50 protein-coding genes and 1 riboswitch (2 of these 51 running past the window's edge) are annotated in these 56,274 nt (G+C 73.4%); of the genes, 27 read left to right on the top strand and 23 right to left on the bottom strand.

Annotated features, from left to right (window positions below):
* Window positions 1-174, bottom strand: partial view of a TetR/AcrR family transcriptional regulator gene (locus tag C6376_RS24005; RefSeq protein ID WP_107445325.1) — the start only. It extends 516 nt beyond the left edge of the window; the window shows 174 of its 690 coding nt (coding positions 1-174); it begins with the start codon at window positions 172-174; its stop codon lies beyond the left edge, outside the window.
* Window positions 175-273: 99 nt separating this feature from the next.
* On the opposite strand from C6376_RS24005, the gene C6376_RS24000 reads away from it, so the two are divergent.
* Window positions 274-837: an NAD(P)H-dependent oxidoreductase gene (locus tag C6376_RS24000; RefSeq protein ID WP_107445324.1), complete on the top strand. Its 564-nt coding sequence runs from the start codon at window positions 274-276 to the stop codon at window positions 835-837.
* Between the two features lie 222 nt (window positions 838-1,059).
* A complete protein-coding gene (locus tag C6376_RS23995; protein WP_107445323.1) occupies window positions 1,060-2,007 on the top strand; it encodes an FkbM family methyltransferase in 948 nt (315 codons plus the stop codon).
* Between the two features lie 95 nt (window positions 2,008-2,102).
* Here the strand turns inward: C6376_RS23995 and C6376_RS23990 are convergent, their stop codons facing one another.
* The gene (locus C6376_RS23990; RefSeq protein WP_107445322.1) at window positions 2,103-3,074 is read right to left on the bottom strand and encodes a TerC family protein; all 972 of its coding nucleotides are present in this window, start codon (window positions 3,072-3,074) and stop codon (window positions 2,103-2,105) included.
* 224 nt (window positions 3,075-3,298) lie between these two features.
* Here C6376_RS23990 and C6376_RS23985 point away from each other — a divergent pair, with 224 nt between their 5' ends.
* Window positions 3,299-4,273: an alpha/beta hydrolase gene (locus C6376_RS23985; protein ID WP_107445321.1), complete on the top strand. Its 975-nt coding sequence runs from the start codon at window positions 3,299-3,301 to the stop codon at window positions 4,271-4,273.
* Between the two features lie 55 nt (window positions 4,274-4,328).
* Entirely contained in the window at window positions 4,329-5,327 is a 999-nt protein-coding gene (locus C6376_RS23980) for a helix-turn-helix domain-containing protein (protein WP_107445320.1), read from the top strand.
* A gap of 200 nt (window positions 5,328-5,527) precedes the next feature.
* Here C6376_RS23980 and C6376_RS23975 read toward each other — a convergent pair whose 3' ends face one another.
* Complete coding sequence (locus C6376_RS23975) at window positions 5,528-6,991, bottom strand: MFS transporter (protein ID WP_107445319.1); 1,464 nt, start codon at window positions 6,989-6,991, stop codon at window positions 5,528-5,530.
* Window positions 6,992-7,093: 102 nt separating this feature from the next.
* Here C6376_RS23975 and C6376_RS23970 point away from each other — a divergent pair, with 102 nt between their 5' ends.
* Window positions 7,094-7,549: a MarR family winged helix-turn-helix transcriptional regulator gene (locus tag C6376_RS23970; protein ID WP_107445318.1), complete on the top strand. Its 456-nt coding sequence runs from the start codon at window positions 7,094-7,096 to the stop codon at window positions 7,547-7,549.
* A 580-nt stretch (window positions 7,550-8,129) separates the two neighbouring features.
* On the top strand, window positions 8,130-9,260 hold the full coding sequence (locus C6376_RS23965) for a PP2C family protein-serine/threonine phosphatase (RefSeq protein WP_107445317.1): 1,131 nt from the start codon (window positions 8,130-8,132) through the stop codon (window positions 9,258-9,260).
* A gap of 95 nt (window positions 9,261-9,355) precedes the next feature.
* Here C6376_RS23965 and cobN read toward each other — a convergent pair whose 3' ends face one another.
* A complete protein-coding gene (gene cobN, locus C6376_RS23960; RefSeq protein WP_107445316.1) occupies window positions 9,356-12,952 on the bottom strand; it encodes a cobaltochelatase subunit CobN in 3,597 nt (1,198 codons plus the stop codon).
* A 53-nt stretch (window positions 12,953-13,005) separates the two neighbouring features.
* Window positions 13,006-13,082: riboswitch (cobalamin riboswitch) on the bottom strand.
* Window positions 13,083-13,196: 114 nt separating this feature from the next.
* On the opposite strand from cobN, the gene cobG reads away from it, so the two are divergent.
* From cobG to C6376_RS23945, 3 genes are read left to right on the top strand one after another with little or no spacing between them, the layout of a single operon-like run.
* Window positions 13,197-14,474 carry a precorrin-3B synthase gene (cobG, locus tag C6376_RS23955; protein WP_254076024.1) on the top strand — a complete coding sequence of 426 codons (1,278 nt, stop codon included), beginning with the start codon at window positions 13,197-13,199 and terminating at the stop codon, window positions 14,472-14,474.
* Window positions 14,471-15,142 (top strand): precorrin-8X methylmutase, encoded by a 672-nt coding sequence (locus C6376_RS23950; RefSeq protein WP_173985715.1) that lies wholly within the window; start codon window positions 14,471-14,473, stop codon window positions 15,140-15,142. The genes cobG and C6376_RS23950 overlap by 4 nt, the downstream gene beginning before the upstream one ends.
* Window positions 15,139-16,626, top strand: a complete 1,488-nt coding sequence (locus C6376_RS23945) for a precorrin-2 C(20)-methyltransferase (RefSeq protein WP_107445314.1) — start codon at window positions 15,139-15,141, stop codon at window positions 16,624-16,626. Before C6376_RS23950 ends, C6376_RS23945 begins: the two co-directional genes overlap by 4 nt.
* Before the next feature lie 180 nt (window positions 16,627-16,806).
* On the opposite strand, the gene C6376_RS23940 is transcribed toward C6376_RS23945, so the two are convergent.
* Window positions 16,807-17,562, bottom strand: a complete 756-nt coding sequence (locus C6376_RS23940) for a cobalt-precorrin-6A reductase (protein ID WP_107445313.1) — start codon at window positions 17,560-17,562, stop codon at window positions 16,807-16,809.
* Window positions 17,563-17,580: 18 nt separating this feature from the next.
* Here C6376_RS23940 and C6376_RS23935 point away from each other — a divergent pair, with 18 nt between their 5' ends.
* The gene (locus C6376_RS23935) at window positions 17,581-18,723 is read left to right on the top strand and encodes a cobalt-precorrin-5B (C(1))-methyltransferase (protein ID WP_107449144.1); all 1,143 of its coding nucleotides are present in this window, start codon (window positions 17,581-17,583) and stop codon (window positions 18,721-18,723) included.
* 109 nt (window positions 18,724-18,832) lie between these two features.
* Here C6376_RS23935 and cobM read toward each other — a convergent pair whose 3' ends face one another.
* The 3 genes from cobM to C6376_RS23920 all read right to left on the bottom strand — a co-directional run bounded on the left by cobM (window position 18,833) and on the right by C6376_RS23920 (window position 22,374).
* Window positions 18,833-19,582 carry a precorrin-4 C(11)-methyltransferase gene (gene cobM / locus C6376_RS23930; protein WP_107445312.1) on the bottom strand — a complete coding sequence of 250 codons (750 nt, stop codon included), beginning with the start codon at window positions 19,580-19,582 and terminating at the stop codon, window positions 18,833-18,835.
* Window positions 19,579-20,859 carry a precorrin-6y C5,15-methyltransferase (decarboxylating) subunit CbiE gene (gene cbiE / locus C6376_RS23925; protein ID WP_107445311.1) on the bottom strand — a complete coding sequence of 427 codons (1,281 nt, stop codon included), beginning with the start codon at window positions 20,857-20,859 and terminating at the stop codon, window positions 19,579-19,581. Before cbiE ends, cobM begins: the two co-directional genes overlap by 4 nt.
* A 126-nt stretch (window positions 20,860-20,985) precedes the next feature.
* Window positions 20,986-22,374, bottom strand: coding sequence for a glycoside hydrolase family 43 protein (locus C6376_RS23920; protein ID WP_107445310.1), 1,389 nt, complete (start codon window positions 22,372-22,374; stop codon window positions 20,986-20,988).
* A gap of 258 nt (window positions 22,375-22,632) precedes the next feature.
* On the opposite strand from C6376_RS23920, the gene C6376_RS23915 reads away from it, so the two are divergent.
* The 4 genes from C6376_RS23915 to C6376_RS23900 all read left to right on the top strand — a co-directional run bounded on the left by C6376_RS23915 (window position 22,633) and on the right by C6376_RS23900 (window position 26,429).
* Window positions 22,633-24,051 carry an amidase gene (locus C6376_RS23915; protein ID WP_107445309.1) on the top strand — a complete coding sequence of 473 codons (1,419 nt, stop codon included), beginning with the start codon at window positions 22,633-22,635 and terminating at the stop codon, window positions 24,049-24,051.
* Window positions 24,052-24,080: 29 nt separating this feature from the next.
* Window positions 24,081-24,299 (top strand): hypothetical protein, encoded by a 219-nt coding sequence (locus C6376_RS23910; RefSeq protein ID WP_173985714.1) that lies wholly within the window; start codon window positions 24,081-24,083, stop codon window positions 24,297-24,299.
* 155 nt (window positions 24,300-24,454) lie between these two features.
* A complete protein-coding gene (locus C6376_RS23905) occupies window positions 24,455-25,936 on the top strand; it encodes a flotillin family protein (RefSeq protein ID WP_107445308.1) in 1,482 nt (493 codons plus the stop codon).
* Between the two features lie 46 nt (window positions 25,937-25,982).
* Window positions 25,983-26,429, top strand: coding sequence for a type II toxin-antitoxin system PemK/MazF family toxin (locus tag C6376_RS23900; RefSeq protein ID WP_107445307.1), 447 nt, complete (start codon window positions 25,983-25,985; stop codon window positions 26,427-26,429).
* Here C6376_RS23900 and C6376_RS23895 read toward each other — a convergent pair.
* A complete protein-coding gene (locus C6376_RS23895; RefSeq protein WP_107445306.1) occupies window positions 26,414-27,352 on the bottom strand; it encodes a TIGR02452 family protein in 939 nt (312 codons plus the stop codon). The two genes, C6376_RS23900 and C6376_RS23895, sit on opposite strands and share 16 nt — an antisense overlap.
* A gap of 384 nt (window positions 27,353-27,736) precedes the next feature.
* Here C6376_RS23895 and egtA point away from each other — a divergent pair, with 384 nt between their 5' ends.
* From egtA to egtD, 4 genes are read left to right on the top strand one after another with little or no spacing between them, the layout of a single operon-like run.
* Complete coding sequence (egtA, locus tag C6376_RS23890) at window positions 27,737-29,038, top strand: ergothioneine biosynthesis glutamate--cysteine ligase EgtA (protein WP_107445305.1); 1,302 nt, start codon at window positions 27,737-27,739, stop codon at window positions 29,036-29,038.
* Window positions 29,039-29,097: 59 nt separating this feature from the next.
* Window positions 29,098-30,408: an ergothioneine biosynthesis protein EgtB gene (egtB, locus tag C6376_RS23885; protein ID WP_107449142.1), complete on the top strand. Its 1,311-nt coding sequence runs from the start codon at window positions 29,098-29,100 to the stop codon at window positions 30,406-30,408.
* Window positions 30,408-31,202 carry an ergothioneine biosynthesis protein EgtC gene (egtC, locus tag C6376_RS23880; RefSeq protein WP_107445304.1) on the top strand — a complete coding sequence of 265 codons (795 nt, stop codon included), beginning with the start codon at window positions 30,408-30,410 and terminating at the stop codon, window positions 31,200-31,202. Before egtB ends, egtC begins: the two co-directional genes overlap by 1 nt.
* On the top strand, window positions 31,199-32,179 hold the full coding sequence (gene egtD / locus C6376_RS23875; protein WP_107445303.1) for an L-histidine N(alpha)-methyltransferase: 981 nt from the start codon (window positions 31,199-31,201) through the stop codon (window positions 32,177-32,179). The genes egtC and egtD overlap by 4 nt, the downstream gene beginning before the upstream one ends.
* Before the next feature lie 151 nt (window positions 32,180-32,330).
* On the opposite strand, the gene C6376_RS23870 is transcribed toward egtD, so the two are convergent.
* Window positions 32,331-33,011: a hypothetical protein gene (locus C6376_RS23870; protein WP_107445302.1), complete on the bottom strand. Its 681-nt coding sequence runs from the start codon at window positions 33,009-33,011 to the stop codon at window positions 32,331-32,333.
* A gap of 339 nt (window positions 33,012-33,350) precedes the next feature.
* Between C6376_RS23870 and C6376_RS23865 the strand changes: the two genes are divergently transcribed.
* The gene (locus C6376_RS23865; protein WP_107445301.1) at window positions 33,351-34,397 is read left to right on the top strand and encodes a histidinol-phosphate transaminase; all 1,047 of its coding nucleotides are present in this window, start codon (window positions 33,351-33,353) and stop codon (window positions 34,395-34,397) included.
* A gap of 5 nt (window positions 34,398-34,402) precedes the next feature.
* Window positions 34,403-36,106: an aldehyde dehydrogenase family protein gene (locus tag C6376_RS23860; protein ID WP_254076023.1), complete on the top strand. Its 1,704-nt coding sequence runs from the start codon at window positions 34,403-34,405 to the stop codon at window positions 36,104-36,106.
* Window positions 36,107-36,118: 12 nt separating this feature from the next.
* Here C6376_RS23860 and C6376_RS23855 read toward each other — a convergent pair whose 3' ends face one another.
* Both C6376_RS23855 and C6376_RS23850 read right to left on the bottom strand, forming a co-directional pair.
* A complete protein-coding gene (locus tag C6376_RS23855; RefSeq protein WP_107445299.1) occupies window positions 36,119-36,637 on the bottom strand; it encodes an Lrp/AsnC family transcriptional regulator in 519 nt (172 codons plus the stop codon).
* A gap of 216 nt (window positions 36,638-36,853) precedes the next feature.
* Window positions 36,854-37,324: an Lrp/AsnC family transcriptional regulator gene (locus tag C6376_RS23850; protein ID WP_173985713.1), complete on the bottom strand. Its 471-nt coding sequence runs from the start codon at window positions 37,322-37,324 to the stop codon at window positions 36,854-36,856.
* 125 nt (window positions 37,325-37,449) lie between these two features.
* Here C6376_RS23850 and C6376_RS23845 point away from each other — a divergent pair, with 125 nt between their 5' ends.
* A complete protein-coding gene (locus tag C6376_RS23845; protein ID WP_173985712.1) occupies window positions 37,450-38,829 on the top strand; it encodes an aminotransferase class V-fold PLP-dependent enzyme in 1,380 nt (459 codons plus the stop codon).
* Window positions 38,830-39,390: 561 nt separating this feature from the next.
* The gene (locus C6376_RS23840; RefSeq protein ID WP_107445296.1) at window positions 39,391-39,606 is read left to right on the top strand and encodes a dodecin; all 216 of its coding nucleotides are present in this window, start codon (window positions 39,391-39,393) and stop codon (window positions 39,604-39,606) included.
* A gap of 7 nt (window positions 39,607-39,613) precedes the next feature.
* On the opposite strand, the gene C6376_RS23835 is transcribed toward C6376_RS23840, so the two are convergent.
* From C6376_RS23835 to C6376_RS23805, 7 genes are all read right to left on the bottom strand, one after another.
* On the bottom strand, window positions 39,614-40,105 hold the full coding sequence (locus C6376_RS23835) for a hypothetical protein (protein ID WP_107449141.1): 492 nt from the start codon (window positions 40,103-40,105) through the stop codon (window positions 39,614-39,616).
* Between the two features lie 239 nt (window positions 40,106-40,344).
* Window positions 40,345-41,433 (bottom strand): NAD-dependent epimerase/dehydratase family protein, encoded by a 1,089-nt coding sequence (locus C6376_RS23830; protein WP_254076022.1) that lies wholly within the window; start codon window positions 41,431-41,433, stop codon window positions 40,345-40,347.
* Window positions 41,434-41,471: 38 nt separating this feature from the next.
* Window positions 41,472-42,431 carry a 1-acyl-sn-glycerol-3-phosphate acyltransferase gene (locus C6376_RS23825; RefSeq protein ID WP_107445295.1) on the bottom strand — a complete coding sequence of 320 codons (960 nt, stop codon included), beginning with the start codon at window positions 42,429-42,431 and terminating at the stop codon, window positions 41,472-41,474.
* Window positions 42,428-43,210 carry a GNAT family N-acetyltransferase gene (locus C6376_RS23820; RefSeq protein ID WP_107445294.1) on the bottom strand — a complete coding sequence of 261 codons (783 nt, stop codon included), beginning with the start codon at window positions 43,208-43,210 and terminating at the stop codon, window positions 42,428-42,430. Before C6376_RS23820 ends, C6376_RS23825 begins: the two co-directional genes overlap by 4 nt.
* A 430-nt stretch (window positions 43,211-43,640) precedes the next feature.
* Window positions 43,641-44,390 carry a succinate dehydrogenase/fumarate reductase iron-sulfur subunit gene (locus tag C6376_RS23815; protein WP_107445293.1) on the bottom strand — a complete coding sequence of 250 codons (750 nt, stop codon included), beginning with the start codon at window positions 44,388-44,390 and terminating at the stop codon, window positions 43,641-43,643.
* A complete protein-coding gene (locus C6376_RS23810) occupies window positions 44,387-46,345 on the bottom strand; it encodes a fumarate reductase/succinate dehydrogenase flavoprotein subunit (RefSeq protein WP_107445292.1) in 1,959 nt (652 codons plus the stop codon). The genes C6376_RS23815 and C6376_RS23810 overlap by 4 nt, the downstream gene beginning before the upstream one ends.
* A 2-nt stretch (window positions 46,346-46,347) precedes the next feature.
* Window positions 46,348-47,019 carry a succinate dehydrogenase gene (locus C6376_RS23805; RefSeq protein ID WP_107445291.1) on the bottom strand — a complete coding sequence of 224 codons (672 nt, stop codon included), beginning with the start codon at window positions 47,017-47,019 and terminating at the stop codon, window positions 46,348-46,350.
* Between the two features lie 131 nt (window positions 47,020-47,150).
* Between C6376_RS23805 and C6376_RS23800 the strand changes: the two genes are divergently transcribed.
* The gene (locus C6376_RS23800; RefSeq protein WP_107445290.1) at window positions 47,151-48,032 is read left to right on the top strand and encodes a LysR family transcriptional regulator; all 882 of its coding nucleotides are present in this window, start codon (window positions 47,151-47,153) and stop codon (window positions 48,030-48,032) included.
* 123 nt (window positions 48,033-48,155) lie between these two features.
* Here C6376_RS23800 and C6376_RS23795 read toward each other — a convergent pair whose 3' ends face one another.
* The 3 genes from C6376_RS23795 to C6376_RS23785 all read right to left on the bottom strand — a co-directional run bounded on the left by C6376_RS23795 (window position 48,156) and on the right by C6376_RS23785 (window position 52,420).
* Entirely contained in the window at window positions 48,156-50,291 is a 2,136-nt protein-coding gene (locus C6376_RS23795) for a bifunctional diguanylate cyclase/phosphodiesterase (RefSeq protein ID WP_107449139.1), read from the bottom strand.
* Window positions 50,288-51,100 carry an SAM-dependent methyltransferase gene (locus C6376_RS23790; RefSeq protein WP_107445289.1) on the bottom strand — a complete coding sequence of 271 codons (813 nt, stop codon included), beginning with the start codon at window positions 51,098-51,100 and terminating at the stop codon, window positions 50,288-50,290. The genes C6376_RS23795 and C6376_RS23790 overlap by 4 nt, the downstream gene beginning before the upstream one ends.
* A 327-nt stretch (window positions 51,101-51,427) precedes the next feature.
* Window positions 51,428-52,420, bottom strand: coding sequence for an SCO0930 family lipoprotein (locus tag C6376_RS23785; protein WP_107445288.1), 993 nt, complete (start codon window positions 52,418-52,420; stop codon window positions 51,428-51,430).
* A gap of 328 nt (window positions 52,421-52,748) precedes the next feature.
* Between C6376_RS23785 and C6376_RS46175 the strand changes: the two genes are divergently transcribed.
* From C6376_RS46175 to C6376_RS23770, 3 genes are all read left to right on the top strand, one after another.
* Entirely contained in the window at window positions 52,749-53,324 is a 576-nt protein-coding gene (locus tag C6376_RS46175; RefSeq protein ID WP_107449138.1) for a hypothetical protein, read from the top strand.
* A 22-nt stretch (window positions 53,325-53,346) separates the two neighbouring features.
* Complete coding sequence (locus tag C6376_RS23775) at window positions 53,347-54,111, top strand: DUF4239 domain-containing protein (RefSeq protein WP_107445287.1); 765 nt, start codon at window positions 53,347-53,349, stop codon at window positions 54,109-54,111.
* A gap of 239 nt (window positions 54,112-54,350) precedes the next feature.
* Complete coding sequence (locus C6376_RS23770; RefSeq protein ID WP_107445286.1) at window positions 54,351-54,881, top strand: hypothetical protein; 531 nt, start codon at window positions 54,351-54,353, stop codon at window positions 54,879-54,881.
* Between the two features lie 98 nt (window positions 54,882-54,979).
* Here the strand turns inward: C6376_RS23770 and C6376_RS23765 are convergent, their stop codons facing one another.
* The gene (locus tag C6376_RS23765; protein WP_173985711.1) at window positions 54,980-55,486 is read right to left on the bottom strand and encodes a hypothetical protein; all 507 of its coding nucleotides are present in this window, start codon (window positions 55,484-55,486) and stop codon (window positions 54,980-54,982) included.
* A gap of 333 nt (window positions 55,487-55,819) precedes the next feature.
* Here C6376_RS23765 and C6376_RS23760 point away from each other — a divergent pair, with 333 nt between their 5' ends.
* A protein-coding gene (locus C6376_RS23760) for a class F sortase (protein ID WP_107445284.1) crosses the window boundary here: on the top strand, window positions 55,820-56,274 show its 5' portion. The gene runs 217 nt beyond the window's last position; 455 of the gene's 672 nt are visible here — the first part of the coding sequence; its start codon is at window positions 55,820-55,822; its stop codon lies beyond the right edge, outside the window.

Here is a 56,274-nt window from a genome sequence, read left to right as displayed (position 1 = left end):
GGCGATCAGGCGGGCGGCGGCGTCCAGCAGCCTGGCCCGGTTGCGGGCCGCGTCGGCGCGCAGACACGGCTCGTCACCCGCCGGACCGAGTTGCAGCAGTTCCGGCTCGGCAGCGCTCTCCTCGGGCTCGGGACACGGGGGCAGCACGGCGGACATGACGTCAGCGTAAAGCATCGGGAATGAAACTGGACCGCGGTCCGGTTAGGGTGCTAGAACATTAAACGGACCCCGGTCCGGATTATTGCCGCAGTGTCTCAGCCTCTGGGAGTACCCATGTCTGTCCGCATCCTCGCGCTCGTCGGCAGCCTTCGCGCCGGCTCGACCAACCGCCAGCTCGCCGAGGCGGCCGTCAAGGTCGCTCCCGAGGGCGCCGAGGTCGACCTCTTCGAGGGCCTGGCCGAGATCCCGTTCTACAACGAGGACCTCGACGTCGAGGGCAGCGTCCCGGCCGCCGCCGCCCGGCTGCGCGAGGCCGCCCTGGCCGCCGACGCCTTCCTGCTCTTCTCCCCCGAGTACAACGGCACGATCCCGGCCGTCCTGAAGAACGCCATCGACTGGCTGTCGCGCCCCTACGGCGCCGGCGCGTTCGGCGGCAAGCCGGCCGCCGTGGTCGGCACCGCGTTCGGCCAGTTCGGCGGCGTCTGGGCGCAGGACGAGGCCCGCAAGGCCGTGGGCATCGCCGGCGGCAAGGTCATCGAGGACCTCAAGCTCTCCATCCCGGGCTCGCTGACCCGCTTCGCCGAGACCCACCCGGTCGACGACGCCGAGGTCGCCGCCCAGCTGACCGAGGTCGTCGCCCGTCTGCACAGCCACGCCGGCGAGGCCGCCGCGGCCTGACACCCGATCGGCGCCGCGCCGGCCGACGGCCGCCCGACACCGCCCGTCGTCCGGTGGCACGCCGGGGCGGGAACGGCCGGCGAGGCAGCAGCACACCCGAGGGGCCCGGAAAGCGATTCCGGGCCCCTCCGGCGTGCGCGCGCTCGCGGGTGAGGTGAGAGGAGCGGCGAATGTCGGTCAAGCCGCAGACCGCGGGCCGTCCCGTCTGATAGGGCTGGGGAGATGAGCACCCTTTATCGACGACTGCTCGATCTGATGCCGCGCATCGGCGTCCAGGTGACCGACCTCGGGCCGGGGAAGGCGGTGGTCTCCCGACGCGGCGGCCCCTACCGGGTGACCGGCGCCGGCAAGGACACCTGGGTCCTGCGGCCGACGGGCGACGCGGCCCGCTCCGAGGCCGCCGAGGACGAGGCCGTACGGCTGGGCGACACCGGCGCCGTGCTACTCATGGACCCCTCGGCCCGCCGGGACGAGCGCGGAACGCAGCTGGCGGCCGCCGCGTACCTCTGCACGCAGCATGTCGCCGCGATGCTCGAGCTCTACGGCGTGAACTGCGTGTTCGACGTCGGCGCCAACACCGGCCAGTACGCCAAGGGCCTGCGCAGGGCCGGGTACACGGGGCGGATCGTGTCGTTCGAGCCCACGTCGGCGACGTTCGCCCGGCTGGCGAAGGCGGCCGAGGACGACCCGCAGTGGCAGGTGCACCGGTGCGGGCTGGGCCGCGAGGAGACGACCGCGCGGATCCACACCGGCTGGAAGACGATGAACTCCCTGCTGGCGGCCAGCGAGTACGGCAAGGGCCGTTACAGCCGTTTCGCGAAGGACGACACGGAGGAGATCCGCGTCCGCCGGCTGGACGAGGTCATGGACGAGGCACTGGCCGGCCTGACCGACCCGCGCCCCTACCTGAAGATGGACACCCAGGGCTATGACCTCGAGGTGTTCGGCGGGGCCGGGGAGCGGATCGCGGAGTTCGTCGGCATGCAGTCCGAGGTGGCCGTGCTGAAGCTCTACGAGGGCAGTCCCGGGATGGGCGAGGCCGTCGCACGCTACGAGGCGGCCGGGTTCGGCATCACCGGCATGTACCCGGTGACGCGCGAGGCGACGACCGGGCGGGTGATCGAGTTCGACTGCGTGCTGATGCGGGCCGCCGCGGCGCCCGCGCCCTAGGCGCGGGCGCCCCTGCCGTGACCGGGCGCCCGGTCACGTGATCGCGGCGCCCCTGCCGGAGGAGACCGTCCCGAGGGGGCCGCGCCGCGGAGCCGTCACACGGCTGACGTGTCCGGCGCGGCCTCCTCCTGCCGCCCGGCCGCCCGCAGGCTGGTGAAGGTCGTCACGGCGAGGACGAGCACGATGAAGCCGAGCGAGAACGGAATGCCGATCTCGGGCACGTGCACCCCGGACTCGTGCAGCGCGTGCAGCAGCAGCTTGACGCCGATGAAGCCGAGGATGATCGACAGGCCGTAGCTGAGGTGGACCAGCTTCCTCAGCAGGCCGCCGATGAGGAAGTACAGCTGGCGGAGACCCATCAGCGCGAAGGCGTTGGCGGTGAAGACGATGTACGGGTCCTCGGTCAGCCCGTAGATCGCCGGGATCGAGTCGAGGGCGAAGAGCACGTCCGTGGAGCCGATCGCCAGCATCACGACCAGCATCGGGGTCATGACCCGCCGGCCGTTCTGCTCGATCCACAGCTTGGTGCCGTGGTAGCGGTCCGCCACGCCGAAACGCTTCTCCACGGCCTTGAGCAGCTTGCTCTCCTCGAACTCCTCCTCGTGCGCGCCCTTCCTGGCGTCCTGGACCAGCTTCCACGCCGTCCAGATCAGGAAGGCGCCGAACAGGTAGAAGACCCAGGAGAACGTCGAGATGATCGCCGCGCCGGCCGCGATGAACAGGGCGCGCAGCACGAGGGCCACCAGCACGCCCACCATGAGGACCCGCTGCTGGTACTGCGAGGGCACCGCGAACTTGCCCATGATCAGGACGAACACGAAGAGGTTGTCCACACTCAGCGACTTCTCGGTGATGTACCCGGCGAAGAACTCGCCCGTGGGCCTGCCGCCGCCGAAGACGAAGACGCCGAGACCGAACAGGCAGGCCAGCACGACCCAGACGATCGTCCAGGTCCCGGCCTCCTTGAGCGAGACGTCGTGCGGCTTGCGGCCTATGAAGAAGTCGACGGCGACGAGCGCGCACAGCGCCGCGACGGTCATCAGCCAGACGGAGAGGGAGACGTTCACGGGTCATACTCCTGGTGCCGGTGTGGGGGGTGAAAATCGTTGTCGCGTGATCCACCGCTTGTCCACCCTTCGCAGATGAACAAAAGGTCACGTCCAGGCGAGGCGCGGACGCGTCCGGGGATGCCACCCGCCGAACGGCGGGCAGGTTCCGCCGAACGGCGGCGCTCCGCCGGGTGCGCGGGCGCGGACCATGGCCGCAGGAGCCACCCCGTCGAGGAGACGCCATGACATCCGTCCCACCGCCGTTCGACCCGGAACTCGCCGCCGCACTGGAACTGATCAAGGACATGATCCAGCCGGGCATGGCCATGGAGGACATCGAGGCCGTCCGCCAGGGCCCGGCCCTGGCACTGCTGTCCCAGCTGGACCTGACGGCGGGCGGCGCCTTCGAGGTCGAGGACCGCACCGTGCCGGGGCCGAAGGGCGTCCCGGAGATCTCCCTGCTGATCTGCCGCCCCGTCGCACCGGCCCCCGACCGCCCGCGCCCCGTCGTCTACCACGTGCACGGCGGCGGCATGGTCCTCGGCAACAACCGGGCCGGCGTGGACGTGGCACTGGACTGGGCGCGGGCGCTGGACCTGGTCGTGGTGTCGGTGGAGTACCGCCTCGCGCCCGAGCACCCGCACCCGGCGCCCGTCGAGGACGTGTACGCCGGGCTGCTGTGGACGGCGGAGCACGCCAAGGAGCTGGGCGCGGACCCGGACCGCATCGTGATCGCCGGCACCAGCGCGGGCGGTGGGCTGACCGCCGCGCTCGCCCTGCTGCTGCGCGACCGCGGCGGCCCGCGGCCGATCGGCCAGCTGCTGATGTGCCCGATGCTGGACGATCGCAACGACACCGTCTCCTCCCACCAGATGGCGGGCCTCGGTGTGTGGGACCGGACCGCCAACGACACCGGCTGGACGGCGCTGCTCGGGGCGGCGCGCGGCGGCCCGGACGTGTCGCCGTACGCGGCGCCCGCCCGCGCCGAGGACCTGTCCGGGCTGCCGCCCGCCTTCCTCGACGTGGGCTCCGCCGAGACCTTCCGGGACGAGGTCGTCGGCTACGCCTCCCGGATCTGGCAGGCCGGCGGGATCGCCGAACTGCACGTGTGGCCGGGCGGCTTCCACGGCTTCGACGGTTTCGCGCCGCAGGCCACACTGTCGAAGTCGGCCCGGGCCGCCCATCTGGACTGGCTGCGCAGGCTGCTCGCCGAGTAGTCGGGGCGGGGCCCCAGCTCTCCTCACCGAGGGGGACGTACCGCATGATGAGCGTATGAAAGAGCTGGCGGGGCGTCTGACGGCACTGGATCCGGACGCCGGCGCCGCCCTGCGCGTCATCGCCTACTTCGACCGGCTGACGGAGGGCCGCGCCGGGGTCGAGGCTCTGGTGCGCGGGGCGGCGGTGCTCGCCGGGGTGCCCGCGCGGCTCGTCGACGCCGACCGGCGGGTGCGGATCCGGGTCGAGCCCGACGGCGTCCGGCGGGACTGCGGCCTGCCGCCGGACCCCGCGTGGCCGTCCGCCGCGCTGACCCCGGACGGGGCGCCCGCCCTCTGGCTGGAACGCGCCGACGCGACGCCGAGCGTGGTCGACGCGGTGATCCTGGAGCGCGCCGCCGGAGCGGCCCGGCTCGTCCTGGACCGCACCCGCGGCCGGGCCCCGCTGGACGATCCCGCCCTCGTCGAGACGCTCCTGGACGCCACCGCCGCCGAACCGGCCAGGCTGCACGCCGCCCGCCGCCTCGGCCTCGACCTCCGCGCACCGGCCCGCGCCCTCGCCACCCCGGCGGGCCGGCCCGGCGTCGTCCCCGCGCCCGCCGCACCCGTCGCCGCCGAGCCGCCCGCCGTCCGCACCGGGGTCGGCCCGGCCGTGCCCGTGCTGGAGCTGCCCGGGTCGTGGGACGCCGCCCGGACCGCGCTGCGGTTCACCGCGGAAGGAGGAGCGCTCGATCCCGGGCCCCGGGTGGTGTCTGCCGATGAGCTCGGCGGGATCGCGCTGCTGGCCGAGATCATCGCTCCGGGCTCCGAACCGCCGCCGGACGTCCGGGCGTTGGACACCGCCGCCGCGGACGCGCCCTGGCTGCTGACCACGCTGTACGCGGTCACCTCGACGGCGAGCCTGCGGGCGGCGGCCGCCGAGGCCAACGTGCACCACTCCACTCTCCAGGACCGGCTGGCCCACGCCGAACACCTCCTGGGCTGGCCGGTGCGCACCCCGCAGGGCCGGCTGCGGCTGCACCTCGCCATGACGATGCGATGGCTGACCCGGCCGTAAGGCGCGTCGGCGAGGGCGCGCGCCCGAGGCGGAACACGCACGGCAACGCCCAGGGCAACCGGCGTGGGCACTCGCACGGGGATGCCCAGGAGAACCGGCGTGGGCAATCGCACCCTGATGCCCAGCGGAACCGGCGTGGGCACTCGCCCGGAACGGGGGGCGACCGACGCGTTCGCCCCCGGCCTGTGTTCCCGGTCCGCTCAGACCCTGGCCTGCTCGGCCTCGGCCACCGGGCCGGTGACGTCTGCGCCCGCGGCCGCGGCACGCGCGGCGGGGATGGCGGCCGCGATGGCCGCGGAGACCAGCGCGAGGCCGCCGCCGACGAGGAGCGCGGTGCGGAATCCGTCCTCGGAGGCGAAGGTGTGACCACCCATGGTCGTGGTCATCTGGGAGAGGATCACCCCGATGACGGCGGAACCGATCGAGGTGCCGAGCGAGCGCATCAGGGTGTTGAAGCCGTTGGCGGCAGCGGTCTCGGTCAGCGGGACCGAGCTCATGATCAGGGCGGGCATCGCCCCGTACGCGAGGCCCACGCCACCGCTGGTGACGAGGGTGACCAGCATGACTCCCCAGGCGGACCCCGTCAGCGCCAGCGAGACGAAGTAGCCGGCCGCCAGCACCAGGGCTCCGCAGACCAGCGTGAACTTGGGGCCGCGGGCGTTGGTCAGCTTCCCGCCGAGCGGCGAGACCAGCATCATCGTCAGGCCGCCGGGCGCCATCCACAGACCTGCCGCGAGCATCGACTGGCCGAGTCCGTAACCGGTGGCCTCCGGGAACTGGAGCAGTTGCGGCATCACCAGCATGCTCGCGTACATGCCGAAGCCGATGAAGACGGAGGCGAGGTTGGTCAGCAGCACCCGGGGGCGGGCCGTGGTGCGCAGGTCGATCAGCGGGTCGGTGGTGCGCACCTCCCACAGGCCCCAGCCGGCCAGTGCCACGAGGGCGGCGGCGAACATGCCGAGCGTGGTGCCCGAGGTCCAGCCCCAGTCGGCGCCCTTGGAGACGCCGAGCAACAGGCAGACCAGGCCGATACCGAGGCCGATCGCGCCGGGCAGGTCGAAGCGCTGGCCCTTGGCGCCTGCCGGGACGTCCGGGACGAGCGTGTAGATCAAGGCGGCGACGACGGCGGCCAGCGCGGCGGAGCCCCAGAACAGCACCCGCCAGTTCGCGTACTGGGCGACCGCCGCGGCCAGCGGCAGGCCGATCGCGCCGCCGATGCCCATGGAGGCGCTGACCAGCGCGATGGAGCCGCTGAGCTTCTCGGCGGGCACGACGTCCCGCAGCAGCGCGATGCCCAGAGGCACCATGCCCATACCCATGCCCTGGAGTCCGCGCCCCACGATCATCGTCACCACGTCGGAGGCGAACGCGCAGACCACCGAGCCGACGACGAGCGGCACCGAGCAGGCCAACAGCATCCGGCGCTTGCCCACGAGGTCGCCGAGGCGGCCGACGACGGGCACGCACACGGCCGCCACCAGCAGCGTGACCGTGATCACCCAGGCCGCGTTCGAGGACGAGGTGTCCAGGATCTGGGGCAGTTCGGCGATCAGCGGCGTGACCAGCGTCTGCATGATCGCCGCCGTGGTGCCGGCGAAGGCCAGCGTGGCGATCACGGCGCCGGGACCGGCCGCGGGCCGGGGGGCGGGGGCGGGGGCGCCCATAGGGACTCCTCGGGAAGTGGTGCGTGAGAATGTGCATCGTACACGCCTTGTGTATCACGCACATGATGTGGCCCATGCATACCGGCATGTCAGGATGGACCCATGGAGACGCCCGCCCACGAGGTCGAGTACGAGCAGATGCTGCTGAGCCGTCACACGTTCCTGAACCAGCGGGGCGGCCGCCGCAAGAACAGCGTCCTGGAGCGCAGCGCCTACATCCTGCTGAGCCGGATCCGGGTGCAGGGGCCCATGTCGATCGGGGAACTCAGCGACGCCTTCGGCCTGGACGTCTCCACCCTCAACCGACAGACGGCGGCGGCGATGCGCGCGGGGCTGATCGAGCGCATCCCCGACCCGGAGGGCGGGATGGCCCGCAAGTTCCGGCTCACCGAGGAGGGACTGCGCCTGCTGGACGCGGAGCGGGAGGGGATCGTCGAGATCCTGGACCAGGTGATGCACGACTGGTCCGACGACGACGTCGCCGCCTTCGCGGGATACCTGCGGCGCTTCAACAACGGCATCGAGGCCATCGGCGGGCGCCCCTGGCCGCGACCCTAGCGCGCGGGACGCCGGCCGACGCGGGCGATTCGGTCGGCGAGGGCGCGGCCCGCACGGGGCCGGCGCGTCACGGGGCGCTCGGCGCGGTCGACGGGCCCGCCGCGCCCAACTGCCGGATGTCACCACCCCGCGGCCTCGACGCGCCGGCCGTCTTCGGACGTCCGGTGTCCTTCGGCAACGCGAGCGGGGCGCCGCCGTGCCAGGTGGGGCAGCCCGAGTTGTACGAGGGGGCCGCTCCGCCGCCGGTTCCGCCCACTGAGCCCGGCCCGGTCGGCGCCCGAGGAGCTCCGCTCGCTCACCGAGCGCGCCCTGCACACCGGGGCCGAGGGTCCGGTGCGGGTTCCGGTCACCGCGGAGTTCCCCCCTGGCGGACGCGGCCGGCGCCCACGAGCCGATGGGCGGCTACGCGTGAACCTGCAGGCTGCTGCTGCGGATCTCCGGCTGAGCGCCGGGGGCGGCGCCGGCGTCCTCCCCCGGCCCCGTGCCACGTCCCGTCGGCTCGCCCCCGTGGGCTCGACCCGCCGCGCCGACCGAAGGCCTGTCTAAGGTGGAGAGGATCGCCACGCGCCCGGGAGCCCCCATGATCGGTATACGTCGGAAGAGACCTGCCGGCGCCCTCGACGCCGTCGACGCCATCGAGCCCCCGGGCAACGCCGAGACGGTCGTCGGCGTGCTCACGGTGACGGTGCTGGTCGAGGTGCTCGGCGTGCTGTCCGGGTCCGAGGTGTGGCTGCTCGGACTCCTGGTGTTCCTGCCGGGAACGGCGTCGGCGCTGTGCACCGTGCAGCAGACCAGGTTCGTCGCCGCGTGGACCACCCTGTTCGTCTCCCTCACCCTGTTCCTGCGGGCCGGCGACGGGGCCAGGTGGCTGGACCGCAGTCTTCTGGTGCTGCTCACCCTGGTCCTCGGCGTCGTCTCCGTGTACGCCTGCCACCGCCGCATCGCGCGTGAACAGGAGATGCTGCGGCTGCGCTCGACCGCAGCCGCGATGCAGCGGCACATCCTGCATCCTCTGCCCCTGGTCACCGACGACGTCCTCGTCAACGGTGTCTACGAGCCCGTGCAGGAGGACCGGCTCGTCGGCGGCGACATCTACGACGTGGTCGACTCGCCGTGGGGCACCCGCGTGCTCATCGGAGACGTGCAGGGCAAGGGCCTGACCGCGGTGGGCGCCGCGTTCGCGGTGATCGGCGCCTTCCGGGAGGCGGCCTACCGGGAGCCCACGCTCACCGCGCTCGTCGACGCCCTGGACGCCGCGGTCGTCCGGCACAACTCCTACGCCGAACAGACCGGCGACGACGAACGGTTCGTGACCGCCCTCGTCGTCGGTGTCGACGCGGACGACGAGGCGCAGATCGTCAACTGCGGCCACATTCCCCCGCGGCTGGTGCACGAGGGCGCCGTCACCACGGCCGCGGTGGACCCGGGCGTCCCGCTCGGGCTCGCCGAACTGGCGGTCGCGCCCACGACCGTGGACTGGTTCGCGTTCCCCGCCGGCGCCACGCTGGTGCTGACCACCGACGGACTCACCGAGACCCGTGCCGCCGACGGCACCTTCTATCCGCTCGACGAGCGGCTGATGAAGCACCTCGACCGCTCTCCCACCGAACTGCCCGGGGCCCTGCACGAGGACGCGCGGGACTTCGCCGGGGACGGCGGCCGTCACGACGACGTCGCCGTCCTGACCGTCCGCCGGGCGCCGAGGTACTGACCAGCCCGGCCCGGTCCGGCCGCGCGGCGGAACCGGGCCGGTCGCCCGCGCCACGCGTCGCGGCGGAGGACGCGGCCGGGCGGCCGGGCGGCCGGTCAGTCCTCGCCCTCGAGGTCGCCCTCCGTCTCCAGGTACACCTCGCGCAGCCGCTCCAGCACCGCCGGGTCGGGCTCGGCCCACATCCCGCGCGACTGCGCCTCCAGCAGTCGCTCGGCGATGCCGTGCAGCGCCCACGGGTTGGCCTGTTGGAGGAACTCGCGGTTCGTCGGATCCAGGACGTAGGTCTCGGTGAGCTTGTCGTACATCCAGTCGGCGACCACGCCGGTGGTGGCGTCGTAGCCGAACAGGTAGTCCACCGTCGCGGCGAGTTCGAAGGCGCCCTTGTAGCCGTGGCGACGCATCGCCTCGATCCACTTCGGGTTGACGACCCGGGCGCGGAAGACGCGGGAGGTCTCCTCGACCAGCGTGCGGGTGCGGACCGTCTCGGGGCGGGTGGAGTCGCCGATGTACGCCTCGGGGGCGGTGCCGCGCAGGGCGCGGACGGTGGCGACCATGCCGCCGTGGTACTGGAAGTAGTCGTCGGAGTCGGCGATGTCGTGTTCGCGGGTGTCGGTGTTCTTCGCGGCCACCGCGATCCGCCGGTAGGCCGTCTCCATCTCGTCGCGGGCCGGACGGCCGTCCAGTTCGCGGCCGTAGGCATAGCCGCCCCACACCGTGTAGACCTCGGCGAGGTCGGCGTCGGTGCGCCAGTCGCGGGAGTCGATGAGCTGGAGCAGGCCGGCGCCGTACGTCCCCGGGCGGGAGCCGAAGATGCGGGTGGTGGCCCGGCGTTCGTCGCCGTGCGCCGCCAGGTCGGCCCGGACGTGCGCGCGCACGTGGTTGACGTCGGCCGGCTCGTCGAGCGAGGCCGCGAGGCGGACGGCGTCGTCCAGCAGCCCGATCGTGTGCGGGAAGGCGTCCCGGAAGAAGCCCGAGATACGCAGGGTCACGTCGATGCGCGGGCGGCCCAGCTCCTCCTGCGGGACGGGCTCCACGCCGGTCACCCGGCGCGAGGCGTCGTCCCAGACGGGGCGGACGCCGAGCAGGGCGAGGGCCTCGGCCACGTCGTCGCCGGCGGTGCGCATGGCGCTCGTGCCCCACAGGGACAGCCCGACGGACGTCGGCCATTCGCCGTTGTCGGTGCGGTAGCGCTCCAGGAGCGAGTCGGCGAGGGCCTGACCGGTCTCCCAGGCGAGCCGGGAGGGGACGGCCTTGGGGTCGACGGAGTAGAAGTTGCGGCCGGTCGGCAGGACGTTGACCAGACCACGCAGCGGCGAGCCGGAGGGGCCCGCAGGCACGAATCCGCCGGCCAGCGCGTGCACGGCGTGGTCGAGTTCGGCGGTGGTGCCCGCCAGCCGCGGGACGACCTCGCGGGCGGCGAACTCCAGGACGGCGGCGACCTGTTCGCCGTGCTCGGCCGGGACGGCGGCCGGATCCCAGCCCGCGTCCTCCATCGCCCGGACGAGGGCCCGGGCCCGGGCCTCCGCCTCGTCGGCCGTCGTACGGGTCGCGGCGGACTCGTCGAGGCCGAGCGCCTCGCGCAGGCCGGGCAGCGCGGTGGCACCGCCCCAGATCTGGCGGGCACGCAGGATCGCGAGAACGAGGTTGACGCGGTCAGCGCCGGCCGGCGGGTTGCCGAGGACGTGCAGGCCGTCGCGGATCTGGGCGTCCTTGACCTCGCAGAGCCAGCCGTCGACGTGCAGCAGGAAGTCGTCGAAGCCGTCGTCGTCCGGGCGGTCGGCGAGACCGAGGTCGTGGTCGAGCTTGGCGGCCTGGATGAGGGTCCAGATCTGAGCGCGGATCGCCGGCAGCTTCGCCGGGTCCATGGACGCGATCTGGGCGTACTCGTCGAGGAGTTGCTCCAGCCGCGCGATGTCGCCGTAGGAGTCGGCGCGGGCCATCGGCGGGACGAGGTGGTCGACGAGGGTGGCGTGCGCGCGGCGCTTGGCCTGGGTGCCCTCGCCCGGGTCGTTGACCAGGAAGGGGTAGACCAGGGGGAGGTCGCCGAGGGCCGCGTCCGGGCCGCAGGCGGCGGACAGACCGGCGTTCTTGCCGGGCAGCCACTCCAGGTTGCCGTGCTTGCCGAGGTGGATCATCGCGTCGGCGCCGAAGCCGCCGTCCTCGGTCCGCGCGGCGATCCAGCGGTAGGCGGCCAGGTAGTGGTGCGAGGGCGGCAGGTCGGGGTCGTGGTAGATGGCGATCGGGTTCTCGCCGAAGCCGCGCGGCGGCTGGATGAGGACGAGCAGGTTGCCGAAGCGCAGGGCCGCGAGGACGATGTCGCCCTCCGGGTCGCGGCTGCGGTCGACGAACATCTCGCCGGGCGGCGGGCCCCAGTGCTCCTCGACGGCCGAGCGCAGCTCCTCGGGCAGGGCGGCGAACCACCGGCGGTAGTCGGCCGCCGGGATCCGTACCGGGTTGCGCGCCAGCTGCTCCTCGGTGAGCCAGTCCTGGTCGTGGCCGCCCGCCTCGATGAGCGCGCGGATCAGCTCGTCGCCGTCGCCGGAGGCCAGCCCCGGCACCTCGGCGTCCGTACCGAAGTCGTAACCCTCCTCGCGCAGCCGGCGCAGCAGGGCGACCGCGCTGGCGGGGGTGTCCAGGCCGACCGCGTTGCCGATGCGGGAGTGCTTGGTGGGGTAGGCGGAGAGCACCAGCGCGAGACGCTTGTCGGCGGGCGGGATGTGGCGCAGCCGGGCATGGCGGACGGCGATGCCGGCGACGCGGGCCGCCCGTTCGGGGTCGGCGACGTAGGCGGGCAGTCCGTCGGCGTCGATCTCCTTGAAGGAGAACGGGACGGTGATCAGCCGGCCGTCGAACTCCGGGACGGCGATCTGGCCGGCCGCGTCCAGCGGGGAGACGCCCTCGTCGCTCGTCTCCCAGTCGGTCCGCGAGGAGGTCAGGCACAGCGCCTGGAGGATCGGGACGTCCAGGGAGGTCAGCGCCCCCGCGTCCCAGGACTCGTCGTCGCCGCCCGCCGACGCCTCGGCGGGGCGGGTGCCGCCCGCGGCGAGCACCGTGGTGACGATCGCGTCCGCGGCCCGCAGTTCCTCGATCAGCTCCGGCTCGGGTGCGCGCAGGGAGGCGACGTACAGCGGGAGCGCCCGGGCGCCGGACGCCTCGACCGCGTCACACAGGGCGTGCACGAAGGCGGTGTTGCCGCTCATGTGATGGGCCCGGTAGTACAGCACGGCGATCGTCGGGACCCCGGGGGCGCCGGCCCGCGCGGGCCGCTCCAGCGGACCCCAGGTGGGGGCGGACGCCGGGGAGTCGAAGCCGTGGCCGGTGAGCAGGACCGTGTCGGAGAGGAACCGGGCGAGCTGCTCCAGGTTGGCGGGGCCGCCGTGGGCGAGATAGGCGTGGGCTTCGGCGGCGATGCCGACGGGAACCGTGGAGGCGGCCATCAGCTGGGCGTCGGGGGCCTGTTCACCGGTCAGGACGACGACCGGGCGGCCGTCGGCGAGCAGCAGGTCGAGGCCGTCCTGCCAGGCGCGCACCCCGCCGAGGAGGCGCACGACGACGAGGTCGGCGCCGTCGAGCAGCGCGGGGAGGTCGTCGAGGACGAGCCGGGACGGGTTGGCGAACCGGTACGGGACCGGGCCGGCGGCGGCGCGCGCGCTCAGCAGGTCGGTGTCGGACGTCGACAGCAGCAGGATCATGGGGCGTCGGCCTTCCTCGGGGTGTCCGCGCCCCGGGCGGTGTCGGACGGCGGGAGTTCCTGGCTCGCCCGGCCTGGGAGGGCCGGGTTCACAGTGGCGGGACCGCGCCGGATTCGCACCGGGCTTCCTCCCCTGTCGCCGTCGTGGCGATGGCGGACCGGATGATCCACCGCAGAGCATAGTAAGGGGCGGGGGAAGAGGGCACAGGCATACCTCCCAGGTGGACGTGGGTATGCTCGCCGCCATGTCCTCGGCTGACGTCCGTCCAACATCCCAGGCCACAGCGGTCTCACGGGACCGCGGTGACGCCTGTCCCGGGGCGTTGCGGCTGCATGCGGCGGACGACGGGGCGCTGGCCCGGATCCGGGTGCCCGGCGGGGTGCTGAGCGTCCGTCAGGCCGAGGCACTCGGCGAGGCGGCAGGCCGGCTGGGCGACGGGGAACTTCATCTGACCTCGCGCGGCAACGTGCAGTTGCGGGGTCTCGCGGACGGCTGCGGGACGGAGCTCGCCGCCCTGCTGGCAGCGGCCGGGCTGCTGCCCTCCGCCGGGCACGAGCGGGTGCGCAACGTCGTCGCCTCGCCGCTGTCCGGCCTCGACGGACGGGGCCTGCGCGACGTACGGCCCTGGCTGTCGGACCTCGACGCGGCGGTGTGCGCGAGCGGGCCGGCACGGGAGTTGTCGGGCCGGTTCCTGTTCGCCCTGGACGACGGGCGGGGGGACGTCGCCGGGCTCGGCGCCGACGTGACGCTGCGGGCGACCGGCGACGGCGGCGCGATGCTCGATCCGGGTGCGGTGCGGGTGTCCGCGCGGGACGCGCCGCGGGCCGCGCTGCTGGCGGCCGAGACGTTCCTGGAAGCCGTACGGGAGTCCGGCGGCGGAGTCTGGCGGGTGGCCGAACTCCCCCTGCCCGAGAGCGTATTGGCCGAGCGGGTTCGCCACCGCCTGACCGCCGAAGGCATCGCGGGTGCGCCCCGGACGGAGGTCGCCGCCGTCCCGGTCGCCCAGGGGCCCGCGCCCGGCGTCGTCGGCGACGCCCTGTCCGCGCACGTGCCGCTGGGACGGCTCTCCGCCCTCCAGTGGCGGGAGTTGACACGGGTGGCCCGGACCGAGCTGCGGCTGACCCCGTGGCGCGGAGTTGTCGTCCCCGTTCCGGACCTGGCCCCGGGGCAGCGCGACGAGTCGCTCGTACGGCTCGCCGCCGCCGGTCTCGTCACCGATCCGGCCTCGCCCTGGCCGCGCGTCGGCGCCTGTGTCGGACGGCCCGGGTGTGGCAAATCCCACGCCGACGTCCGGGCCGACGCGGCCGACACTGTCGACGCGGCCGACGCCTGCCCCCTCCCGCTTTACTGGTCCGGCTGCGAACGGCGCTGCGGGCACCCGCACGGCGACCGGATCGACGTGGTCGCCTCCGCGGACGGCGGCTACCGGCTGGCCGCCGTGCGGTCGGGCCGTCCGACGCGCACCGTACCGATGTCCGACCCCGACGACCTCGCCGCCGCCCTGGCGGCGATCACCTCATGAGCCGTACCACCATCGAGAGCAGCGAGACGAACACCGTGAGCAGCTACGACTACGAGAAGGACGGTGCGGCCATATACCGCCGGTCCTTCGCCACCATCCGCGCGGAGTCCGACCTCGAAGGGCTGCCCGCCGACGTCGGCCAGGTCGCGGTCCGGATGATCCACGCCTGCGGGATGGTCGACCTCGTACGGGACCTGGCGTACACGCCGTCCGTCGTGGCCCGCGCCCGCGAGGCCCTGCGGACCGGCGCGCCGATCCTCACCGACGTGCAGATGGTGGCCAGCGGGGTGACCCGGCGTCGGCTGCCCGCCGCCAACGACGTGCTGTGCACGTTGTCCGACCCGGGCGTGCCGGAACTGGCGGCGCGGCTGGGCACCACGCGCACCGCCGCCGCGCTGGAGCTGTGGCGGGACCGGCTCGAGGGCTCGGTGGTCGCCGTCGGCAACGCGCCCACCGCCCTCTTCCGGCTGCTGGAGATGATCGAGGAGGGCGCGGCCCGGCCCGCCGCCGTGATCGGCGCGCCGGTCGGGTTCATCGGCGCGGCCGAGTCCAAGGACGCGCTGGCGGCGAACACGCTCGGCCTGGAGTACCTGGTGGTGCGCGGACGCCGTGGCGGCAGCGCCATCGCGGCCGCCGCGCTCAACGCGATCGCGAGCGAGGAAGAATGAGCGGCAAGCTGTACGGCGTCGGGCTCGGCCCCGGCGACCCGTCCCTGATGACCGTACGAGCCGTCGAGGTGATCGGCGAGGCGGACGTGATCGCCTATCACAGCGCCCGGCACGGCCGGTCCATCGCCCGCTCGATCGCGGCGAAGCACCTGCGCGCCGACCATGTCGAGGAGCGGCTGGTCTACCCGGTCACCACGGAGACCACCGACCACCCGGGCGGCTATCAGGGCGCCATGGACGAGTTCTACGCCGAGGCGGCCGCCCGGCTCGCCGCGCATCTCGACGCGGGGCGCACGGTCGCGGTGCTCGCCGAGGGTGATCCGCTGTTCTACGGCTCCTACATGCACATGCACAAGCGGCTCGCCGACCGCTACGAGACCGAGGTCGTCCCCGGTGTCACGTCGGTGTCCGCCGCCGCCGCCCGGCTGGGCGCCCCGCTCGCCGAGGGCGAGGAGGTGCTGACGGTGCTGCCGGGCACACTGCCCGAGGAGGAGCTGACGGCGCGGCTCGGCGCCACCGACGTGGCGGTCGTGATGAAGCTGGGCCGCACCTTCCCCAAGGTGCGGCGCGCGCTGGAGGCCGCGGGGCGGCTGGACGAGGCGCGGTACGTGGAGCGGGCCACGATGAGCGGGGAGCGGACCGGCGAACTGGCGGACGTGGACCCGGAGTCGGTGCCGTACTTCTCGGTGGCCGTGCTGCCCAGCCGGGTCGACGCCGAGCGTCCCGTGCGGCCCCGTGGCGACGTCGTGGTGGTCGGCACCGGCCCGGCCGGCCCGTTGTGGCTGACGCCCGAGACCCGGGCCGCGCTGGCCGCCGCCGACGATCTGGTGGGCTACACCACGTACCTCGACCGGGTGCCCGTGCGGCCCGGACAGCTGCGGCACGGCAGCGACAACCGGGTGGAGTCCGAGCGCGCGGAGTTCGCGCTGCAGCTGGCGGAGCGCGGGCGGCGGGTGGCCGTCGTCTCCGGCGGCGACCCGGGGGTGTTCGCGATGGCGACCGCCGTCCTGGAGGCCGCCTCGCAGCCCGAGTACGCGGATGTTCCGGTACGGGTGCTGCCGGGGGTGACCGCCGCCAACGCGGCCGCCGCCCGAGCGGGCGCCCCGCTCGGCCACGACTACGCCACGATCTCCCTCTCCGACCGGCTCAAGCCGTGGGAGGTGATCGCCGAGCGGCTGCGCGCGGCGGCCTCGGCGGACCTGGTGCTGGCCCTGTACAACCCGGGCTCGCACAGCCGCACCTGGCAGGTGGGCAAGGCGCGCGAGCTGCTGCTGGAGCACCGGGCGCCGGACACCCCGGTCGTGGTCGCGCGGGACGTCGGCGGCCCCGGTGAGCGGGTGCGGATCGTCCGGCTGGCCGACCTGGACCCCGCCGTGGTCGACATGCGGACGATCCTGCTGGTGGGCTCCTCGCAGACCCGGGCCGTGCGGCGGGGTGACGGCGAGCAGATCGTCTGGACCCCTCGCCGGTACCCCGAGGTGTGAGTGTGCGCGGCGCCGGACCGCCGGCGGCGCCACGGACGCCGGCGACGGGGACGCCTCCTGCCCCTGTACCAGGTGCGCGGGCGTGAGAACGACGGACCTCACGGGGGGCGGCACCTCCCGCGCGGACGAAGGCACCTCCCGCGCGGACGGCGGGGGCCGGGGCGTGGGCGGGCCGGGGAGTCAGGTGCGGGTGGCGGTGGCCAGGCGCTCCGTAACCCAGCGGGCCGCCTGCTCGGGTTCCTCGACCTCGGGCACGCCCTTGGGGACGGCCGGCCGCCGGACCACGACCACGGGCAGCCGGGCCTCACGCGCCGCGGTCAGCTTCGGCGCGGTAGCCGCTCCTCCGCTGTCCTTCGTCACCACGACGTCGATGCGGTGGCGGCGCAGCAGCTCCCGCTCGCCGTCCAGGGTGAAGGGGCCGCGGTCGAGCAGGATCTCGCCGTGCGGCGGGTGCGGGGCCTCGGGCGCGTCGACGGACCGTACGAGGAACCACAGCTGGTCCAGGGCGGCGAAGGCGGGCAGGCCCATGCGTCCGGTGGTGAGGAACACGCGGCGGCCGAGCGCGGGCAGCAGCCGCGCCGCGTGCTCCAGCGAGTCCGCCTCGTGCCAGCGGTCGCCCTCGACGGGGACCCAGCCGGGGCGGCGCAGGGCCAGCAGGGGAACATGGACGGTGGCGGCGGCCCGCGCCGCGTGGAAGCTGATGGTTCCGGCGAAGGGGTGGGTGGCGTCGATGACAGCGTCGACGGCCCGCTCCCGCAACCAGGCCGTCAGCCCCTCGGTCCCGCCGAAGCCACCCACGCGGACCTCGCCCGGCGGCAGCCGGGGACTGGCCACCCGTCCGGCGAGGGAACTGGTCAGCTCCAGGCCGGGTGTGCCGTGCAGCAGCTCGGCGAGGCGGCGGGCCTCCGTGGTTCCGCCGAGAATCAGTACGTGCACGAGAGTCCGGATCCGATCATGAGCAGTGACGTGGCAGGCGCGGGCGACCCGAAGGGCGGCCGCGGCGCCCAACTCAAGCACACCGGTCTGCGGCCCGGCTGGACGACCGGCGCCTGTGCGACGGCGGCCGCCGCGGCCGCCTACACCGCCCTGCTGACCGGCGAGTTCCCCGACCCGGTGACGATCACGCTGCCGAGGGGGCAGACGCCTGCGTTCACGCTGGCGGCCGAGGAGCTGACGGACGACTACGCCATGGCCGGGGTGGTCAAGGACGCCGGCGACGACCCGGACGTCACGCACGGGGCGCTGGTCCGGGCCACGGTGCGGCCGCTGCCGGCCGGGACCGGGGTGGTGTTCCGGGCGGGGCCCGGGGTGGGCACGGTCACCCGTCCCGGACTGCCTCTGCCGGTCGGGGAGCCGGCCGTCAACCCGGTCCCCCGCCAGATGATGCGCGACCACGTGGCCGAGGTCGCGGCCCGGCACGGCGGCGCCGGCGACGTCGAGATCACCGTCTCCGTCGACCACGGCGAGGAGATCGCCCGCTCCACCTGGAACCCGCGGCTGGGCATCCTCGGCGGGCTGTCCATCCTCGGCACGACCGGGATCGTCGTGCCGTACTCCTGCTCGGCGTGGATCGACTCCATCCGACGGGGCGTGGACGTGGCCCGGGCCGCGGGCCGCACACATGTCGCCGGGTGCACGGGGTCGACGTCGGAGCGGACGGTCGTCGCCGAGTACCGGCTGCCCGAGGACGCCCTGCTCGACATGGGCGACTTCGCCGGCGCGGTGCTGAAGTACGTGCGTCGCCACCCCGTGGACCGTCTGACGATCTGCGGCGGCTTCGCCAAGCTCTCCAAGCTCGCCGCGGGCCACCTCGACCTGCACTCCGCCCGTTCCCAGGTCGACAGGGGTTTCCTCGCCGAGCTGTCCCGGCGGGGCGGCGCGGACCCGGCGCTCGCCGCGGAGGTGGCCGGGGCCAACACGGGGCTCGCCGCGCTCCAGCTGTGCGCCGCGGCCGGGGTCGCGCTCGGCGACCTCGTGGCGACGGCCGCCCGCGATCAGGCGCTGGGCGTGCTGCGCGGGGCCCCGGTCGCGGTCGACGTCATCTGCATCGACCGCGCGGGGACCGTGGTGGGCCGCAGCTCGGTGGCCGGCCCGTAGCCACGCGACCCGCGGACAGGCGACCTGCGATTGGCGACCTGCGCGCCGCCCGTGCCTCGGCCGGTGCGACCGACGTGCGCGCCGTCCGCGCGCCTTCGTGGCGGGGCGTTCAGCAGATGTGGCGGTCTCGGTCCGGGGAGTAGAGGTGGCTGTCGGGGAACTGCTCGGCTCCCAGCGTCCGGCCGACCATGATGACGGCCGTGCGCAGCACGCCCGCCTCCTGCACCTTGCCGGCGATCTCGTCGAGCGTGCCGCGGATGACCAGTTCCTCGGGACGCGAGGCGTAGGCGACGACGGCGGCGGGGCAGTCGGCGCCGTAGTGCGGAAGGAGCTCGCCGACCACCCGGTCCACGTACCGGGCCGCGAGGTGCAGCACGATGAGCGCGCCGCTGCGGCCGAGGGTGGCCAGGTCCTCGCCCTCGGGCATGGCGGTGGCGCGGTGGGCGATCCGGGTGAGGATGACGGTCTGGCCGACGGTCGGCACGGTGAGCTCGCGCTTGAGGGCCGCGGCCGCGGCCGCGAAGGCGGGCACGCCGGGGACGACCTCGTAGGGCACGCCGGCCGCGTCCAGCCTCCGCATCTGCTCGGCGACGGCGCTGAACACCGACGGGTCCCCGGAGTGCAGTCGCGCCACGTCGTGCCCCTCCTCGTGGGCGCGCACCAGCTCGGCGGTGATCCGGTCGAGGTCCAGCTGGGCGGTGTCCACCAGCCGCGCGCCCGGCGGGCATTCGGCGAGCAGCTCGCGCGGGACCAGACTGCCCGCGTACAGACAGACCCGGCAGGCGGCGAGTGTGCGCGCGCCACGCACCGTGATCAGGTCGGCGGCGCCGGGTCCGGCGCCGATGAAGTACACGGTCATCGGTCTTCTCCCGCAGAGGTGTCGAGGGTCTTGTGGACGGCCCACTGGGTCACCGGCATCGCCTGCCGCCAGCCGGTGAAGGCGCCGACGGGGACGGCGTGCGCCACGGCCAGCCGCACCAGCTCGCCTCCGTGACGGCGGTGGGCCTCGGCGAGCAGCGCCTCCGACTCCAGCGTCACGGTGTTGGCGACCAGTCGCCCGCCGGCCGGCAGCGCCTCCCAGCACGCGTCCAGCAGTCCGGGAGCGGTGAGCCCGCCGCCGACGAACACCGCGTCGGGCGGCGGGAGTTCGGCCAGGGCCGCGGGCGCCGCGCCGGTGACCACGCGCAGTGCGGGCACCCCGAGCCGGTCGGCGTTGCGGGCGATGCGCGCGGCCCGCGCCGGGTCCCGCTCGACGGTGACCGCGCGGCACGAGGGATGTGTGCGCATCCACTCGATCGCGATGGAGCCCGAGCCGCCGCCGACGTCCCACAGGAGCTCGCCGGGGGCGGGGGCGAGGGCGCCGAGCGTGGCAGCGCGGACGTGCCGCTTGGTGAGCTGGCCGTCGTGCTCGTACGCCTCGTCCGGGAGCCCGGGGCCCGCGCCGAGCCGCAGCGCGTCCGGGGCGCGGCGGCACTCGACGGCGACGATGTGCAGCGCGTCGCCGAGCGGTCCGCCGGCGGGCCAGTCGTCGGCGGTGCGCGGCGCGGTCGTGTGCTCCCTCGCACCGCCGAGTTGTTCGAGGACGCGCATCGGGCTCGGCCCGAACCCGCGGTCGCGCAGCAGGGCGGCGATCTCCCCGGGGGCGGCGGCGTCAGCGCCGAGGACGAGGAGCCGTCGGCCGGTGTGCAGGGCGGCGGCCAGGCGGGCCGTGGGACGGCCGACGAGGGTGACGACCTCGGCGTCCTCCAGCGGCCAGCCCAGGCGGGCTGCGGCGAGCGAGACCGACGAGGGGTGCGGCAGCACATGCAGCCGCGCGGGGCCGAGTTCCTCGGCGAGGGCGCGTCCGATGCCGTGGAACATGGGGTCCCCGCTGGCCAGGACGGCGATCCGGCGGCCGGCGTGCGCGGCGAGGAGGCCGGGGACCGCGGGTCGCAGCGGCGAGGGCCAGGGGACACGCAGGCCGGCGCAGTCGGGCGGCAGGAGGTCCAGCTGACGCGGACCTCCGATCAGGACCTCGGCCGCGCCCAGCGCGGCGCGGGAGGCCTCCGGGAGACCCGCCCAGCCGTCCGCTCCGATCCCGACGACGGTGACGGCGGCTGGGGCGGCGGGCGACGGTCCTGGTCGTGCGGGGGTCACTGCGCGCTACCTCGGTGTTCGTGGACGGCTCGGGACGACAGGGGCGCACTTTACTGGGCGGTGGCCTGGGCGTTCGCGCCCGGGTGCCACCGCCCGCCTCCTGCCGCGGGGCCGCGGCCGTACGGCTCAGGCCCAGGCCGTCACCGGCACGAAGGAGCTGTCCTGCCGGAAGAGGTCCGTGCCGTCGGACTGCTCGACGCGCAGTTCGTAGTTGTAGTGGCGCAGGTAGTAGCCGGGGTAGTTGTACGACTCGAAGCGGACCGAGCCCGCGACCGTGCCGGTGCGGGCGATGAAGGTGGCGTCCTTGGCGAAGACCGACGTGCCGTCGCTTGCGTCGAAGCGGCCGCGGAAGGAGTAGTGGCGCAGGTACTTGCCGGCCGCGTCGCGGAACGAGTAGGCGTTGGCGTCGGCGAGCCCGGCGACGACGGTGAAGGTGGCCGCCTGCTTCTCGGCGGCGGTGCTGGAGCCGGTCACCACGGGCAGGTTGAGCAGGGCGGACTGCTCCTGCCAGTAGCGGGTGGTGTAGTTGCCCGACCGCAGGGAGCGCGTGGCGTTCTTGGTCAGGGTGGGGCCACCGGTCACCGTCTCCTTGATGACGGTGAAGTGGCGGGCCGTGCCGGAGATGCCGGGCAGCGCCTTGGGGGCGCTCCAGGTCGCGAAGGAGTCGTAGCTGTCGCTGTAGTAGTACTTGTGGTCGCCGTAGCCGTCGAAGAAGATCCGCCAGGCGCCGTTGTCGAGCTGGATGACGGTCGGGCCCTCGCGGTAACTGCCCCAGCCGGCCCAGTCGCCGGTCTTCTTGATCGTGTAGGGGCCGGCCAGGTTGGTCGCCGTCGCGTACTCGATGTACTTCGCCGTCTCGTTCTTGGTGAACGCGTGGTAGGTCGACCCGGTCTTCACGATGTACGTGTCGATGTGGTTGGCGCCGATACCGGACAGGGCGACCGGGGAACTCCAGGCCGTGAGCGAGGAGTTGGTGGCCTTGAGAAGGTAGGGCGTGAAGATCCACTCGTCGTTCGTCGTCGAGCAGGACACGATGACGTTGACGCTGCCGTCGCTGTCGACGAAGAACTCCGGCGCCCAGGCGCGGGAGAGGTTGGCGATCGGGACCGTGTAGTCGTACAGGAAAGACCAGTTGACCCGGTCCGAGCTGCGGGCGAATCCGATGGTGGTGCTGGCGTCCTGCCAGGTGTGGGTGGTGTAGGTGATGTAGTAGTAGCCGTCGGTGTGCTTGAAGACGCTCGCGTCGCGGATGCGGTTGGTGGGCGGGGTGTATGCGGAGGCCTGCACCAGCCGGAAGTCGGTGGCGTCGTCGGACTGGTAGACGTTCACCGTGCCGTCGTTGCTGTCGAGGAACGGCACGATGGTGTAGCGGGTGGCCGATCCGGCGGCGGGCGCGGCGGCGAGGGCTGTGCCGAGCAGGCCGGGGGCCTCGCCGAGCACGAACGCGGCGGCGGGCAGGACGGCCATCGCGCGCAGCAGGGCACGGCGGGACGGGGCGGGGGGACGTGTCGTCATGGTGCGGCTCTCCTACGGCTTCAGGGTTCGACATTCCGAACAAGGTCCGGAAAGTCGATCAGAAGCTAGGCGTGAGGCAGGATCGCGTCAATCCCCTGCGCAGGAACACACGGTGCCTGTGGGGCGGCTGTGCGGTCGACGGGTCCGCCCCGCTCCGACCTGGGCGCTCCCGACTCGATGTCGTGCACGCGCCGTTCCGCTGTCCGGCGCCCGCAGGTTACCGTGCGGTAGACAATGTCGTCCCGGAGGTGCCCCCGCATGACGCCCGACCGTGCCGCAGGTCTGACGGACACCGCACGCGCCCTGGCCGGGGGCGAAGTGTCGTCCCGCACGCTCGTCGAGCGGACCCTCGCCCGGATCGAGGCGAGCCAGGGCGTCCTCAACGCCTTCCGGGTGGTGCGGGCCGAGGCCGCGCTCGCCGAGGCCGAGGCGGCCGACCGGGAGTTGGCGTCCGGCGTGCGCCGACCGCTGCTCGGGGTCCCCGTCGCCGTCAAGGACGACATGGACGTGGCGGGCGAGCCGACCGCGTTCGGCTGCGCCGGCGCGTACCCGTCCGTCGCCGAGGACGGCGAGGCGGTCCGGCGGCTGCGTGCGGCCGGAGCCGTGATCGTGGGCAAGACCAACACCTGCGAGCTCGGGCAGTGGCCGTTCACCGAGGGGCCGGCCTTCGGCGCCACCCGCAACCCGTGGAGCACCGGTCACACGCCCGGCGGCTCCTCCGGCGGTTCGGCCGCGGCGGTGGCGGCGGGGCTGGTGCCGGCCGCCCTCGGCTCGGACGGGGCCGGCTCCGTCCGCATCCCGGCCTCCTGGACGCATCTGATCGGCGTGAAACCGCAGCGGGGCCGCATCTCGACCTGGCCGCGCGGGGAGTCCTTCCAGGGCATCACCGTCAACGGCACCCTGGCCCGGACCGTCGCCGACGCGGCCCTGCTGCTCGACGCGGCCGCGGGCAACCACGCACACGACCCGCACCGGCCGCCGGCCGTCGACGCCTCGGCGGCGGTGCGCCGCGACCCCGGCAGGCTGCGGATCGCGCTGTCGCTGAAGCCGCCGTTCACCGCCGTGACCGCCCGGCTGCGGCCCGAGGTGCGCGCCCGGGTCCTGGAACTCGCCGAGAAACTGGCCGGGTTGGGTCACACGGTCGAGGAGGCCGATCCGCCGTACGGGCAGATCGGCCTCACCTTCGTGCCCCGGGCGACCGCGGGCATCGCCGAGTGGGTCGCCGACGCGCCCTTCCCCGCGCTCCTGGACCGGCGCACCCGGGACGCCGCCCGGCTGGGCCGGCTGCTCGGCGGGGCGCCGCTGCGGGCGGCCCGGCGCGCCGAGACGGTCCTGCACCGTCGTGTCGGCGCCTTCTTCGCCGGTTACGACGTGGTCCTCGCGCCGACGACGGCCGCTCCCCCGCCGCGCATCGGGGCGATGCTTGAGCTGAGCGGGATCGCCACCGACCGCGCCATGATCGCCGCCTGTCCTTACGCCTGGCCGTGGAACGTGCTGGGCTGGCCCGGTGTCAACGTCCCGGCGGGCTTCGCCCCCGGCGGGCTGCCGGTCGGGGCGCAGCTGCTCGGTCCGGCGCACAGCGAGCCGCTGCTGCTCTCGCTCGCCGCCCAACTGGAGGCGGAGCTGCGCTGGCACGAACGGTGGCCGAGCGAAGCTGTCGCCGACTCCCCGGCCTGACGGCCAGGTTGTGCCCGTACTCTGTGACCATGGACGACGCGGCGATGGTCGGGCTCATGGGGCGGGTCACCGGGACGATCGGGCCGGGTCTCGTCGGCGAGGTCATGGTCCGGGTGCGCGGTGGGGCCGAGCACTTCCTCGCCTACGCGGCGGACGGCACGGCCCGCATCGAGTGCGGCACCGTCGTGATGGTGGTGGAGCACCTGCCGCCGCGATCGGTCTACGTCACCCGCGCGTACGACGGTTGAGCCCGTCACGGCCCAGGTGAGGGCCGCTTGCGTGCGGCTTCGGGAACGTAAGCGTCAAGATTGCAACAAGGATGCGTCAGCGTCTTCAACCCGGGGCCGGCGAGGCGCAGACTCCCTTCGTTCGGTGCCGAAAGGGCACCATCACAAGGGGGCGTATGCCGATGGTTGTCGGCGTCGTTGCGGGGGTGGCGGTTGTCGCCGTCCTCGCTCTGATCGGTCTGTTCAAGATGATGTGGCGCGTCGCGGAGCCCAACGAGGCACTCGTCATCTCCGGCTCCAACCACCGTACCGAGGGTCTCGAGGCGGGCATGGGTTTCCGCATCGTCACCGGGCGCGGAACGCTGGTGATGCCCGGCGTGCAGGTGGTGCGCAAGCTGTCGCTCGACCTGAACGAGACCGAACTGCAGGTGGACTGCGTGACGCACCAGGGCATTCCGCTCCGGGTGCGGGGCGTGGTCATCTTCAAGGTGGGCGACGACTTCGTGTCGATCGCCAACGCGGCCCGGCGTTTCCTCGACCAGCAGAAGCTGATGTCGGAGCGGGTGCACAACGTCTTCGCCGGTCATCTGCGTTCCATCGTGGGCGGGTTGACGGTCGAGGACATGATCCGCGACCGGGAGAAGCTCACCGGGCAGACCCGTGCCGCCTGCGGTACGGAGATGGAGAAGCTGGGCCTGATCGTGGACTCGCTGCAGATCCACGAGATCGAGGACCCGACCGGTTACATCAAGAACATGGCGATGCCGCACGCGGCGGCCGTGCAGCGGGACGCGCGCATCGCCCAGGCGGAGGCGAACCGGCTCGCCACGGAGGCGGAGCAGGCCTCGTTCGCCCGGATGGCGGAGGCCACCAGGGACAGCGAGATCCTCCAGGCCGGTTACCAGGCCGAGCGGGACAAGGCGGGCGCCAAGGCCCGTCAGGCGGGACCCCTCGCCGACGCCGCCGCCCGGCAGGAGGTCGTCGTCCAGGAGACGCGGGTGGCCGAGCTGGAGGCGCACCGTCGCGAGCAGCAGCTCCAGGCGGACGTGCGCAAGCCCGCGGACGCGCAGGCCTACGAGAAGCGCACGCTGGCCGAGGCCGAGCGCGACGCCCGGATCTCGGCGGCCGAGGCCAAGGCGAAGGAGACGGAGCTCGCGGCCGCAGCCGAGGCGACCCGTGTCAAGCAGGCCGCCGGCGCCGAGGCCGAGGCGACCAGGACCCGCGGTGAGGCCTCCGCGGCCGCCACCCGGGCCACCGGTGAGGCCGAGGCGGCCTCCGCGCAGGCCAGGGGTCTGGCGGCGGCGGAGGCGGCGAAGGCACAGGGCCTCGCGGAGGCGGAGGCCATCAAGGCCCGCGCCGCCGCGCTCGCCGAGAACCAGGAGGCGGTCGTCGCCCAGCAACTCGCCGAGAACTGGCCGGAGATCGTGAAGGCGGGCGCGTCCGCCTTCGGCAACGTCGACAACATGGTGCTGCTCAACGGCGCCGACGGTATGGCGGACGTGTTCGCCAAGGCGCTCACCATGGGCGGGACCGGGCTGGGGCTGGCCCGGCAGCTGCTCGCGTCGATGAACCAGAACGGCCAGGCTCCCGCCGGGACTTCGCCGCTGAACGGGTCGGCGGGACCGGCATCGCAGAGGGTGCCCGTCGAGGAGAGGTGACACACCGGTGAGGCACGGTCACGGGGGCACCGCTTAGGGTGCCCCCGTGACCGCGTTTACCGATGCAGACGTCCCGGGCCGCTCCGGCCCCACCGCCACCGTCGAGGCCGACCCGCGTGCGGTCGGCCGGGTGCGCACCGAGTACTCCCCCGCGCACGACGGCGACCCGGACCCCGGCGAGATCGTGTGGACCTGGGTGCCGTTCGAGGAGAACGACGGCCGGGGCAAGGACCGTCCGGTGCTCGTCGTCGCCAGGGAGCCGGGCGGCACCTTCCTTGCCGTGCAGCTCTCCAGCAAGCGGCACGACGGCGACCGGGAGTGGGTGGCCATCGGCAGCGGACCGTGGGACCGGACCGGTCGCGACTCCTGGGTGGACGTCGACCGGGTGCTGCGGCTGCACGAGGACGGCATGCGCCGTGAGGCCTGCGCGCTGGACCGGATGCGGTTCGACCTGGTGCGCCGGCGCCTCCACGAGCGCTACGGCTGGACCTGAGCACCCGTTCGGCCGAACGCGTGCCCGAAGGCGGCGCGGACCGTGCCGCCCGGCGTCCGGTCCAGCACCCCGAAGACCACGTGGGCGAACCGGTGCTCGAAGCGTCCGCCGGCGGCCAGCGGCGCCCGGAAGGCCTCCGCCACCTGTGCGGGGTCGTTGCGGAACACCCCGCAGCCCCACGCGCCGAGCACCAGGCGGCGGTAGCCGTGCGCGGCGGCCGTCTCCAGGACCCGTTCGGCGCGGGCGGACAGGGCGCGCGGCAGCTCGGCGGCCCGCTGCGGCGTCGTGCGCAGCACCACGCCCGCGTTCGGTGCGGCGGCCGTCAGGAAGCCGACGGTGTACGGCTCGTCCAGCAGACGGCCCCGGTCGTCGCGGAAGACCGGGACGGCCGGTGAGTGGATGACGCGGTCCGTGTAGAACGCGTCGCGGTGGGCGCGGTGGTGGTCGTAGAACCCCCGGGCCTCCAGCAGGCACGTGTACAGCGCGGAGGCCCGGCACAGCGCCTCCTCCTGCGCCTGGGCCCCGTTGAGGAAGCCGCCGCCGGGATTGCGCGCCGAGGCGAAGTTGAGGACGGCGACCGCGTCTCCCCCGACAGCCGGCCCTCCCCCGGCGACCGGATTCGCTCCGGCGACGGGATTCCCTCCGGCGACGGGATTCCCTCCGGCGGCCGGCGCTCCTTCCGCGGACGCGCCGACGAGCCGGCGGGCCGCCTCCAGGCTGCTCTCGCCGGTGACCTCGACGCGCAGGCCCACCGGCAGGGCGGCGGGCACCTCGACCGGTCCCGGTCCCGCCGTCCGTGTACCGGCACGGGCGGCCTTCACCGCCGCGGCGAGGGACACCGTGCGCCCGTCGGAGGCGCGGTAGCCGCCGGCGGCCACGATCCGCTCGGTCTCCCGGGCGATGCCGCGCAGCCGTGCGCTCATGGGGCCACCCCCGTGGACCCCATGAGCGCGTGCCGTGCGGTCACTCCTGCCCCGCACCTCGCCTCGCGCAGCACGCCGCGCCTCTCCCCCGTCGAGCTCATGCACGCATCGTGAGCGATCCCGGACATCGCGTGCAACACGATTTTCCGGCGCCGGAGCACATGACGCATGCTCCGGGCTCGTCCGGGAAGCAGCTCTGGGGCCAGGGGAAACCGGCGGTGAACCGGCGGTGAACCGCACGGAATCCGGGCTTCACTGTCCTGAAAGTGCCGATGTGCACCCTTGTGCGAATCGGATCCAGGGTCTTGGGTGGAACGAGCTCTGCCGGTCCGGCCGCACCGAGGCCGGACCGGTGGCATGGTGGAATCTCAGGAGGATCCCGACATGTCCGACTCGGTAAGCGACTGTACGAACGGAGCAGAGCCGCGCATCGCCGTCACCGAAGCCGAGGTGGAGGCGCTGGTCAGGGGAATCTGCTTCAAGACCGGCCCGCCCCGCACCGTCGGGGTCGAGGTGGAGTGGCTCGTCCACGAGCTGCACACGCCGCAGCTCCCCGTCACACCCGATCGGCTCGAAGCGGCCTACGCCGCCCTGCGGGACGTGCCACTGCGCTCGCCGCTCACCGTCGAACCCGGCGGTCAGCTGGAGCTGAGCTCGCCGCCCGCCGCCTCCCTCATGGAGTGCGTGCACACCGTCTCCGCCGACCTGGCCGCGGTCCGCGCCGCCCTGCGCGAGCGGGGACTCACCCTCGTCGGCATGGGAACCGACCCCTGGCACACACCGCGCCGGTTCCTGCACGAGCCCCGCTACGACGCCATGGAGTCCTGCCTCGACCGCACCGGGCCGGCGGGCCGCGCCATGATGTGCACCTCGGCCTCCGTGCAGGTCTGCCTGGACGCCGGGTACGAGGAACCGGGCCCGCTCGGGCACGGCCGGCGCTGGTGGCTGTCGCACACGCTGGGCGCGGTACTGGTGGCGGCCTTCGCCAACTCCCCGCTGCTCGGCGGCGCCCCCACCGGCTGGCGCTCCACGCGGCAGCTGCTGTGGATGGAGATCGGTGCCGGCCGCGCGGGCGGGCCGGCCATGGACGGCGATCCCCGCGCGGCCTGGGCACGGCACGTGCTGGACGCGCCGGTGATGTGCGTGCGGCGTGCCGGCGGGGCCTGGGAGGTGCCCGACCGCCTCACCTTCCGCCAGTGGACCCGAACGGGCGAGCCGACCCGGGAGGATCTCGACTACCACCTCACCACCTTGTTCCCGCCGGTCAGACCGCGCGGCCATCTGGAGCTGCGCATGATCGACGCGCAGCCCGGCGACGACGGCTGGATCGTGCCGCTCGCCGTGACGACGGCCCTGTTCGAGGACCCGGAGGCCGCCGAGTTCGCCTACCGCGCGGTCAAGCCGCTGGCCGAGCGGGCCCGGCCACTGCCCGCCCCGCACAATCCGCTGTGGATCGACGCGGCCCGGCACGCGCTGACCGACCCCGAACTGCACGAGACGGCGGTCGCCTGCTTCGCCGCCGCCCTGCGTGCCCTGCCCCGCCTCGGCGCAGACGACGCCGTGCTGGAGGCCGTGACGGACTACCGGGACCGCTACGTCATCAAGGGACGCACCCCCGCCGACGACCAGCTCGACCGCCTGCGCGGCACGGACGCCCGCGCGCACGGGAAGGACCTCCGCCCATGACCGAGCCCGCCCTGGACGCGGAGCCCGCACCCGCCGCGGACGCCGCGCCCGCCTCGAACATGGCCGCCCCGGACGCGGACGTGCTGCGCGCCCGCGCGCTCGCCTCGCTCACGACGGCCCGCGCCCGCACGACGCTGCTGACCACCTGCGTCGAGGAACCCGACCTCACCGCCCAGCACTCCCCGCTGATGTCCCCGCTGGTGTGGGACCTCGCCCACATCGGCAACCAGGAGGAGCTGTGGCTGCTGCGCGCGGTGGCCGGCCGGGAGGCGATGCGCCCCGAGATCGACGGCCTGTACGACGCCTTCGAGCACTCGCGCGCCGAACGCCCCTCGCTGCCCCTGCTGCCGCCCGCGGAGGCCCGCCGGTACGCGGCGGAGGTGCGCGGCCGGGTCACCGACGTGCTGGAGTCGGCCGACTTCCACGGCACCCGGCTGACGGAGTCCGGCTTCGCCTTCGGGATGATCGCGCAGCACGAACAGCAGCACGACGAGACCATGCTGATCACCCATCAGCTCCGCACGGGGCCACCGGTGCTCACCGCCCCCGACCCCGAACCGGTCCCGCTGTTCACCGGCCCGGCCGAAGTGCTGGTCCCCGGTGGCCCGTTCACCATGGGCACGTCCGGCGAGCCCTGGGCCCTGGACAACGAACGCCCCGCCCACCGGCGTGAGGTGGCGCCCTTCCACATCGACACGATCCCGGTGACGAACGCGGCCTACCAGGCGTTCATCGAGGACGGCGGTTACGACGAGGAACGCTGGTGGACGAGGGAGGGCTGGGCGCACGTCCGCGGGCACGGCATCCACGCGCCGCTGTTCTGGCACCGTGACGGCGGGCAGTGGCTGCGCCGCCGGTTCGGCGTCACCGAGGTCGTGCCGCCCGACGAGCCGGTGCTGCACGTGTGCTGGTACGAGGCCGACGCCTACGCCCGCTGGGCCGGACGCCGGCTGCCCACCGAGACCGAGTGGGAGAAGGCGGCCCGCTTCGACCCCGCTACCGGCGGCTCGATGCGCTACCCGTGGGGCGACGCCGATCCCGCGCCGGAACACGCCAACCTGGGCCAGCGCCATCTGCGTCCGGCCCCGGCGGGCAGCTACCCGGCCGGCGCCTCCCCACTCGGCGTACGGCAGTTGATCGGCGACGTCTGGGAGTGGACGTCCAGCGACTTCACCCCCTACCCGGGGTTTCGGGCGTTCCCGTACAAGGAGTACTCGGAGGTGTTCTTCGGGCCCGATCACAAGGTGCTGCGCGGCGGTTCGTTCGCGGTGGACCCGGTCGCCTGCCGCGGCACCTTCCGCAACTGGGACTATCCGATCCGGCGGCAGATCTTCTCCGGGTTCCGCACCGCCCGCTCGGGGGGCTTCTGATGTGCCGTCACCTCGCCTACCTGGGGCCCGAGGAGGCGCTCGGCAGGCTCCTCGTCGATCCCCCGCACGCGCTGTACCGCCAGTCGTGGGCGCCGCGGCAACAGCGCCACGGCACGGTCAACGCCGACGGCTTCGGGGTGGGCTGGTACGCCGAGGGCGACCCGACGCCGGCCCGCTACCGCCGTGCCGGGCCCATCTGGGCGGACCTGTCCTTCGCCGACCTGGCCCGGGTGGTGCGCAGCCGGGCCGTGCTGGCCGCCGTCCGGGACGCCACCTCGGCCGGCGCCGACGCGGAGGCCGCGGCGGCCCCGTACGCGGCGGACGCCTGGCTGTTCAGCCACAACGGCGCGGTCGCCGGCTGGCCGCGCTCGCTGGAGCCGCTGGCGCGCACCCTGCCCGCCGCCGACCTGCTGTCCATGGAGGCCCGCAACGACTCCGCTTTCGTGTGGGCGCTGGTCCTCGCCCGGCTGCGCGCCGGGGACCCGGCGGGCCAGTCGCTGACCGACACCGTCCTCGAGGTCGCCGCCGCGGCCCCCGGCTCGCGGCTCAACCTGCTGCTCACCGACGGGACGGCCGTCACCGCGACCGCCTGGGGCGACACCCTCTGGTACCTGACGGAACCGGGCGGGGGCACGGTGGCCGTGGCCTCCGAACCGTACGACGACGATCCGCGCTGGCAGGAGGTCCCGGACCGGACCCTGCTCGTGGCGAGCCGCGCCGACGTCGCGCTCACCCCGCTCAAGGACCCGAGCGCGGACACGGCACCCGCACCATCCGAGGAAAGGCAGTCATGACCGGCACCCGCGCCTACGGCTACACCGACACCCTCGACGCCGAGCACTACGCCAGGGCTCTGCGCGCCGACATCCGCGGCGGACTGACCAGCACCCCCAAGTCCACGGCACCCACCTGGTTCTACGACGCCCGGGGCAGCGAGCTCTTCGAGGAGATCACCCAGCTCCCGGAATACCCCTTGTGGAGGGCGGAACTGGGACTGCTCCAGCTCCACGCCGAGGACGTGGCCGCGCAGACCGGGGCACGCAGCATGATCGAGCTGGGGTCCGGGAGTTCGACGAAATCCAAGCTGGTCATCGAGGCGCTGGGGCCGGCCGGCCTGCACTACGTGCCCGTCGACGTCAGCGCGGACGCACTGCAACAGGCCGGCGCGCAACTCGTCCAGGACTATCCGGGGATCCGTCTGCACGCCCTGCGTGCCGACTTCACGGCTCCGCTCGTGCTGCCGGCGCTGCCCGAGGAGGGCCCACGGCTCATCGCCTTCCTCGGCAGCACGCTGGGGAACTTCCGGCGCCCGGCCCGCGGCCCGTTCCTCCGCGGGCTCCGGGACGTCATGCGGCCCGAGGACTTCCTTCTGCTCGGTGCCGACCTGGTCAAGCCGGAGCACGAGATGATCGCCGCCTACGACGACGCGCAGGGCGTCACGGCCGAGTTCGACAAGAACCTGCTGCACGTCCTGAACCACGAACTGGACGCCGACTTCGACCCGGACGCCTTCGACCACGTGTCGGTGTGGAACAGCACCGAGAGTCTCATCGAGATGAGGCTGCGCAGTCGGGCCGAGCAGCTGGTGAAGATCCGGGAACTCGACCTGGCGGTGCAGTTCGAGCGCGGAGAGGAATGGATCACCGAGCGCAGCGCCAAGTTCACCGTGTCCGGGTTGCGGGAGGAGATGGCCGAGGCGGGCCTTCGCACCCGTCAGCTCTGGTCCGACCCGAACGCCGGCTTCATGCTCACCCTCGCCACGGCGCACTGAGTCGGCCGCCACCCGCCGGCGGGACATCCCGGGGACATTCCGGGGACGGGACACCCCGAGGGGCGGGGCTCACGCCGTGGGCCCCGCCCCTCGTCCGGGCCCTCGGGGGCGGCACCGGCGGGCTCACACCCGTCTGCCCACACCCCGCCGGTCACGGATGGAAGGGGTCCCAGCCCGGCTCCCCGGTGGGCGGGGGGCCGGCGGTGGGCCCGCCCGGGGCGCACCGCGCGGGATCGGGCGGCTGGAACAGCCGGTACGCGCCGACCCGGTCGGTGACGAACCGTACCGGCGTGTCCTCGTCGGCCGACGGGCCCGGTGCCACCCGGGGCAGTTCTCGTTCGGTCAGGGGTTCACCCGCGTACACGGCTACGAGCACCCCGACACACACGCCGTCCCGGACGGCGGGAAGGTCACCGGGGAAGCCGACGGTCCGGGTTCTGGCGCCGTCCGCGAAGAGGCGATAGCGCCTGACGGACGACCACTCGGTCCGCGACGTCGCCGCCGCCGTTGTGTTCGTGGTCGTGGTCGTCAGGGTCCAGAACTCGACCTGCACGGCGAGCGGAAGGCACAGCCGCCGGGCATCGGCCGTCCGCGGTGCGCCCACGACGACCGACATCCTCGCGGACGGCGCGGCAGCGCCCTCGACCGTCCGGAAGGAGACCGCGTCGCGCAACCAGGCGGCCTTCTGCCGTCCCGGCCATGCGTCGTCGGCACGGCAACCTGCGGTCTGCGTGGTCTCGGACGCCTTCGAGCAGCCGGCGCTGAGCAGGGCGAGGGCCGCTGCGCAGGCCGTCAACGCCCCGCGGCGGAGTCGGGTCGGGGTGATGTGCATGGGTTCCTCGTTCGTCACGGCCGGCCCGCGGACTTCCCACGGTGCGGGCGGCGAGCAGTCTGCCGAGGCCCCGGCCACGGCAGGGACGCCGGAAAGCCGCTGTGTCCGCTTCGTGATCACGAGGATGGCCCGGGGCGCCGCGAACGGTGCGCCGTTCGTCTCGTGGCAGAGGTCCCGGAGGATCCCCCGGGAGACGGTTTGCCGCTCAGAACCGCCTTTTCGGCGATCCGTAGCCGAAATCGCCAACCAGTTGAGCAATTGGCTTGTCGTCATCACGATTTCCCTGTCGAACGCCCGACGGCAGACCTCGGGTCCCAGCGCTGCAGAAGCGAGTCGAGCATGGTGCGTGTCCGTGCGTCTCTGTCCCAGCTGCCCGCCTATGTGCCGGGCCGCAAACAGCCCGGGGCCATCGTGCTGGCCGCCAACGAATCCCCGCACGGACTGCTCCCCGGGGTGGCCGCGACCCTCGTGGAGACGGTCGGCGGCGTGTCGCGCTATCCCGACCTGCACGCCGGTTCGCTCGTGGAGGCCCTGGCGGCGCATCACGGGGTCGCACCGGAGCGGATCGCGATGGGCGCCGGATCGTCCGAGGTGTGCGGCCAGCTGCTGCACACGGTCGTCGGTCCCGGCGACGAGGTCCTCTTCGGGTGGCGGTCGTTCGAGGCGTACCCGATTCTCACCGCCGTGGCGGGCGGTACGCCGGTCCGGGTGCCGCTGCGCGGGCAGGTGCTCGACCTCGACGCCATGGCGGCGGCGATCACCGCGCGCACCCGACTGGTCTTCGTGTGCAACCCCAACAACCCGACCTCCACCGCGGTCGGTGCGCCGGCCCTGACCGATTTCGTCGACCGGGTGCCGCGGGACGTGCTGATCGTCGTCGACGAGGCGTACCGGGAGTACGCCGATCCCGCCCTGGTTCCCGACGCTCTGGCCCTGTTCGGCGACCGGCCGAACGTGGCGGTGCTCCGGACCTTCTCGAAGGCCTACGGCCTGGCGGGGCTCCGCGTGGGCTACTGCGTCGCGCCGCCCGGGGTCGCGTCCCTCGTGCGCCGGACGCAGGTGCCATTCAGCGTCAGCGCGCTCGCCCAGCGGGCCGCCGTCGTCGCGCTCGGCGAAGGCGCTGAGGTCGCCCGACGCGCCGCCCTCACGGTCGCCGAACGCGAACGCGTCCTGGGGCGGTTGCGGGCGCTGGGCCACGACGTGCCCGACTCCCGGTCCAACTTCGTCTGGCTGCCGCTCGGCGGGGCCAGCGGGGACTTCGCGTCGCACTGTGCCGGCGGACAGGTCCTGGTGCGCCCGTTCCCCGGCGAGGGCGTCCGGGTGACGATCGGGCTGCCGGCGGAGAACGACGCCCTGCTGGCGCTCGCGGCGAGCTGGAGAGGCTGACGGCCATGCGCCCCGGCCCCTACGAGCGTCACCGCGAGTTGTTGCACAGCGTCGTCAGCGCCCTCGCCGCCGGTGAGTGCCACCGCCCCTTCGCCGAGGCGACCGTCCAGGACGCGGCCGACGCGGGCATGCGGTCGACCCGCACCGCGGGAAAGGTGTTCGGCTCGCTGCTGGGGCGCCCCTTCGACCTGGTGCAGCCCGGTGAAGTCGCCCGTGTGCGCACGGAGTCGTCGCCGTACGGGCTCGGCCTGGCCATCGCCTATCCCCGCTGTGAACCCTTGGAGCTGGTCGCGGCGGCCGCCCGGGCGGCACCCGGCTGGCGGGCCGCGGGTCCCCGTCAGCGTGCCGGGCTCGCCGTGGAGATCCTGCGGCGGCTCAACACCCGCAGTCACGAACTGGCCCTCGCGGTGCACCACACCACCGGTCAGCCGCTGCGGGCCGCGCTGCACGCCGCCGGGCCGCGCGCGCAGGACCGTGCGCTCGAAGTGGTGGCCCAGGCCTTCGCCGAGTCCGAGCGGGTGCCGTCCGGTCTGCACTGGGAGAGCGCGGGACGACGCGGCGGACCACCGCTCGCACTGCGGGGTACCTGCACCCTGGTGCCACGTGGTGTGTCGCTGCTCATCGGCTGCCCCGACTTCCCGCTCTGGAACGGTTACCCCGGCCTGTTCGCCAGCCTGGTCACCGGCAACCCCGTCGTCGTCGCCCCGCATCCGCGCTCGGTGCTGCCGCTGGCGATCACCGTGCGAGTCGCCCGCCAGGTGCTGGAGGAGGCCGGCCACGACCCGAACCTCGTGACACTCGCCGTGGCCGAGCCGGAACGGCGGGTGCACCTGCGGCTGGCCACCGACCCGGCCGTACGGATCGTCGACTTCACGGGCTCCGCGCGCGTCGCCGACTGGCTGGAGCGGCACGCCGCGCAGGCCACCGTGTTCGCCAGCCGGACCGGGCTGAACACCGTGGTGGTGGACTCGACCGACGACTACCCGGGCCTGGTCAGGGGGCTCGCCCTCTCCTCCTGCCTGTGCAACGGAATGGTGCGCACCACCCCGCAGAACATCCTGGTGCCGGAGCACGGCTTCGGCACCGACGAGGGCCACAAGACGCTGCGTGACCTGGGAACCGACGTCGGGGAGGCCGTGGACCGGCTGCTCGGACACCCCTCGCGCGCGGCGGGGGTGCTGGGCGCGACCACCGCCGACGAGGTGCGCGCCGCGCTGACCGAGGCCGCACGGTACGGCCCGGTCGTGCACGCCTCCGGCCCGGTGCCCCATCCGCGTCATCCGGGCGCCGAACTGCGCAGTCCGCTGCTGGTGCGGCTGCGCGCCTCGGACGAGCAGGTCTACACGCGGGAGTGGCCCGGACCGATCTCCTTCCTGGTCGGCACCGAATCCACCTCGCACAGCCTGGCGCTCCTGCGGCGTACGGTGGCGCGGCACGGCGCGCTCTACGCCTCGGTGCACTCCACCGACACGCTGGTCCTCGCGGCGGCCGAGACGGCGGCGCTCGACGCCGGAGTGCCGCTGGTGGAGAATCTGGACGATCTGCCGGCCGACCCGTCCTCGGCTCTCGCGGATCTGCCGGGCGGGGGAGCCCACTTCGTCACCGGACGGTTCCGCGTGGTGCGCTCACGCAGGCACGCCACGCCGACGGTTCCCGTCCCGGTGCCCGCGAGGCGCGCCGAGGCCGCCGCCGAGCTGGTGGACCGCTGAAACCGCCGGTCCTCAGTCCGTCCAGGTGGCGCCGCGTCCCCGCACCTCGTCGAAGACGAGCCAGGTGCGGGTGGAGCGCACACCCGGCACCGCCTGGATGCTCTCCAGCACGACCTTGCGCAGGGCCAGGTTGTCCGGGGCGCGCACCAGCACCAGGACGTCGAAGTCGCCGGTGACGAGGGCGACATGCTCCACGTAGGGGATGCGGCGCAGTTCGCGGGAGATGTCACGCCAGGCGTTCTGCTCGATGCTCATCGTGACGTAGGCGCTCGTGCCCAGACCCGCTCGCTGGGCGTTGAGCTGCGCGGTGAAGCCCGTGATGACGTCCTCGGCCACGAGCCGGCCGATGCGGGTGTAGGCGTTGGCCCGGGAGATGTGCACCTGCTCGGCGAGTGAGCGGACCGAGATCCGGCCGTCCTGGAGGAGCCGACTGAGGATCTGCCGGTCGATGTCGTCGAGCGGGACGGCGTTGCGTCCGGCCGCTGCCGTCGGCGGCGAGTTTCCCTCGGACACCTTGTCCTCCCGAGCCATCGATTCCGGCAGTTCATCACCGGTTCGGTGCGGCTGCTGAACACATATTCAGGGATCGCCGCGCCGCTCCTGTCAAGTGTCCAGAGAAGGCCGGCGCCCTACCTGTGCGGAACCTGCACCGCCCGCGGGCGGTGCACTCACCCGCCTCCGGGACGGCGTTCCGCGCGCCGGAAGAGTGCCCGGGCGGCTCCGGCGGGGTCAGGGGGCCGGCGGGGGTCAGGGGCCGGTGTGGCGTCGCAGGAGCGGGCGCACGCTGAGGGGCTGCAGTTCCATCAGCACGATGGTGGTGTTGGAGCGGACGACGCCGGGGACTTCGAGGAGGTGGTTGGTGATGCGGTGGAGGTCCGTCGTGTCACGGGCGACGACCCGGGCGAGGAGGTCCGCGTCGCCGGTGGTGACGAGGAGTTCGACGACTTCGGGGATGCGCAGGATGCCCTCGCGGGTGGGCTCTCCCACTCTCTGGCTGATGGACAGGGTGATCAGGGCCAGCAGGGGGTAGCCCAGGGCGGCCGGGTCGACGCGGCGGCTGGGTTCTTTGAGGTGGCCGCTTTCCTCGAGCCTCTTCAGCCGGCTCTGGACCGTGTTGCGGGCGAGGCCGAGCCGGTCGGCCAGGGCGACGATGGTCGCCTGCGGGTCTGCGTCGAGCGCGAGGAGGATGCGGGCGTCGACGGCGTCCACGTTTCGCATGATGCCCAGTATGCCACGCCGCTCAGACTCGGCATTGAGCATTATGCTCAAGATATTGGACGCATATTGCGCATACTGACGCCCGTTCCTAGGTTTCCGCCATGCAGAAAGCACCATGCGATGGCATGTCAGTGAAAAGCGTCTTCCCTGCCGAGGGGCCTGTGTGGGGCGACGAGGACGAGGTGGTCTCGGTTGCCGTGCGGTACGCACGGCAACTCCTGAGGCAGGACCCGGACCCGGTGACGGGCGCCCGTCCCGCGACCGAACTGACCGAAGCCGTCGGCAGCACCGTGACCGCCCCCGGTATCGGCGCCGCCGCCGCGCTCGGCCTGTTCGACCGCGTACTGGCGCCCGCCACCCGCGCCCAGAACGGGCCGATGAATCTCGCCTACATTCCCGCGGCCCCCACCCGGACCGCGCTCGCCTTCGAGGCCGTCACCGGTGCGGCGAACATCTTCGCGGGAACCTGGGAGGCCGGGGCCGGGGCCATCCACGCCGAGAACGAGGCGCTCGGGTGGCTCACCCGGCTGCTCGGCTGGCCCGCCACCGCGGCAGGCTGCTTCGTCAGCGGCGGCACCATGGGCAACCTCTCCGCCCTCGTCGCGGCCCGAGCCGCCGCCGCGGAACGGCCCCGCCCGGCCGGAGGCTGGAAGATCGTGTGCGCCGACAGCGCGCACTCCTCGATCCGGTCCGCGGCACGCGCCATGGACGTGAAGGTGGTCACCGCACCCGTGGACCGGCACGGACACCTCACCGGAGCCGCCGTGAACGCCGCCCTCGACGCCACCGACGGGGTGTTCGCCGTCGCGGCGACTGCGGGGACCACGAACGCCGGCCTGGTCGACGAACTCGACACCATCGCCGACGCCTGTGAACGCCACGGCGTGTGGCTGCACGTCGACGGCGCCTACGGCGGAGCCGGCCTGGCCGCCGCCAGCGTGCGCCACCGCTACACCGGCATAGAACGCGCCGACAGCTTCATCGTCGATCCCCACAAGTGGCTGTTCGCACCGTACGACTGCTGCGCGCTGCTCTACCGCGACCCCGCACCGGCGCGGGCCGCGCACAGTCAGTCGGCGCACTACCTCGACGCCATCGACCGCGATGTCCACAATCCGTCGGACCTGGCGCTCCACCTCAGCCGCCGCGCCCGCGGCCTGCCGTTCTGGTTCAGTCTGGCCGTCCACGGCACCGACCGTTACGCGACGGCCGTGGAGCGGACCCTGACCACCAGTCGGCAGGTCGCCGACGCCATCCGGGCCAGTGACCACCTGCGCCTGGTGGCCGAACCCGAGTTGTCCGTCGTCCTCTTCGAACGACCGGGATGGAGCGCGCGGGACTACGCGGCGTGGTCCGCGCAGGCCGCCCGGACGGGCGCCACGCTGTGCGTGCCGACCCGGTGGAACGACAGAACGGTCCTCCGCATGGCCTTCGTGAACCCCGACACCCGTGCGGACGCGGTGATCGAGGTCCTCCACACGCTCCGCCGGCTCGTCCGGCCGTGACATCAGCCGGGCGCGGACGTCGCAACGGAGCACGAGGCGCCCACCGGAGCCGAGGTCGCCCGGCACCGCGGCGCGCGACGTACCGCGGGACCCGGGTGTCGCCCACCTCGACGAGTCCGGCCCGTCACCGTCGTCGTACTCGGACTCGGACTCCACAGCGACCTCCGACTCGAAGTCCGGGGTGAACCGGTCCAGGAACTCCTGCGAGACGCCGCCCCTCATCAGCCGCACCGTGACCCTGCTCCGGTCGGGTCCCCCGTCCCGGGCAGCACCCCACAGGCGGTCAGACGGGCGGCGGACACGCAGCGGAGGGCGAGGAGGCGACGTCGCGCGGGGACCCTGTTCCGTCCGGCGGACAGGGCGGGGTCCCGGCACGGGGGGACGAGCGCGGCGCCCGGACACTCACCCCGGATTTTGGTATGCACCAATACGAGGGCCGGGGGGCGCACCCGGAACACGTCCGTCCGCCCCGACGCCTCGCGCTCCGCCGCGGCTTGGGGCACGGTGGAGTGACGCGTGACACACGTGACGACGCCGTCACGGTCGAGAGGAGCATCCCCGATGTCGAACCACACCTACCGGGTCACGGAGATCGTCGGCACGTCGCCGGACGGCGTCGACCAGGCCGTCCGCAACGGGCTCGCCCGCGCCTCGCAGACGCTGCGCAACCTGGACTGGTTCGAGGTGACCCAGGTGCGCGGCCAGATCGAGGACGGCGACATCGCCCACTGGCAGGTGGGCCTGAAGGTCGGCTTCCGCCTGGACGAGTCGGACTGAGCAGCGCTCAGGTACGGCCTTCACCCTCCTGCGCCTGTTCCAGCTCGCCCGAAGGGGCGGCCCAGCGCGCACGCACGACGGTGAATCCGGCCCGCTCGGCGTCGACACAGACCAGCTCGTCGTCGTCCACCAGGACGCGCACGGTCCGGTCGCGGGCGAGCCCGCGCAGGATCTCCAGCTTGGTCAGCCGGGCGGGCCGGCGGTCGCCGTTGCGCCGCATGTGCACGCGCCCCTCCGGCAGCCCCTGCTCGGCGAGCCACTCCAGCGTGTCGCGTCGGCAGCGCTCGGGCCGGCCGGTGAGGTAGACGACCTCGCACTCCTCGGCGCTGGACAGCACCAGCGCGATGCCTTCCGGGATGGGCGGGTCGTCCGGCGCGGCCGCGAAGAACGCTTCCCAGTCGCGCGGCCTGCGCTCCAGGAACCGCTGCCGGTGGGCCGTGTCGGCGAGGGTGTTGTCCAGGTCGAACACCGCGAGGGGCCGCCTGCTGCTCTCGTTCACGACGCCCACCCTAGGGCGTGTTCAGGTCGGTATGGCTGTGGGGATGCCGCGGTTGCAGGTGGGGCAGGCGCCGTCACCGGAGGCCTTCGACGTCCCCGCCGCCCGGCAGCACGGGACACGCGAGCCGAGGACTGGCGGAAGCGGGGGTGCGCACCATGGTCGTCGTCGAGCACGACATGGCGGTGGCGGTGAGGGGAAAGGACCGGGTGATCGGCCTCGTCCCGGGCGGCGACGGCGCCCTATCCGGCCCGCGGGCTCACCGCCGGACGCCGCTGACCGCGCTGCTCCCGCCAGGCCCGGTAGTGATCCCTCACGGTCTCCTCGACCGGGCGGTAGACGAGTCCCAGTTCCTCGGTGCTTCTGCGGTTGTCGACGCGGAAGCGGATCCCGAGGTGGCTGCGGATGTAGGCCTGGGAAAGGCCGAAGGCGGGACCGAGGACGCGGACCGGCCAGTGCGGAAGGGCCGTCCGGGGCAGGCGCAGGTTCCTCGGGTGGTGCTCCAGGAGGATCTTCGCCATGCGGTGGAAGGAGGTCATCTCCTCGGCGGCGAGGATGTACCGGCCGTGGGCGCCCGGCTGTTCGGCGGCCGCGATGTGGGCCGCCGCCACGTCCCGCACGTCGACCGTGGTGAAGCTGAAGTCCGGGGCGCCGTAGAAGAAGTAGCCCTTCAACAGTTCGTCCAGCAGGAACAGGCTGCCCGAGTCGGAGGCCGGGGTGAGCGAAGGGCCCAGGATCAGGCCGGGGTTGAGGGAGACCATCCGCCAACGGCGCTGCGCGGCCTCGGCCTCCCAGGCCGCCTGCTCGGCGACCGTCTTGGCGTAGTGGTAGGGGTTGTTCTCCACCGTGCTGGTGGTGTTGACGTACTTCTCCGACAGCGTCCCGCCGGCCATCTCCCGTACGTCGGCGTAGTCGCCGAAGATCGCGCCCACGGTCGAGGTGAGGACGAGCCGGCGGACCGTCGGCGTGCGCTCGATCGACGCCACGACGTTGCGGGTGCCCTGCAGGGCGGGCTCCACGACGTCCCGCCGACCGTCCCTGATCTTCTCCGGCATCAGGAACGGCGAGGCGACGTGGAAGACCACCGTGCAGGCCCGCATCGCCTCGTCGAAGGAGCCCTCGGTCAGCAGATCGGCCTCGAAGAGGTCGAGGCGGCCGGGAAAGGCGTCCTGGAGCGCGTGCAGCGGGCCGCACTTGGCCGTGTTCGCCGTGGAGCGCACGGTGGTGTGCACGCGGTAGCCGCGGGCGAGGAGCTGCTGGACGAGATGGGCGGCCACGAAGCCGCTGCCGCCCGTCACGAGCACCGGTGTGCCGGCCGGATCTGTGCTCACGCGCGCTCCCCTCGGAGGTCGGACGCGCCATGATCCCATCAACTCGACGCGGCCGTCCCCGCGTTGCCGGGAATCGCCGGGGTGGCCGGCTGCCACCCCGCGGCGGCCCGCCGCCGGCCCTCTCCCCGCCGGCCCTCTCCCCGCCGGACGCCGCCGACCGACTGCCGCGGGCCGCGCGGGGCATGCCGGACGACGGCAGGGCCGGGCGAGGGCCGGGCAGGCGGCGCGTCCAGCACCCCGGTCCCGGCGGCCTCGGCCAGTGCCCTGCGGTCCCGGTGGCCGTCCGCCGCGAGGACGGGCAGCACCTCGACCTCCGCCACCAGGCCCCGGGTGGACACCACCCGCCACAGCGACACGAACAGTGTGTCGTCGCCGACGAAGGCGGCGGCCGTGCTGAGCGCCCCGGCCACGTCGCGGTAGCCGATGCGCACCGGCTGGACCCGGGCCCCGGCGTCCAGCGCGGCCTGGAACACCGCCCGCCGGAAGTGCCCCTGCGCGCGGCCGCACCAGGTGCTCCCCTCCGGGAACACGGCGACCGCGCGGCCGGAACGCAGCACCTGCGCGATCCGTTCCACCGTGGCGGGCAGGGCGCGCAGCCGGTCGCGGTCGATGAACAGCACGCCCCCGCGCGCCGCCAGCGCGCCCGCCACCGGCCACCGCCGGATCTCGGCCTTGGCGAGCATCCGCGCCGGGCGGACGCCGGCCAGCAGCGGGACGTCCAGCCAGGAGATGTGGTTGGCGACGAGGAGCAGTCCCCCGGCGGCCGGCGCGCTCGCGCCGGTCACCCGGACCCGCACCCCGGTCGCCCGGACGACGGTCCTGCTCCACCGTCGCACCACGCCGGCCAGCCCGCCGAGCGGCGACAGCGCCACCCCCGCCAGCACCAGCACCACGACCGCCGTGAGCCGCAACACGGCCCTCGGGACACCCGTGCGGGACGCCGTCGCCCGCACGCACGCCCGCGGAGTGCAGGGCGCCGCGGGCAGCCAGACGCTCACGCGGCGGGCACGAGCGAGAGGAAGTGCCGCAGGTAGCGCGGGTCGATGCGGCTCATCGGCAGCAGCACGTACAGGTCGGCGACGCCGAAGTCGGGGTCGTGGGCGGGCTCCCCGCAGACCCAGGCGCCGAGACGGAGGTAGCCGCGCAGCAGGGCGGGCAGCTCGGTGCGGCCGGCCGCGGCGGCCGGGCCGGACGCCGACGGCGTCCACGGCCGGAGCGGCCGCACCCGGAACTCCTCGGGCGCCAGGTGCTTCGCGCGCACCCGCTCCCAGGCCCCGGCCGCCAGCGCGCCGCCGTCGGCCAGCGGGATGGAGCAGCAGCCGGCCAGCCATGCGTGACCGCGGTCGGCCATGTAGCGGGCGATGCCGGCCCAGATGAGGCCGATGACGGCGCCGTCGCGGTGGTCGGGGTGCACGCAGGAGCGGCCGACCTCGACCAGGCCGGGCCGGATCGCGTCCAACGCGCCGAGGTCGAACTCGCCGTCCGCGTAGAGGCGCCCGGCGGCCGAGGCGCGCTCCGGCGGCAGCAGCCGGTAGGTTCCGACGACCTGGCCGGTGTGCGTCTCGCGCACCAGCAGGTGGTCGCAGCGGGCGTCGAACGGGTCGATGTCGAGGCCCGGCTGCGGGGACGCCAGCGAGGCGCCCAGCTCGCCGGCGAACACGTCGTGCCGCAGCCGCTGTGCGGCCCGTACGTCGTCCTCGTCGCGGGCCAGGGTGACGGTGTAGCGGGCGGGTGCCGTGGACTGCTGGGGACGGTCGAGCGTGGAAACGCCGGTCATGGCTCTCTCCTGTCGCGGGCCGGGTGGGCGCAGCGGCTGCGGCCCCCTGGCGTGGGTGCCGCCGCCCCTGTTCTTCCGCTCCCGGCCGACCTCGGCGTGACCGGCGCGAGGAGAGCTGATGTGCGCTTGCTGAACGGCTCGGGCCGGGGCCGGGGACCGGCCCGACAGGCTCAGGCACGGGCTCCGACGGGAAGGCGGGCCGCCCGAGCAGGTGGTCCGGAGCCGGCCCGAGAGGGCCGGCCGAGGGGTGGATCGGAGGGCGCCGGTCTGTCCGCCGCCCGCCCGGCCGCTCACCTCACGGTCACCTCACCGCTCACCTGGCCGGTCAGGACCGCACCCCGCCCGTGCCGCAGACGCGAGACGGGGCCGGAGAGCACCACTCCCGGCCCCGCCCGTCCGCACGTCCGGCGAACGCTCTGTCGGCCCGGCGCTACCGCTTGGCCACCTTCCGGGTCGCCCGCAGCCACTCCTTGTTCATGGCGGTGATGGACGTCAGCGGGATGCCCTTGGGGCAGGCCGTCGCGCACTCCCCGGCGAGGGTGCAGCCGCCGAACCCCTCCTCGTCCATCTGCGCCACCATGTCCAGCACCCGGGTCTCCCGCTCGGGCGCGCCCTGGGGCAGCACGTTGAGGTGGTTGACCTTGGCGGAGGTGAACAGCATCGCGGCCCCGTTGGGGCAGGCGGCCACGCACGCCCCGCAGCCGATGCACTCCGCGTGCTCGAAGGCGAGGTCGGCGTCCGGCTTGGGCACCGGTGTGGCATGGGCCTCGGGCGCGGCGCCGGTGGGTGCGGTGACGTACCCGCCGGCCTGGATGATCCGGTCGAAGGCGCTGCGGTCGACCACCAGGTCCTTGACGACGGGGAAGGCGGCGGCCCGCCACGGCTCGACGTCGATGGTGTCGCCGTCCCGGAAGGACCGCATGTGCAGCTGGCAGGACGTGGTGCGCTCCGGGCCGTGCGCGTCGCCGTTGATGACGAGCGAGCAGGCGCCGCAGATGCCCTCGCGGCAGTCGTGGTCGAAGGCGACGGGGTCGTCGCCGCGCAGGATGAGCTCCTCGTTGAGGGTGTCGAGCATCTCCAGGAAGGACATGTCGGGCGAGATGCCGTCCACCTCGTACGTGGACATGGCACCGTCGGCGTCGGTGTTGCGCTGCCGCCAGACGCGCAGGGTGAGCCTCATGCGTAGCTCCGCTGGGTGGGGTGGACGTATTCGAAGACCAGGTCTTCCCTGTGCAGCACGGGGGCCTCGCCCGGCCCGGTGAACTCCCAGGCCGCGGCGTAGGCGAACTCGTCGTCGCGGCGGGCGGCTTCGCCGTCCGGCGTCTGGGACTCCTCGCGGAAGTGGCCGCCGCAGGACTCGGCGCGGTGCAGCGCGTCGAGACACATCAGCTCGGCGAGTTCGAGGTGGTCGACGATCCGGTTGGCCTTCTCCAGTGACTGGTTGAACTCCTCGCCCACGCCGGGGACCTTGACGCGCCGCCAGAACTCCTCGCGGATCTGCGGGATGCGCTCCAGGGCCTTGCGCAGTCCGGCGTCGGTGCGGGCCATACCGCAGAACTCCCACATCAGCTCGCCGAGTTCCCGGTGGAAGGAGTCGGGTGTGCGGTCGCCGTCGACGGACAGGAGCAGGTGGAGCCGGTCCTGGGTCTCGGCCAGTACCTCCTGGACGGCGGGGTGTTCGCCGCTCACCTCGCTCTGGCGCGGGTTGCGGGCGAGGTAGTCGTTGACGGTCGCCGGGAGGACGAAGTAGCCGTCGGCGAGGCCCTGCATGAGGGCGCTCGCGCCGAGGCGGTTCGCGCCGTGGTCGGAGAAGTTGGCCTCGCCGATCGCGAACAGGCCGGGGACGGTGGTCTGCAGGTCGTAGTCGACCCACAGTCCGCCCATGGTGTAGTGCACGGCGGGGTAGATCCGCATGGGGACCTCGTAGGGATCCTCGTCGGTGATCCGCCGGTACATGTCGAAGAGGTTGCCGTACTTCGCCTCGACGGCCTTGCGGCCCATGCGCGCGATGGCGTCGGCGAAGTCGAGGTACACGCCCTGTCCGCCGGGGCCGACGCCCTTGCCCTCGTCACAGACGTTCTTGGCGGCACGGGAGGCGATGTCCCGCGGGACCAGGTTGCCGAAGGAGGGGTAGATGCGCTCCAGGTAGTAGTCGCGTTCCTCCTCGGGGATCCGGTTCGGCGGACGGTCGTCGCCCTCGGCCTTCGGCACCCAGATCCGGCCGTCGTTGCGCAGCGACTCGCTCATCAGCGTCAGCTTCGACTGGTGGTCGCCGGTGCGCGGGATGCAGGTCGGGTGGATCTGCGTGAAACAGGGGTTGGCGAAGTGGGCGCCACGCCGGTGCGCCCGCCAGATCGCGGTGGCGTTGGAGTTCATGGCGTTGGTCGACAGGTAGAAGACGTTTCCGTAACCGCCGCTGGCGAGGACGACGGCGTCCGCGAAGTAGGTGTCGATCTTCCCGGTGATCAGGTCCCGGGCCACGATGCCCCGGGCCCGGCCGTCGACGACGATCAGGTCGAGCATCTCGGTCCGCGGGTGCATCTCGACGTTGCCGGCGGCGATCTGCCGGCTGAGGGCCTGGTAGGCGCCGAGGAGCAGTTGCTGACCCGTCTGGCCGCGGGCGTAGAAGGTCCGCGAGACCTGCACTCCGCCGAACGAGCGGGTGTCGAGCAGGCCGCCGTACTCGCGGGCGAAGGGCACGCCCTGCGCCACGCACTGGTCGATGATCTCGACGGAGATCTGCGCGAGCCGGTGCACGTTGGACTCCCGGGCCCGGAAGTCGCCGCCCTTGACGGTGTCGTAGAAGAGCCGGTGCACCGAGTCACCGTCGTTGCGGTAGTTCTTCGCCGCGTTGATGCCGCCCTGAGCGGCGATGGAGTGGGCGCGGCGCGGGGAGTCCTGGTAGCAGAACTGGACGACGTGGTAGCCCTGTTCGGCGAGGGTGGCGCCGGCGGAGCCGCCGGCGAGGCCGGTGCCGACGACGATCACCGTGTGCTTGCGCCGGTTGGCGGGGTTGACCAGCCCGGCCTCGAAGCGGCGCTTGTCCCACCGTTCGGCGACGGGGCCGGACGGGGCCTTGGCGTCGACGACCGGCTCACCGGTCGTGTAGTGCGCGTAGGAGGAGAAGGGACTCATGTTCAGCTCACCACTCCGGTCATGACGCCCACGGGCACCGCCAGGAAACCGGCCGTGAGCAGCAGTGCGAGGACGTCGGCGAAGATCTTGAGGGCGCGGTCGCGGGTGCGGCTGCCGACGCCGAGGGTCTGGGCCGCGCTCCAGAAGCCGTGCCGCACGTGCAGGCCGACGGCGAGCATCGCGACGATGTAGACGACGTTGCCGTACCAGGTGGAGAAGGTGTCCACGACGTTCTGGTACGGGTGGCCCTCCTGGAAGCCGCCGCTGTGCACGGTGCCGGTGGTCAGGTCGAGGACGTGCCACACGATGAACAGGGCGAGGATGACGCCGCCCCAGCGCATGGTGCGGGTGGCGTAGCTCGCCCGCGGCTTCCTGTGCACGTACCTGGTGGGCCGCGCCCTGAGGTCTCGGCGGCTGAGCTGGTACGCGGAGACGGCGTGGGCGACCACCGCGACGACCAGCGCGACGCGTACGAGCCAGAGCGTCCACTCGTAGTGCATGAACGGTTCGCCGACCGTGCGCAGCCAGTGGGCGTAGTGGTTGAACTCCGCCGGGCCGAAGAAGATCTTGAGGTTGCCGATGACGTGGGCGACCAGGTACAGCAGCATGATCATGCCGCTGACGGCCATCACCGTCTTCTTGCCGACGGAGGAGTCCCACACGGTGCGCGCCATGGACGACCTTCGGTCCGTCCGCGTTGCCAGAGCCATGTCTGCAGACGCTAAAGCCGGGGCCGCCGATCGGTCCAAGACATGGTCTGCCTGGAATCCATAGGATCCGCCTATGGCGGGCTTACGCTGGCGGCATGCAGTTCCAGCAGCTCCAGTACTTCGTGGCGGTCGCCGAGACCCGGCACTTCACCCGGGCCGCCGACCTCGTGCACGTGGCGCAGCCGTCCCTGTCGCAGCAGATCAAGGCGCTGGAGCGGGAGTTGGGGGCGGATCTCTTCCTGCGGGCGCGGGGGAACATCACGCTCACCGACGCCGGCGAGGCGCTGCTGCCGCTGGCCCGCCGGATCCTCGCGGACACCGAGACCGCCCGGTACGAGGTGCAGGAGCTGGTGCAGCTGCGCGGCGGCCGGGTGCGGCTGGGAGCGACGCCCAGTGTCTGCACGGGTCTGCTGCCGGACGTGCTGCGGGCCTTCCACGACCGCTATCCGGGTGTCCGGCTGATGATCGAGGAGGGCGGTTCGCACGACCTCGTCCGGTTGCTGGCGCGCGGAGCCCTGGACCTCGCCCTGGTCGTCCTGCCCCTGCCCAGCCCGTCCCCGGCGCTGACCACGGTGGAGCTGCTGCGCGAGGACCTGGTGGTGGTGTCCTCGCCGGAGGCTCCCCGGCCGGGGCGGGGACGCACCGTGCGGATCGCCGACCTGGAGGGCGAACGCCTGGTGGTGTTCCGGCACGGCTACGACCTGAGGGAACTCACCGTGGCCGCCTGTCGTGCGGAGGGTTTCGAACCGGACTTCGCGGTCGAGGGCGGCGAGATGGACGCGGTGCTCGGCTTCGTGCGGGCCGGTCTCGGGGTGGCCGTCGTGCCCCGTATGGTGGCCGCCCGCTCCGGCCGGGGCCTGCGGGTCACCCCGCTCGCCCGGCCCGGCCTGCACCGCACGATCGCCCTGGCCCACCGCAGCGACGTGGCGCCGCCCCGCGCGGCGCGCGAGCTGCAGCGCATGCTGCTGGAGCGGTGAGCCGTCTCGCGCGCGGCACCGCCGGCCGGCCCGCCCCCCACGGGCTCCGGTCCGTGCCGTTACCGCCCCGCTCCCCCTGACCGGACGCACCGCTGCCCGGCCCGGAGCGGTCGCGCCCCGAGGTCAGCCCGTCGCGTCCACCAGGGCCAGGTCGTGGAGGCGGTCAGGGGGGCCGGGGCGGGCGTAGTACCAGCCCTGGGCCGTGTCGCAGCCGAGAATCCGCAGTTGCTCGGCCTGGGCGCCGGTCTCCACGCCCTCCACGGTGACCGCGAGGTCCAGACTGTGCGCGAGCGAGACGATCCCCTCGACGATCTTGAGGTCGACGGGGTCCGCCGGGAACTGCTGCATGCCCTGGGTGAAGGAGCGGTCCAGCTTGAGCACGCTCACCGGGAGCCGACGCAGGTTGGCGAGGTTGGAGTACCCCGTGCCGAAGTCGTCGAGCGCGATGTCCACGCCCATCTCGGCGAGCCTGCGCAGCGGTTTCAGCAGGGCGTCGTCGGCGCCGATCAACGCCGACTCCGTCACCTCCAGGCACAGCGCCGCCGGGTCGACGCCGGCGCGCTCCAGGATGTCGACGGTGTCCTGCACCAGGCCGGGGTGGGTGAGCTGGCACGGGGAGAGGTTGACGTTGATACGCAGCGGGCCGGTGTCCTCGTTGCGTTCACGCCACTCGCCGGCCTGTCGCACCGACTCCTCCAGCACCCAGCGGCCCAGCGGCACGATCAGCCCGGTGTGCTCGGCGAGCGGGATGAACCGGTCGGGTCCGAGCACCCCGTGCTGCGGATGCAGCCAGCGCACCAGCGCCTCCGCGCCCCGCACGCTGCCGTCGCCGAGGTGGACCAGCGGCTGGTACTCGATGAAGAACTCACCGCGTTCGAGGGCCGCCGGGAGCGCCGTGGTCAGACCGTGCCGGGTGATGGCGCGGGCGTCGGCCTCCGGATCGGCGACCTCGAAGCGGTTGCCGCCCGCCGACTTGGCCCGGTACATGGTGATGTCGGCGCTGCGCAGCACCTCCGCCGCACTGCGCTCCCCGGCCGGCCCTTCGACGATGCCGATGCTGCCGCGCACGGTCAGTTCACGGCCGTCGATGCTCACGGGCGCGATCAGCGCGTTCATGATGCGCGCGGCGAGCTCGTCGACCTCGTGGCGGGTGTCGGGGCCGGTGGTCAGCGCCACGAACTCGTCGCCGCCGAGGCGGGCGACCATCTCGCCGGGCGCGGTCGCGCAGGACTGCAGCCGGTCGGCGACCTCCACCAGCAGCCGGTCGCCGGCGGCGTGTCCGAGGCTGTCGTTGATGGTCTTGAAGCCGTCCAGGTCCAGATAGCACAGACCGAACCGGCGGCCCTCGCCGGCCGCCAGCACCTTCTCCAGCCGTTCGAAGAACAGGGTGCGGTTGGGCAGTCCGGTGAGCGCGTCGTGGGTGGCCTCGTAGCGCAGCCGCAGATTGAGCAGCCTGCGCTCGGTGGTGTCCTCCATCAGTGCCAGCTGGTACTGCGGGGCCCCGTCCGCGTCCCGCAGCAGTGACACCGTCAGATTGGTCCACAGGGCCGTTCCGTCGGGGCGGCTGAACGCCTTCTCCGTGTGGTAGTGCTCCCGTTCGCCGCGGACGAGCTCGTCGTAGAGCCGCCAGGTCTGCGGCGCGTCCTCGGGGTGGGTGAAGTCCTGGACCTTGCGGCCCAGAAGCGACTGCTGCGAACCGCCGAACATGCGCAGCAACGCCCCGTTGACCTGGAGGACGTTGCCCTCGAGGTCGGCGATGCTGATCCCTATCGCGGCGCCTTCGAAGACCGCGCGGAAGCGGGCCTCGCTGGCGTGCAGCGCCTGCGCGACGACCCCCTGGGCACGCAACGCGGCCTGGGCGATGGCCTCCTGTTCGGCGAGAGTGCGCTCGCGCAGCGCCGTCGCGTAGCCACCGGCCATGGCGTGCTGCAGCCGCGAGGCGCGGGTGCGCAGGTCCTCCTGGGGGCCGTCCTGGCCGCAGTAGAGCACCAGATAGGCGTCGACGCAGTCGAGCGTGCGGCTGAGCGCCTCGGGGTCGGTGCAGTGCGCGTCGACCAGGGCGGCGCCGACCGCCTTGGCGGCGTCGGCGTCGAGGGTCCGCTCCAGCAGCGCCTCGCGCAACCGCCGTGCCAGCGGCAGGAGTTCCTCTTCGAGTTCGGGGCGGGTCAGCGACGTCGAGGTCACCGGGTACACGGCCCGGCTCCAGATCGTCACGAACCGCCGCAGTCTGTCCTCCGGCCCGTCCGGCTCCGCACTCACGCCGTACGCCCCACGCCGGCGAAACCGGAGAAGGCCCACGGGTCCTCGTCCTCCGGCGCCGTGTCCGGCCGCCAGTGCGGCATCGGCACCAGTCCCGGCTCCACCATGTCGTACCCCTCGAAGAACCGCCCGACCTCGTCACGCGAGCGCATGACCAGCGGATTGCGAATGTCCTTGTACACGCCGACGGCGCCCTCGGCCCGCTGCGACAGCTGCGGAATTCCCTCGTAAGAAGCATGCGTGAGCACCAGCAGACTGCCGGGCGCGAGTGCGGCGCCGAGTTCGGCCACCGCCGCGTACGGGTCGTCGGCGTCCTCGACGAAGTGGAGCACCGCGACCAGCAACAGGGCCACCGGCCGCTCCAGGTCGAGCAGTTGCTCCACCTGTGGGCTGGCGAGGATCTCCTGCGGCTTGCGCAGGTCGGCGGCCACGACGTCGACGCCGTCACAGCCGGCCAGCACCGCCTCGCTGTGCGCCACGGCCACCGGGTCGTGGTCGACGTAGACCACGCGCGCGCCGGGGCTCGCCGCCCGGGCGATCTCGTGCGCGTTGCCGAACGTGGGGATCCCGGAGCCGATGTCGAGGAACTGCGTGACACCCTCGGCGACCGCGTACCGCACGGCACGGCGCATGAACGCCCGGTTCGCCTGACTGATCTTCGGCAGTCCCGGAATGAACTCCATGGCCCTGCGGGCCGCTTCCCGGTCCACCTCGAAGTTGTGCGATCCGCCCAGGTAGTAGTCGTAGATCCGCGAGACGCTCGGCACCGAGATGTCGATGCTCCGAGGGGCCCAGGCGGGACGCTCCATCTATCTCTCCAAGGCGTAGGCGATCCGGTGTTCGAGCTGAGGCTACTGATCGCCCGCCAAACGGGCGAGGGGAAACGGAAATTGACCGTCCGTTCCCGGTCACTGCCTCCGGCACGTGCCGGAACGACGACCCCCGCGGTGCTACGAAATGTGTCCGGGCCGCTCCGGAGCGTTCCGGAAGCGGCCCGAAGGGCGGGCGAATTCTACGCACAGGAGACGGGGGCCCGACAAGCACAGCGGTCCGCCCCCTCCGTGCGGCGCGGAGGGGGCGGACCAACGGGTCGTGCGCGAGGGGCGGCTGCGGGAACCGGCCCTGGGGAGGCGTTCCTACTGCCCCGGCGCTCCGACCAGCTTTCCGTCGGGCGCGACGGCGTACCACGTGCCGCCCACGCCCTGACCGTTGATGTCGCCGGGGGACTTGTCACCGGAGAAGGTGTAGATCGGCGAGCAGTTGACCGTCTGCTGCTTGACGCCGTCACCCCGGGTGAAGCTCATCAGGCCCTTCTTCTGGACGCCCTTGGTGTCGTTCGGTTCGACCGGCGCCACCGCCGGCCACTTCTCCAGGCACGCGCCGTTGCAGTTCGACACCGGCTTGGGCCACGCCTTGTCCTTGAGGAACCGGTAGACGGTCATGCCGTTCTTGTCGACGACGATGTCGCCGAGGTTGGGGTCCTTGCGGACGGACAGCCCGGCCAGGGCCGCGTCGCCGCCACCGCCCCCGGCACCGGCGCCGCCGCCCTTGGCCTTCTTGCCCTCGGGGGTCAGCGCGAACCACTTGTTGCCCACGCCCTGACCGGTGGTGTCGCCGGGGTTGGCGTCCTTGGCGTAGTAGTAGGCGGGCCAGCCGCCCACGGTGAGCTGCTTGCTGCCGTCGGACCGGGTGATCTCGCCGAGCAGCGACTTGTCGATGCCGTCGCCGGCGCTCGCGTCGTCGGCGGACACCGGCGGCCAGGCGGTCGCGCAGTCGCCGTCGCAGTTCGACTTCGGGGGCTCCGCGGTGTCCGCGTCGAAGCGGTAGAGGGTCTTGCCGGTGCCGTCCGTGAGGATCTTGCCCAGTTCCGGGTTCGCGGCGACGGCCAGTTCGCCCGCGTTTCCGCCCTGCGCTCCGGTGCCCGAACCGACACCGCCGGGCGCCGGGCTCGCGCTGGCGCCGACCTGCCCGTAACCGCTGCCGACGCCCCCGATGCCACCGGCCGGGGCCGTGGCCCCGACGTTCTGGCTCGACGCTGACGTGCCGCTTTCCGATCCGCACGCCGTCGTCAGCGCCAGTACGGCCACGGTGCCAGCCGCGAGTGAGGCGCTCCGCCAGGTGGTCTTCATCGTCAACAACTCCCCGATCGTCCCAAGGTGTTGCGGCGCCCTGCTGCGCCACCGCACGACACTGGGTACGCATGCGGACGTCCGTTGTGTTCAATCGCGGCACGAATTTCTTTCCACGACCTCTGACGCGCGCCGCCCCGACCGCGCACGGCGGCCCCGGGACCGGCCGCCCCCACCGGCCCGGACCGTGCCGATCGCACAGACGGACGACGGGCCGCATAAGCGAACGCACCACCCGGCAAACCCGGGGAACCGCGCTTCCCCCGTTCGGGGCAATCCCCGCCGGGCAAGGACCTCGGCCGCCGCACGAGGCCGCATGATCTCCGTCGTGCATGGACCCGAACCGACCCGATCCGCCCTCGTCACACGAGGTCTGGCCCTGGTGACCGCGGTCTGGATCCTCGCGGCCGTCCCGGCCGGCGTGGCGACGGCCGACGCGTGCGCGTACGCCTCGACGGGCCCGGACGGCACCGAGGCGGTCGCCGTCGCGGGGAGTCACGGGTGGGAGGGCTCCCCGGTGTGCCCGCGGCCCACCCCGCCGCCGGAGCCGCCGCAGCCGGAACCGCCCGAACCGACGCCCACCCCGCCCAGGCCCCCGAAGCCACCGCCCCCCGCGCCCCGGCCGCCGGCGCCGAAGCCTCGCCCGAAACCGCCGGCGCCCGCGCCGCCGCGCCGCGCCGCGCCGATTCCGCGGCCGGCCCCCACACCCCCGCCGGCCCCCACACCGGCCCGCACGCAGGAGCCGACGCCCGCCCCGCGTCCCTCGGCGGCTCCGGTGACCTATCCCGCCTACCACGCGAAGGCGCGTCAGCGACCCGCCCGCGGGGGCCAGTCGCCGGTCACCTACGTCCTGCTCGTCACCGTGCCCGCGCTGATCGCCGTCGCCGCGCTGCGACCGCGCTGAATGCCGATCCTGGAGGCTTTCCTTGCCGGAATGGCTTGTTCTCACCCTCGCGATGCTCGCCGCCTGCGCGGTGGTGGTCGTCATCACCCTTGTACGGCACCGCAGGGCGCCCGAGGACGAGGACCCCTCGGAGACCCCGGACGTCATCGAGTACATGACGATGTGGATCGGCGTGGTGTACGCCATCGTCCTCGGTCTGGCCATCGCCGGCGTCTGGGAGGCGCGCAGTGTCGCCCAGGACCACGTGCAGGCCGAGGCGCAGGCGCTGCACGAGATCTCCGAGCGGGTGCGCGTCTACCCGGCGGACGTGCGTGACCGTATTCGAGTCGATGTCAACGCCTATGTCGGACACGTCGTCACCACGGAATGGAAGGAGATGGCCGACGGCGGTGACGTGAGCGGGCGTGGCGACGAGCTCCTCCACCAGGTCCGGGTGGACGTCACCGACTACCGGCCGGCCTCCGACTTCCAGGCGCAGGCCTACCAGCCCCTGCTCGACCAGCTGGCCGCGGCCGACCAGGCACGCAACGCCCGCGCCGAGTCGACGGGGGCGACGATGCCCGGCGTGGTGTGGTTCGGGCTGCTGACGGGGGCCGTCATCACCATCGGCATGGTGTTCGCGCTGCAGATCCGGCGCACCACCCGCGAGCTGGTCCTGGCCGGGCTGTTCTCCGCGCTCATCGCCTTCCTGCTCTTCCTCATCTGGGACTTCGACGCGCCGTACAGCCGCGGTGTCACCGCGTCGTCGGAACCGTTCCTCCGTCTGTTCCCGGGAATCGGGAGCTGAGGCTCTCGGGCCGACGCCCGCCCTCCGCCACGTCGACGCGCCCGAGGGCGGCCGCCACGCCGCCACAGTCCCCCGGTTGCAGGAACGGCGTCCCCCGAGCGGCCCACACCCGTGCCCCATTCGCACGACAGCGATCGCGGGAGCGCACACGTGTTCCTAGCGTTTCGGTCATCGAGGTGCATTGTCGGAGAAAGCGGAAACAGGTCCGCGGCTGCTCCTCGGGGACCGGAGGATCCACCATGCGCGCGATACGCGTCGCTTCGGCCGCACTGCTGGGCGTCACGGCCCTGACCTGCTTCGCACCGGCCGCCGTCGCGGGCGACGACGACAACCACTACGTCATGTCCAACGGCTACCGGGTGCTGCCCTCGACGGTCGCCGCCGGCGGCGAGGTCGTCCTCCAGGTCGACCGCGTCACCAGCGGCTGCCGGAGCTCCGTGACCGTCACCTCGGGGGTGTTCGACGCCGTCGTCATCCGGAAGGGCTCCGCGTCGGCGGTGGCACAGGTCGACCGGGACGCCGAGCCGGGCGCCTCGTACCGGGTGACGTTCAGCTGCGGCGGCGTCAGCGCCGTCAAGGAACTGACGATCGCCGCCGTCCGCCCGGATCCGGTGCGCCCCCAGCCGCCCCGGGGTGTGCACGCCGGTGAGGGCGGCAGTTCCGCCGGGTTCGACCTGAAGGAGATCGGGCTGGGCACGGCGCTCATCGCGGGCTCCGTCGGCGCCGCCTACCGCGTCGCGCGGCGCCGCGCGGGCGAGGACGGCGGCTGACGACTCGGCCGCGCACGGGACTTCGCCCCGGCTCCCAGCAGGTCCGGGGCGAAGTCCGGTGTCACGAGCGGTCCGCGGTCCCCGCGCAGGTGCGGACGTCAGATGCGGCGCTCGGCGCGGCGCCGCATCCAGAACAGCCCGCCGCCGACCACCGCCGCGGCGACGAGGCCGCCGCCGATCGCGACGTCGGTCGGGGTGGCGCCGCTGGTGCTGCTGCCGCCGAGGCCGCCGCGGACACCGCCGATGACGGTGAAGGCCGCCGGGCGGGTCAGGGTACGGCCCGAGCAGTTGACGGTGACGTCGTAGGCGCCGGGGCGGGCGGTCTCGTTGACGGTGGCGGTGCCCCTGGCGGTCTGGTTGGCGCCGGTGATCGGCGTCAGCTGGGCCTGCGGGAACGCGGCCGAGGTCACGGTTCCGCCGCCGGGGCAGCCGTCGACGGAGATCGTGAGCTGGCCGCCGCGGGCGATGACGGCGGGCAGGACGACGATGTTGCTGGGGTTGGCGCCCATGCCGTCCCGGGCGACAGCGGCCGGGGCGGTGAGAGCGAGGGCGGCGACCGCGGCGGCGGAGACCGCCGAGGCCGCCAGAGCACGAGTGGTACGCATGTGATCCTCCGCGGAAGGCGCCCCGGGTCCCGTCCCCGGCATGTCGGCGAGAAAGCGCCTCCCGGACCGACCCTCGGATGCCGTGCGGGCGCCCGCATTTCGGGAATGGTCCGTCCTGGTGAGCGGACACGCCGGGCGGCATCCGCACAATCGGATATCACCGCAGGTCACAGACCGTCAGAAAATATCTGCCGCCGTCAACTCGGATGGCGCACCGGACGAAGCCGGGGCCACCCGTTCGCCATTGCCCCGTCGCCGGTTTCCGTCACGGCGCTTAGCGTTCTCGTATGCGCGAAAGGACGCGGCGACGGCCGTGTCGAAAGGGGATGGCGAATGTCTGCGTACGAGCTGTCCGAGGTGGCCGAAGAGGAGGAGCGGCGGAGGAAGCGCGCACCCTGGGGCGTGATAGCGCTTGTTCTGCTGACCGGTCTCGCGCTCATCCGGAACGGGTCGGGAGAGTTCGACATCGGCCCGCCGCAGCCGGCCGCGGCTGCGGCCGCGGACGGCCGGACCGCCGGCGGCGTCTTCGGACGGACCGCGGCGGCCCTGCCCTACGCCGAGCCTGACCGGGTGCGGATTCCCGCCATCCGGGTCGACGCGCCGGTCATGGCGGTCGGTCTCGACACGGACGGCTGGGTGGGAGCGCCGCCGCCGGAGGACCCGAACCTGGCCGGCTGGTTCACGGGCGGTGTCTCACCGGGCGAGAAGGGGACGGCGGTCGTCGTCGGCCATGTCGACAACAAACTCGGCCCCGCCGTCTTCTACGGCCTCGGCGCACTGAAAAAGGG

The organism is Streptomyces sp. P3 (genome assembly GCF_003032475.1).
In the GTDB taxonomy this organism is placed as follows: Bacteria; Actinomycetota; Actinomycetes; order Streptomycetales; family Streptomycetaceae; genus Streptomyces.
This window is presented reverse-complemented; position numbering and strand designations above follow the sequence as displayed.

Coding starts and splice junctions, on each gene's coding strand:
- C6376_RS24000 (WP_107445324.1), top strand. CDS start 274: ATGTCTGTCCGCATCCTCGCGCTCGTCGGCAGCCTTCGCGCCGGCTCG.
- C6376_RS23995 (WP_107445323.1), top strand. CDS start 1,060: ATGAGCACCCTTTATCGACGACTGCTCGATCTGATGCCGCGCATCGGC.
- C6376_RS23985 (WP_107445321.1), top strand. CDS start 3,299: ATGACATCCGTCCCACCGCCGTTCGACCCGGAACTCGCCGCCGCACTG.
- C6376_RS23980 (WP_107445320.1), top strand. CDS start 4,329: ATGAAAGAGCTGGCGGGGCGTCTGACGGCACTGGATCCGGACGCCGGC.
- C6376_RS23975 (WP_107445319.1), bottom strand. CDS start 6,991: ATGGGCGCCCCCGCCCCCGCCCCCCGGCCCGCGGCCGGTCCCGGCGCC.
- C6376_RS23970 (WP_107445318.1), top strand. CDS start 7,094: ATGGAGACGCCCGCCCACGAGGTCGAGTACGAGCAGATGCTGCTGAGC.
- C6376_RS23965 (WP_107445317.1), top strand. CDS start 8,130: ATGATCGGTATACGTCGGAAGAGACCTGCCGGCGCCCTCGACGCCGTC.
- cobN (WP_107445316.1), bottom strand. CDS start 12,952: ATGATCCTGCTGCTGTCGACGTCCGACACCGACCTGCTGAGCGCGCGC.
- cobG (WP_254076024.1), top strand. CDS start 13,197: ATGTCCTCGGCTGACGTCCGTCCAACATCCCAGGCCACAGCGGTCTCA.
- C6376_RS23950 (WP_173985715.1), top strand. CDS start 14,471: ATGAGCCGTACCACCATCGAGAGCAGCGAGACGAACACCGTGAGCAGC.
- C6376_RS23945 (WP_107445314.1), top strand. CDS start 15,139: ATGAGCGGCAAGCTGTACGGCGTCGGGCTCGGCCCCGGCGACCCGTCC.
- C6376_RS23935 (WP_107449144.1), top strand. CDS start 17,581: ATGAGCAGTGACGTGGCAGGCGCGGGCGACCCGAAGGGCGGCCGCGGC.
- cobM (WP_107445312.1), bottom strand. CDS start 19,582: ATGACCGTGTACTTCATCGGCGCCGGACCCGGCGCCGCCGACCTGATC.
- C6376_RS23920 (WP_107445310.1), bottom strand. CDS start 22,374: ATGACGACACGTCCCCCCGCCCCGTCCCGCCGTGCCCTGCTGCGCGCG.
- C6376_RS23915 (WP_107445309.1), top strand. CDS start 22,633: ATGACGCCCGACCGTGCCGCAGGTCTGACGGACACCGCACGCGCCCTG.
- C6376_RS23910 (WP_173985714.1), top strand. CDS start 24,081: ATGGACGACGCGGCGATGGTCGGGCTCATGGGGCGGGTCACCGGGACG.
- C6376_RS23905 (WP_107445308.1), top strand. CDS start 24,455: ATGCCGATGGTTGTCGGCGTCGTTGCGGGGGTGGCGGTTGTCGCCGTC.
- C6376_RS23895 (WP_107445306.1), bottom strand. CDS start 27,352: ATGAGCGCACGGCTGCGCGGCATCGCCCGGGAGACCGAGCGGATCGTG.
- egtA (WP_107445305.1), top strand. CDS start 27,737: ATGTCCGACTCGGTAAGCGACTGTACGAACGGAGCAGAGCCGCGCATC.
- egtB (WP_107449142.1), top strand. CDS start 29,098: ATGGCCGCCCCGGACGCGGACGTGCTGCGCGCCCGCGCGCTCGCCTCG.
- egtC (WP_107445304.1), top strand. CDS start 30,408: ATGTGCCGTCACCTCGCCTACCTGGGGCCCGAGGAGGCGCTCGGCAGG.
- egtD (WP_107445303.1), top strand. CDS start 31,199: ATGACCGGCACCCGCGCCTACGGCTACACCGACACCCTCGACGCCGAG.
- C6376_RS23870 (WP_107445302.1), bottom strand. CDS start 33,011: ATGCACATCACCCCGACCCGACTCCGCCGCGGGGCGTTGACGGCCTGC.
- C6376_RS23865 (WP_107445301.1), top strand. CDS start 33,351: ATGGTGCGTGTCCGTGCGTCTCTGTCCCAGCTGCCCGCCTATGTGCCG.
- C6376_RS23860 (WP_254076023.1), top strand. CDS start 34,403: ATGCGCCCCGGCCCCTACGAGCGTCACCGCGAGTTGTTGCACAGCGTC.
- C6376_RS23855 (WP_107445299.1), bottom strand. CDS start 36,637: ATGGCTCGGGAGGACAAGGTGTCCGAGGGAAACTCGCCGCCGACGGCA.
- C6376_RS23850 (WP_173985713.1), bottom strand. CDS start 37,324: ATGCGAAACGTGGACGCCGTCGACGCCCGCATCCTCCTCGCGCTCGAC.
- C6376_RS23845 (WP_173985712.1), top strand. CDS start 37,450: ATGTCAGTGAAAAGCGTCTTCCCTGCCGAGGGGCCTGTGTGGGGCGAC.
- C6376_RS23840 (WP_107445296.1), top strand. CDS start 39,391: ATGTCGAACCACACCTACCGGGTCACGGAGATCGTCGGCACGTCGCCG.
- C6376_RS23820 (WP_107445294.1), bottom strand. CDS start 43,210: ATGACCGGCGTTTCCACGCTCGACCGTCCCCAGCAGTCCACGGCACCC.
- C6376_RS23815 (WP_107445293.1), bottom strand. CDS start 44,390: ATGAGGCTCACCCTGCGCGTCTGGCGGCAGCGCAACACCGACGCCGAC.
- C6376_RS23810 (WP_107445292.1), bottom strand. CDS start 46,345: ATGAGTCCCTTCTCCTCCTACGCGCACTACACGACCGGTGAGCCGGTC.
- C6376_RS23805 (WP_107445291.1), bottom strand. CDS start 47,019: ATGGCGCGCACCGTGTGGGACTCCTCCGTCGGCAAGAAGACGGTGATG.
- C6376_RS23800 (WP_107445290.1), top strand. CDS start 47,151: ATGCAGTTCCAGCAGCTCCAGTACTTCGTGGCGGTCGCCGAGACCCGG.
- C6376_RS23790 (WP_107445289.1), bottom strand. CDS start 51,100: ATGGAGCGTCCCGCCTGGGCCCCTCGGAGCATCGACATCTCGGTGCCG.
- C6376_RS23785 (WP_107445288.1), bottom strand. CDS start 52,420: ATGAAGACCACCTGGCGGAGCGCCTCACTCGCGGCTGGCACCGTGGCC.
- C6376_RS23770 (WP_107445286.1), top strand. CDS start 54,351: ATGCGCGCGATACGCGTCGCTTCGGCCGCACTGCTGGGCGTCACGGCC.
- C6376_RS23765 (WP_173985711.1), bottom strand. CDS start 55,486: ATGCGTACCACTCGTGCTCTGGCGGCCTCGGCGGTCTCCGCCGCCGCG.